This is a genomic window from Brumimicrobium sp. (assembly GCF_048268645.1).
GTDB lineage: Bacteria > Bacteroidota > Bacteroidia > Flavobacteriales_D > Crocinitomicaceae > Brumimicrobium > Brumimicrobium ulvae.
The window spans coordinates 1-57,671 of sequence record NZ_JBLWVE010000001.1; the positions used below are offsets into that span (position 1 = coordinate 1).

Annotated in this window: 46 protein-coding genes and 1 riboswitch (1 of these 47 running past the window's edge); of the genes, 20 read left to right on the forward strand and 26 right to left on the reverse strand. The window is 36.5% G+C overall.

Features of this window, described 5'->3' with window-relative positions:
• Positions 1–363: 363 nt before the first annotated feature.
• A complete protein-coding gene (locus ACN0U3_RS00005) occupies positions 364–558 on the reverse strand; it encodes a hypothetical protein (protein WP_101332959.1) in 195 nt (64 codons plus the stop codon).
• A gap of 359 nt (positions 559–917) precedes the next feature.
• Between ACN0U3_RS00005 and ACN0U3_RS00010 the strand changes: the two genes are divergently transcribed.
• The 4 genes from ACN0U3_RS00010 (at position 918) to ACN0U3_RS00025 (ending at position 4,909) form a co-directional block, all read left to right on the forward strand.
• Positions 918–1,409, forward strand: a complete 492-nt coding sequence (locus ACN0U3_RS00010; protein WP_417264648.1) for a c-type cytochrome — start codon at positions 918–920, stop codon at positions 1,407–1,409.
• Positions 1,394–2,620, forward strand: coding sequence for a M28 family peptidase (locus tag ACN0U3_RS00015; protein WP_417264649.1), 1,227 nt, complete (start codon positions 1,394–1,396; stop codon positions 2,618–2,620). Before ACN0U3_RS00010 ends, ACN0U3_RS00015 begins: the two co-directional genes overlap by 16 nt.
• Before the next feature lie 4 nt (positions 2,621–2,624).
• Positions 2,625–4,247, forward strand: a complete 1,623-nt coding sequence (locus ACN0U3_RS00020; protein WP_417264650.1) for a T9SS type A sorting domain-containing protein — start codon at positions 2,625–2,627, stop codon at positions 4,245–4,247.
• Between the two features lie 221 nt (positions 4,248–4,468).
• On the forward strand, positions 4,469–4,909 hold the full coding sequence (locus ACN0U3_RS00025; protein WP_101332965.1) for a hypothetical protein: 441 nt from the start codon (positions 4,469–4,471) through the stop codon (positions 4,907–4,909).
• Between the two features lie 176 nt (positions 4,910–5,085).
• Here the strand turns inward: ACN0U3_RS00025 and ACN0U3_RS00030 are convergent, their stop codons facing one another.
• Positions 5,086–5,841 (reverse strand): DnaJ domain-containing protein, encoded by a 756-nt coding sequence (locus ACN0U3_RS00030; protein ID WP_417264651.1) that lies wholly within the window; start codon positions 5,839–5,841, stop codon positions 5,086–5,088.
• Positions 5,842–6,066: 225 nt separating this feature from the next.
• On the opposite strand from ACN0U3_RS00030, the gene ACN0U3_RS00035 reads away from it, so the two are divergent.
• From ACN0U3_RS00035 to ACN0U3_RS00050, 4 genes are all read left to right on the forward strand, one after another.
• Entirely contained in the window at positions 6,067–6,864 is a 798-nt protein-coding gene (locus tag ACN0U3_RS00035; protein ID WP_299207126.1) for a zinc-dependent peptidase, read from the forward strand.
• Positions 6,865–7,014: 150 nt separating this feature from the next.
• Positions 7,015–8,547 (forward strand): GNAT family N-acetyltransferase, encoded by a 1,533-nt coding sequence (locus ACN0U3_RS00040; RefSeq protein WP_417264652.1) that lies wholly within the window; start codon positions 7,015–7,017, stop codon positions 8,545–8,547.
• Positions 8,548–8,565: 18 nt separating this feature from the next.
• The gene (locus tag ACN0U3_RS00045; protein WP_417264653.1) at positions 8,566–9,660 is read left to right on the forward strand and encodes a mechanosensitive ion channel family protein; all 1,095 of its coding nucleotides are present in this window, start codon (positions 8,566–8,568) and stop codon (positions 9,658–9,660) included.
• Positions 9,657–10,754 (forward strand): serine hydrolase domain-containing protein, encoded by a 1,098-nt coding sequence (locus tag ACN0U3_RS00050; RefSeq protein WP_417264654.1) that lies wholly within the window; start codon positions 9,657–9,659, stop codon positions 10,752–10,754. Before ACN0U3_RS00045 ends, ACN0U3_RS00050 begins: the two co-directional genes overlap by 4 nt.
• Before the next feature lie 241 nt (positions 10,755–10,995).
• Here the strand turns inward: ACN0U3_RS00050 and ACN0U3_RS00055 are convergent, their stop codons facing one another.
• From ACN0U3_RS00055 to ACN0U3_RS00105, 11 genes are all read right to left on the reverse strand, one after another.
• Positions 10,996–11,568, reverse strand: a complete 573-nt coding sequence (locus ACN0U3_RS00055) for a PhnA domain-containing protein (protein WP_299207117.1) — start codon at positions 11,566–11,568, stop codon at positions 10,996–10,998.
• A gap of 102 nt (positions 11,569–11,670) precedes the next feature.
• The gene (locus ACN0U3_RS00060) at positions 11,671–11,979 is read right to left on the reverse strand and encodes a hypothetical protein (protein ID WP_417264655.1); all 309 of its coding nucleotides are present in this window, start codon (positions 11,977–11,979) and stop codon (positions 11,671–11,673) included.
• Positions 11,980–12,050: 71 nt separating this feature from the next.
• Positions 12,051–12,596 carry a hypothetical protein gene (locus tag ACN0U3_RS00065; protein ID WP_417264656.1) on the reverse strand — a complete coding sequence of 182 codons (546 nt, stop codon included), beginning with the start codon at positions 12,594–12,596 and terminating at the stop codon, positions 12,051–12,053.
• A gap of 93 nt (positions 12,597–12,689) precedes the next feature.
• On the reverse strand, positions 12,690–14,738 hold the full coding sequence (locus tag ACN0U3_RS00070) for a dipeptidyl-peptidase 3 family protein (RefSeq protein ID WP_417264657.1): 2,049 nt from the start codon (positions 14,736–14,738) through the stop codon (positions 12,690–12,692).
• Between the two features lie 205 nt (positions 14,739–14,943).
• Positions 14,944–18,069, reverse strand: a complete 3,126-nt coding sequence (locus ACN0U3_RS00075; protein ID WP_417264658.1) for a PKD domain-containing protein — start codon at positions 18,067–18,069, stop codon at positions 14,944–14,946.
• Between the two features lie 36 nt (positions 18,070–18,105).
• Positions 18,106–18,495: a hypothetical protein gene (locus ACN0U3_RS00080; protein WP_299207103.1), complete on the reverse strand. Its 390-nt coding sequence runs from the start codon at positions 18,493–18,495 to the stop codon at positions 18,106–18,108.
• A 444-nt stretch (positions 18,496–18,939) separates the two neighbouring features.
• Positions 18,940–19,818 carry a bifunctional 5,10-methylenetetrahydrofolate dehydrogenase/5,10-methenyltetrahydrofolate cyclohydrolase gene (locus tag ACN0U3_RS00085; protein ID WP_417264659.1) on the reverse strand — a complete coding sequence of 293 codons (879 nt, stop codon included), beginning with the start codon at positions 19,816–19,818 and terminating at the stop codon, positions 18,940–18,942.
• Positions 19,819–19,898: 80 nt separating this feature from the next.
• Positions 19,899–20,219 (reverse strand): hypothetical protein, encoded by a 321-nt coding sequence (locus ACN0U3_RS00090; RefSeq protein ID WP_417264660.1) that lies wholly within the window; start codon positions 20,217–20,219, stop codon positions 19,899–19,901.
• Positions 20,220–20,440: 221 nt separating this feature from the next.
• Entirely contained in the window at positions 20,441–22,240 is a 1,800-nt protein-coding gene (gene typA / locus ACN0U3_RS00095; protein WP_299207097.1) for a translational GTPase TypA, read from the reverse strand.
• Positions 22,241–22,272: 32 nt separating this feature from the next.
• Entirely contained in the window at positions 22,273–24,021 is a 1,749-nt protein-coding gene (locus ACN0U3_RS00100) for a DEAD/DEAH box helicase (RefSeq protein ID WP_417264661.1), read from the reverse strand.
• A gap of 422 nt (positions 24,022–24,443) precedes the next feature.
• On the reverse strand, positions 24,444–25,289 hold the full coding sequence (locus ACN0U3_RS00105; protein ID WP_417264662.1) for a hypothetical protein: 846 nt from the start codon (positions 25,287–25,289) through the stop codon (positions 24,444–24,446).
• Between the two features lie 142 nt (positions 25,290–25,431).
• Here ACN0U3_RS00105 and ACN0U3_RS00110 point away from each other — a divergent pair, with 142 nt between their 5' ends.
• Together ACN0U3_RS00110 and ACN0U3_RS00115 are read left to right on the forward strand one after the other, a co-directional pair.
• Positions 25,432–26,622 (forward strand): CynX/NimT family MFS transporter, encoded by a 1,191-nt coding sequence (locus tag ACN0U3_RS00110; RefSeq protein WP_417264663.1) that lies wholly within the window; start codon positions 25,432–25,434, stop codon positions 26,620–26,622.
• 36 nt (positions 26,623–26,658) lie between these two features.
• Positions 26,659–27,297 carry a porin family protein gene (locus tag ACN0U3_RS00115; protein WP_417264664.1) on the forward strand — a complete coding sequence of 213 codons (639 nt, stop codon included), beginning with the start codon at positions 26,659–26,661 and terminating at the stop codon, positions 27,295–27,297.
• A 130-nt stretch (positions 27,298–27,427) separates the two neighbouring features.
• On the opposite strand, the gene ACN0U3_RS00120 is transcribed toward ACN0U3_RS00115, so the two are convergent.
• The 3 genes from ACN0U3_RS00120 to ACN0U3_RS00130 form a co-directional block, all read right to left on the reverse strand.
• Positions 27,428–28,426 (reverse strand): metal-dependent hydrolase, encoded by a 999-nt coding sequence (locus tag ACN0U3_RS00120; protein WP_417264665.1) that lies wholly within the window; start codon positions 28,424–28,426, stop codon positions 27,428–27,430.
• Between the two features lie 75 nt (positions 28,427–28,501).
• Positions 28,502–30,907, reverse strand: coding sequence for a TonB-dependent receptor (locus ACN0U3_RS00125; protein WP_417264666.1), 2,406 nt, complete (start codon positions 30,905–30,907; stop codon positions 28,502–28,504).
• Positions 30,908–30,934: 27 nt separating this feature from the next.
• Positions 30,935–31,897 carry a T9SS type A sorting domain-containing protein gene (locus tag ACN0U3_RS00130; protein WP_417264667.1) on the reverse strand — a complete coding sequence of 321 codons (963 nt, stop codon included), beginning with the start codon at positions 31,895–31,897 and terminating at the stop codon, positions 30,935–30,937.
• Between the two features lie 340 nt (positions 31,898–32,237).
• On the opposite strand from ACN0U3_RS00130, the gene ACN0U3_RS00135 reads away from it, so the two are divergent.
• The 3 genes from ACN0U3_RS00135 (at position 32,238) to ACN0U3_RS00145 (ending at position 34,757) form a co-directional block, all read left to right on the forward strand.
• On the forward strand, positions 32,238–32,708 hold the full coding sequence (locus ACN0U3_RS00135) for a DUF4168 domain-containing protein (protein ID WP_417264668.1): 471 nt from the start codon (positions 32,238–32,240) through the stop codon (positions 32,706–32,708).
• A 117-nt stretch (positions 32,709–32,825) separates the two neighbouring features.
• Positions 32,826–33,356: a 3-hydroxyanthranilate 3,4-dioxygenase gene (locus tag ACN0U3_RS00140; protein ID WP_417265100.1), complete on the forward strand. Its 531-nt coding sequence runs from the start codon at positions 32,826–32,828 to the stop codon at positions 33,354–33,356.
• A 15-nt stretch (positions 33,357–33,371) separates the two neighbouring features.
• Positions 33,372–34,757, forward strand: coding sequence for a hypothetical protein (locus ACN0U3_RS00145; RefSeq protein ID WP_417264669.1), 1,386 nt, complete (start codon positions 33,372–33,374; stop codon positions 34,755–34,757).
• On the opposite strand, the gene ACN0U3_RS00150 is transcribed toward ACN0U3_RS00145, so the two are convergent.
• Genes ACN0U3_RS00150 through ACN0U3_RS00160 form a run of 3 tightly spaced genes read right to left on the reverse strand, consistent with a single transcriptional unit; the run spans position 34,714 to position 37,134 of the window.
• Positions 34,714–35,550, reverse strand: coding sequence for a DUF6089 family protein (locus tag ACN0U3_RS00150; RefSeq protein WP_417264670.1), 837 nt, complete (start codon positions 35,548–35,550; stop codon positions 34,714–34,716). The two genes, ACN0U3_RS00145 and ACN0U3_RS00150, sit on opposite strands and share 44 nt — an antisense overlap.
• A 37-nt stretch (positions 35,551–35,587) precedes the next feature.
• On the reverse strand, positions 35,588–36,469 hold the full coding sequence (locus tag ACN0U3_RS00155; RefSeq protein WP_299207076.1) for an NAD kinase: 882 nt from the start codon (positions 36,467–36,469) through the stop codon (positions 35,588–35,590).
• Positions 36,470–36,471: 2 nt separating this feature from the next.
• Positions 36,472–37,134: a CBS domain-containing protein gene (locus ACN0U3_RS00160; RefSeq protein ID WP_299207074.1), complete on the reverse strand. Its 663-nt coding sequence runs from the start codon at positions 37,132–37,134 to the stop codon at positions 36,472–36,474.
• Positions 37,135–37,201: 67 nt separating this feature from the next.
• Here ACN0U3_RS00160 and ACN0U3_RS00165 point away from each other — a divergent pair, with 67 nt between their 5' ends.
• Both ACN0U3_RS00165 and ACN0U3_RS00170 read left to right on the forward strand, forming a co-directional pair.
• On the forward strand, positions 37,202–37,915 hold the full coding sequence (locus ACN0U3_RS00165; RefSeq protein ID WP_417264671.1) for a pyridoxine 5'-phosphate synthase: 714 nt from the start codon (positions 37,202–37,204) through the stop codon (positions 37,913–37,915).
• 1 nt (position 37,916) lies between these two features.
• On the forward strand, positions 37,917–38,678 hold the full coding sequence (locus ACN0U3_RS00170) for an alpha/beta fold hydrolase (RefSeq protein WP_417264672.1): 762 nt from the start codon (positions 37,917–37,919) through the stop codon (positions 38,676–38,678).
• 173 nt (positions 38,679–38,851) lie between these two features.
• Here ACN0U3_RS00170 and ACN0U3_RS00175 read toward each other — a convergent pair whose 3' ends face one another.
• The 6 genes from ACN0U3_RS00175 to ACN0U3_RS00200 form a co-directional block, all read right to left on the reverse strand.
• Positions 38,852–40,942 carry an OmpA family protein gene (locus ACN0U3_RS00175; protein WP_417264673.1) on the reverse strand — a complete coding sequence of 697 codons (2,091 nt, stop codon included), beginning with the start codon at positions 40,940–40,942 and terminating at the stop codon, positions 38,852–38,854.
• Positions 40,943–41,192: 250 nt separating this feature from the next.
• Positions 41,193–42,245: an RluA family pseudouridine synthase gene (locus ACN0U3_RS00180; RefSeq protein ID WP_417264674.1), complete on the reverse strand. Its 1,053-nt coding sequence runs from the start codon at positions 42,243–42,245 to the stop codon at positions 41,193–41,195.
• A 2-nt stretch (positions 42,246–42,247) separates the two neighbouring features.
• Positions 42,248–44,488 (reverse strand): T9SS type A sorting domain-containing protein, encoded by a 2,241-nt coding sequence (locus ACN0U3_RS00185; RefSeq protein WP_417264675.1) that lies wholly within the window; start codon positions 44,486–44,488, stop codon positions 42,248–42,250.
• A 12-nt stretch (positions 44,489–44,500) separates the two neighbouring features.
• The gene (locus ACN0U3_RS00190; RefSeq protein WP_299207062.1) at positions 44,501–45,307 is read right to left on the reverse strand and encodes a PASTA domain-containing protein; all 807 of its coding nucleotides are present in this window, start codon (positions 45,305–45,307) and stop codon (positions 44,501–44,503) included.
• Positions 45,308–45,501: 194 nt separating this feature from the next.
• The gene (locus tag ACN0U3_RS00195; RefSeq protein ID WP_417264676.1) at positions 45,502–46,719 is read right to left on the reverse strand and encodes a DUF4886 domain-containing protein; all 1,218 of its coding nucleotides are present in this window, start codon (positions 46,717–46,719) and stop codon (positions 45,502–45,504) included.
• A gap of 138 nt (positions 46,720–46,857) precedes the next feature.
• Positions 46,858–50,424 (reverse strand): T9SS-dependent M36 family metallopeptidase, encoded by a 3,567-nt coding sequence (locus tag ACN0U3_RS00200; protein WP_417264677.1) that lies wholly within the window; start codon positions 50,422–50,424, stop codon positions 46,858–46,860.
• A 218-nt stretch (positions 50,425–50,642) separates the two neighbouring features.
• Here ACN0U3_RS00200 and ACN0U3_RS00205 point away from each other — a divergent pair, with 218 nt between their 5' ends.
• The 4 genes from ACN0U3_RS00205 (at position 50,643) to ACN0U3_RS00220 (ending at position 54,200) form a co-directional block, all read left to right on the forward strand.
• On the forward strand, positions 50,643–50,786 hold the full coding sequence (locus tag ACN0U3_RS00205) for a hypothetical protein (protein WP_417264678.1): 144 nt from the start codon (positions 50,643–50,645) through the stop codon (positions 50,784–50,786).
• A 102-nt stretch (positions 50,787–50,888) separates the two neighbouring features.
• Positions 50,889–51,455, forward strand: coding sequence for a helix-turn-helix domain-containing protein (locus ACN0U3_RS00210; protein WP_417264679.1), 567 nt, complete (start codon positions 50,889–50,891; stop codon positions 51,453–51,455).
• 192 nt (positions 51,456–51,647) lie between these two features.
• Positions 51,648–53,873: a heavy metal translocating P-type ATPase gene (locus ACN0U3_RS00215; protein WP_417264680.1), complete on the forward strand. Its 2,226-nt coding sequence runs from the start codon at positions 51,648–51,650 to the stop codon at positions 53,871–53,873.
• Positions 53,874–53,990: 117 nt separating this feature from the next.
• A complete protein-coding gene (locus ACN0U3_RS00220; RefSeq protein WP_417264681.1) occupies positions 53,991–54,200 on the forward strand; it encodes a heavy-metal-associated domain-containing protein in 210 nt (69 codons plus the stop codon).
• A 42-nt stretch (positions 54,201–54,242) separates the two neighbouring features.
• Here ACN0U3_RS00220 and ACN0U3_RS00225 read toward each other — a convergent pair whose 3' ends face one another.
• The gene (locus ACN0U3_RS00225) at positions 54,243–56,711 is read right to left on the reverse strand and encodes a TonB-dependent receptor (protein ID WP_417264682.1); all 2,469 of its coding nucleotides are present in this window, start codon (positions 56,709–56,711) and stop codon (positions 54,243–54,245) included.
• A 69-nt stretch (positions 56,712–56,780) separates the two neighbouring features.
• Positions 56,781–56,895: riboswitch (TPP riboswitch) on the reverse strand.
• 244 nt (positions 56,896–57,139) lie between these two features.
• Here ACN0U3_RS00225 and ACN0U3_RS00230 point away from each other — a divergent pair.
• Positions 57,140–57,671 carry the 5' portion of a hypothetical protein gene (locus ACN0U3_RS00230; protein WP_417264683.1) on the forward strand. Its footprint extends 56 nt past the window's final position, so only the first 532 of its 588 coding nucleotides appear in the window; it begins with the start codon at positions 57,140–57,142; the stop codon falls past the right edge of the window.

A 57,671-nucleotide genomic window follows, 5' to 3' on the forward strand; every position in this document is an offset into this window, starting at 1 on the left:
TCACACATCTTTGTTGCCTCAGACACGTCATAGAAGTGGTTTGATGAATTTTCCTAAAAACCCTCATCGGAGGACCTACCTCCATCTTTATTATAGCTTACACAGCACACATCGAGTAGACGGCTCCGCCAGCTAAGCTGACGGAGTGCGCCTGCAGACGCATCGGTGCAGACTTGCACCCTTTAGATTAATTCCTTACTTTCGTAAGGTAAAGATGCCCATGCTGGGCACACACAATGGCTATACGTAATGCGGGCAAAAGTGCTGATATGAAAGTAATTACATTAAATAAACTAACAGCTAAACGGAAAGTGAAGTGCCTTGAAATCCCGCACTACGCATAGCCGAGACCGTTGTGGTGCATTAAAGCAATCCTAATTCATTAGCTGATTTTTCAGGTGGCATTCCATCTAAAGTATCTGTAAAGTAAGTATCTAATTTATCAGCATATTTTTCAGAACGTTTTAATTGCTTTCTAAATAACTTTGCAAGCTCTTTGCCCTCATCTGTAGTTATATGCTTTTTTAGTTTATCAAAATCTTTAAGTATAGTTGTCATAATAAAATAACGCACCACAACAATTAAGCATCAATGAGGTCTAGTAAGGCTGGAGTTCATTGTATTTGGTGTTGAACGCTACCTTTGGCGGTGGGTTCGAAGTCATAAAAAACCATAGAGATTCAATATCAAAAGGTGTGATTGTATTTCTAAAAACTTGCCTTTCTGTATTTATTAAAACCAAGAAATAGTACTTCTTCAAATGAAGCCTATTTGTCTGATATCAGTTATATTTGAGTGAAAGTAGGGTTTGTATGCAGACTCCTGTTACCTGCAATCATAGAAAACCGCGTATGTAACTAATATTACACGGTATATGAAAAAAAGCCCATACTTTTGAGGTAAAACATTTTCAATAAATGAAAAAAATAATTCTTCTCTTAACTTCTAGTATTTTATTGTTCTCTAGTTGTAATAGAAAGTCGGAGAACACAAGTAACGTATTAGGTGCTGAAGAAATACCAGAAATTCAGAGTATTAATACACTGCAAAAAAGCGAAGGTTTAAATCTGCTTAAAAACAATTGTTTTTCTTGTCATAATCCGAACTCTGAATCGCACGACAACATGCTTGCTCCGCCACTTGCAGGAATAAAACACAAGTACAAGCAACTGTACACGACTGAAGAGTTATTTATAGCCCAAATGTCTGATTTTGTAAACAATCCTACAAAAGAAAATTCAATAATGAAAGGACCTGTTAAAAGGTTTGGTTTAATGCCAAAAACACCTCTCAAAAAATCTGAAATTCAGGAAATTGTTAAATTTATTTACAAAACAGAACTTCCAAAACCAAAATGGTTTAAGGAACACTTTGAAGAAAAACATAATATAGAATGGGAAAAAAGATAATCTTTTTAGTGCTGTTTTTAGGTCATACTGTTGTGTACGCCCAAAAATTAGAAAACAACCTCAAAAAACATATAAAAATATTAGCTTCAGACTCTTTACAAGGAAGATTAACAGGTACTATTGGAGAAGAGATGGCGAGTGAATATATTCAAAACCAATTTAAAGAGCTGAACCTTTCTCCACTGCCTAATTTTAACTTTATTCATAACTTTTCTTTTACTTATAACTTAAATCCACATTCCAATCCTACAAATACAGATACTATTACCGGAAAAAACGTGGTTGCTTTTTTGGATAATGGTGCGACAAATACCTTTGTAATTGGCGGTCATTATGACCACTTAGGTCATAATGAATATAAGCTTTCTAGAGATACAAATTCCACAGGATTAATTCACAATGGAGCTGATGACAATGCTTCTGGGGTTTCAATGGTACTGGAACTCGCAAGAAATTATAGTCAAAATAATACAATAGAACCTGTTAATTTCATTTTTGCGTGTTTCTCAGGCGAAGAACTTGGATTGATGGGATCAAAAGAAATTTCTAAAATTATTAAACAAAAATATCCAAATACTAGTTTAATGGTCAATTTTGATATGGTTGGTAGAATGGATTCGAGTAATAATTTAAGCATTGGAGGTGTAGGAACTTCACCAAGTTTTGCTTCCGTTTTAAATAAAAACAAGCCTAAGGATATGAATACAAAATTAGATTCTAGTGGTGTTGGTCCGTCTGACCATAGTTCGTTTTATTACCAAGACATTCCTGTTTTATTTTTCTTTACTGGGTTACATAGCGATTATCATAAACCAACAGATGATACTGAAAAAATCAATTTAAGTAAAATGGGGATGATTTTTTCCTATACAAAATCAGTAATTGATTCATTGGCTATAAATCCAAATTTAACTTTCACACCTACTAAATTAAAGAAAGAAACAAAAACACCTAGTTTCAAAGTTACTCTAGGAATTTTTCCAGATTATATAGACTATGGGGATGGTTTGCACATTCAGGATGTGATAGAAGGTAAGATTGCTCAAAAAAACGGTTTACAAAAAGGAGATATCATTACTAAAATAGGGAATGTTGAAATAACTGATATTTATACCTACATGGAAGCTTTATCAAAACTAAAAAAGAATAAAAAGTATAAAACAATTTACATAAGAAACGGTATTAGGAAAACCATAACAATAAAATTATAAGAACATGAAATTTATTAAGAACTACATTATTATCAGCTGTATTACATTGGTGTCATTGCCTTTATTTTCTCAAACAGCACCTTTCGAAATTAGTATCGAACCGATTAACATATCCGGCTTAGGTGGTATTCAATCCTATGCATATGGACAAGCAAATGGAAAGTGGCTTATCATTGGAGGAAGACTTGACGGACTTCATAGAAGACAACCATGGGCCTCATTTGACGTTGCCGGACACAACAATCAATTACTTGTTGTTGACCCGGTTTCACTTCAAAAATGGAGTGCACCATTAACATCATTACCTACTTCAATTCAAGAACAATTAAGTTCTACAAATATGGAGTTTTATCAGGAAGGAGACTATTTATATTGTATCGGTGGTTATGGATTTAGCCCAACAGAAAACGATCATACTACATTTGATAAACTAACAGCAATTAAGGTTTCTGATGTTGTGAATGGAATTATCAATAACACTACGATTTCTACTTTTTTTAGACAAATTACAGATACTCAATTTCAAGTTACCGGGGGTAGGTTAAAAAAAATAAATAATACATATTTCCTGCTAGGTGGTCAAAAATTCATTGGAAAATACAATCCAATGGGCCCAAATAACGGACCAGGCTTTGTACAAGAATATACCAATGCTATTAGAAAATTTAATCTTCTTGATGATGGGACAAATATTACCATAACTCATTTACCTTCTCACTTGGATCCTACCAATTTACACCGCAGAGATTATAATGCTGAACAACAAATTTTACCAAATGGAAATGAAGGAATTACAATGTTTTCAGGTGTTTTTCAGCAAAATGTAGATTTACCGTTCTTAAATTCTGTAACTGTAGATGCTAATAACTACAATGTGAATAATACTTTTCAACAATACTACAACCATTATCATTGTCCGGTATTGCCAATATATTCAGAACAAGAAAATGAAATGCATTCTGTTTTCTTTGGAGGTATTGCTCAGTTCTATGATAATTCCGGAACTTTAGTTCAAGATGATAATGTACCTTTTGTAAACACTATTGCTAGAGTTACTAGAGATAATTCTGGTAATATGGCTGAGTATAAATTACCTGTAGAAATGCCCTCACTTCTTGGTGCAGGAGCAGAATTTATTCCTAATTTAAACTTTCCTCATTTTAATAATGAAGTTTTTAAATTAGATAGTGTTTCCACAGATAATGTTCTAATTGGTTATATTTATGGAGGAATAAGCAGTTCCCAACCTAATATATTCTTTATTAATGATGGAACACAAAGCAGTGCTACTAATCAGATTTTTAAGGTTTTAATAAAGAAACCTACAAATTTATCTGTTGATGATTTAAATGAATCAAGTATAAATGATTTAAATTTAAAAATATATCCTAATCCAAATGATGGTATATTAAAGGTTGCATTTAATTTAAAGGAAGTTGAAGATGTTAAATTAATTATTCACGATTTAAATGGTAAAATTATTGACAAAACGACATTAACTAATTTATCAATTGGTAGTAATTTATATGAAAAGGAGATTACCAAACTAATTAACGGTAGTGTGTATTTTATTTCTATAGAAACATCGAATACTAAAACAACGCACAAATTAGTAGTGAAAAGATAGAGCCTGCAGTTAATGTTGTGTACAGCAAATAGGACAATTCACGGTTTCCGAAAGTTTATTCCCTTTAACTAGCACCGCTATCCGTAAGCAACAGGATGCATTTTAAAAAAATAAGATAAAAAGGAAATACAACGCTTTGGAATAGTTAGAACTTGGAAGTTAATCTGTATCTTTCTGTCCTACTTGCCGTATGCCCAACCGTTGTATACATCGGATGACAAATGACAGAAAGAATTATTTTATCGATAGTAGCCATAAGTATGCTCGTCTTAACACTTAAAAAAGTCGATAGACAAAATGCCTTACTTACAGCAGGTCTGACATTTGGTATTTTGATTACATGGATAGGTATCCCAATAGTTGTAACAATCGGACTGATAACTTATATGCTAACTGCTCTTTTAATTTCGTTAACTAATTTAAGAAAGAGGGGGCTTTCAAAACTTAATCAGATAACAATAGTTTTAGCCGGAATATGGGCTTTCGGATTAAATCTTATGGTGATAGTGCATTTTCCATATGCTTCAGAAGTCCGAATTAGCGTATTTATACCCATCATTTTATATTTAATCAGTCTTACACGTGGTATGGTTAAAAGAAAAGAGTTTGGGTATTTAACAATAATGAGTGTGGAATTCATACTAAGGTTAATTAGATTTTAAAAAAGACTTACTCATAACACAGCCTTTGCCGGTCAGCCAGTGCAACCCTTCGATTTTTACATTATTGAAAATAAAATGCTGGTTTCTTCGATAAAATATTTAAAAACAGGCTGATGTAAAAGCACAACACTACATACCCTCCTTCAAAGAAACTCACATTTACAAATACTCAAAAGCTACTTTTCTCTTGCCTCTAAAATTTCGTAGGCTTTTTGAATTTCTATAAATCTTTTCGCAGCAATTTCTTGATGTTCCTTTCCTTTGGTGGCAAAAACATCAGGATGATGCAATTTCACGAGGCGGCGGTAGGCTTTTTTTATTTCGTCCTTTGAGGCGTTTTCAGAAACCCCCATAATTCTATATGCAAGTTTTACAGCAGTAATTCTTGAACTTGGACTTTCTGAAGATTTAGTCCTTTCTTGTTGCTGGGTATAGATCGCGATAATCCTGTCTAAATCCTCTGCCGAAAGTTTTAACAGTTCGTTTATCTCTTTTAATAATGCTATTTCCCGTTGGTTCATAGCACCGTCAACATTTGATAAGCCTGCTAGAAAATACATGATTTGCAAGCGCTGCTCACGTTGGGGTAATTTTCTTCGCAACCACTTGGAAACCGTACGTGGATGAATAGGCCGTTTTAAACTTGCGGTAAACGAACGTCCAAAATCATAATGTGAATGTGGGAAATGCCTAGCGAAATAACTATTCAAATAAAGTATTTTCTCTCTGTAAGATGAACTGTCTTTGCGAACCATGAGTGCTCCAAGGCTTATATACGCCTCCAATAATGGGTCATGAGGAGGTTCTTCCTTTATTTGCTGTTCATTCATCATTAAATTATGATCCCATGCTCTATCATTTTTAATGTTATTCAACACCTGAATGAAAACAACAACTAGTACTAAAAATAAATAGAAAAAGATGGTCATCATAGGTTTGCCTGAATTAGTCTTGGTTTTTTTGCAGTATTTTTAATTAATCAATGGATTAAATGTGAAAATCACATCGTAAATCCGGCCTAAAATAGTTAAAATTGCTGTAATTACTATTCGTGATTGTCTAATGGTTTTTCATACTCTGTTCTAAATAGGCTGTAAATTAGGCGATATGAAATTTTATAAACTTGCATTTACTATTGAAATGTTATCTTTAGAAGCATGAACAACATTACTTTATACCTAATAATAGGAATTACATTTGGAGTCCTTCTTGGATACAGAAAGTTAAAAGCTTCTAAACAGGAGTTTCATAACTCAATAAAGCCATTAAACAACCCATCAAAAAAACCATTTCCAAGTCTTTGGAGAAGTATACTTCGAGATCGCGTCAAGTTCTATAATCGGCTTACAAGAGATGAAAAAACGGAATTCGAAAGAAAAGTCCACGTTTTCCTATTAAATGTCAAAATTCAAGGAATGAATACTGAAGTATCGCATGAAGACAAAATACTAATTGCAGCAGGAGCAGTAATCCCTGTTTTTCGTTTTTCGAGATGGAATTATGCTAACCTCAAAGAAGTTCAGCTTTATCCAGATCAATTTCAGATTCCAGATTCTACCAGAATGGCGCATGGATTGGTAGGTTGGGGTTCTAATGAAGGAACAGTAATGTTATCCCGAAAGTCTATAAATGAAGGTTTTCATGATAATACAGATAATAAAAATGTTGTAATTCACGAATTCATTCATGTTCTTGATAAACAAGATGGTAAAATTGATGGAATTCTGGGTAACTCCATGAATGATATCGATTTAATGCCTTGGCTACACATTATCAACATTAAAATGAACGAAATTGATTTTGGAACCTCAACAATTCGAGACTACGGGGCAGCTAACAGGGCTGAGTTCTTAGCGGTTGTCAGTGAGTTCTTTTTTGAGAATCCGGAACGACTAAGAACAGAACATCCTGGATTGTACAATGCATTGGATTCATTTTACAGTGAGAAAAAATAAAGTTGAAAAGCGATTCACTGCTTCAATATTTACTATTGGAGGGATAAAAAGCTATGTCGATTATCTCGTTTATTCACCATTAAAAAAACCCAAACTTTCCCTTTTCTCAAAGAATAATCCTACTTTTATTCTTTGAATCTAAAACAGAAAATGAAAGTAGAAGATATCGATAACATTACGCTCAAGTACTTAGACATTGATGATTATCAAGAGCTAAAGGACGTGATGATTGAGGCTTATCCTACAATGGGAACCTATTGGAAGGAAGGGCATATTGAAAAATTATTATCGATTTTTCCGGAAGGACAAGTGGTTGTCAAAATTAACGGAGAATTGGCTGGTTGTGCTTTATCTATTATTGTAGATTACGATAAATACGATGATGCGCACACCTACAGAGACATTACAGACAATGATACTTTCAATTCACACCAGCAAGATGGTGATGTTTTGTATGGGATTGATGTATTTATCAAGCCAGAATTTCGTGGATTAAGATTAGGTAGAAGACTATATGATTATCGAAAAGAATTATGCGAAAAGTTAAACCTAAAGGGAATTGCTTTCGGGGGAAGAATACCCAACTATCACAAGTATCAAGATAAGTTAACTCCAAAAGAGTATATCGATAAAGTTAGAACGAAAGAAATTACCGATCCTGTATTGAATTTTCAAATTTCCAATGACTTTTATCCTACGCGAGTTTTAAAGAACTATTTAAAAGGCGATGTACATTCGAATGATTATGCCGTTTTATTAGAATGGAGAAACATTTATTATGAGAAAGCGTCAAAAAAAGCTGCGTCAAAAAAACGTGTGGTTAGACTTGGATTAGTCCAATGGCAAATGCGTCCATACAAGGACACAGAGACTTTCTTTGAACAATGTGAGTTCTTCATTAGCTCATTGTCGGGCTACCGTTCAGATTTTGCGTTATTCCCTGAGCTATTTAATGCTCCATTGATGGGAAATGACAATCACTTATCTGAAGCAGATGCTATTCGTTCGCTTGCAGAATACACAGAAGAAATCGTTGAAAAATTTTCTGGGTATGCTATTTCGTATAACATCAATATAATTTCAGGAAGTATGCCTGAGATGATCGATGGGGTACTCTATAATGTTGGGTATTTATGTCGCCGAGATGGAACTGTAGAACGCTATGAAAAAATCCATATTACTCCAAACGAGGTGAAATATTGGGGGATGCAAGGAGGAAATAAAATTCAGGTTTTTGATACCGATTCTGGGAAAGTAGGAATACTTATTTGCTACGATTCAGAATTCCCAGAGCTCAGTCGATTATTGGCCGATCAAGGAATGGAGATTTTATTCGTACCTTTCTTAACAGATACACAGAACGGATATTCACGGGTAAGACATTGTTCGCAAGCTAGAGCAATTGAAAATGAATGCTATGTGGCCATTGCTGGAAGTGTAGGGAATCTACCCAACGTTCACAACATGGACATTCAATACGCACAATCGATGGTGTTTACGCCTTGTGATTTTGCCTTTCCCACGAATGGTGTAAAAGCAGAAGCCACTCCAAACTCAGAAATGATTTTGATTGCAGATGTTGACTTAGATTTGTTGCGTGAACTAAATGAATTTGGAAGTGTTCGTAATTTGAAAGACCGAAGAACAGACTTATTTGAGTTAAAAAAGAAAGTAGCTAAATAGAATTTTAATAAATAAATCATGATTGAGTTTTTTGAAGACTATCAGTATGAAATAATTTACATTATCGTTACAATTATTTCTGTTGTTGCATTGCGATTTCTCACCACTTTTATTCAAAAAAGGGCCTTAAAAAGAAGTGTCGAAAAACTTCATTATCAAAGTGACGGAACCCTAAAAACCGTAAGGCGAATATTAAACACCTTGTGGTTAGTTTTGGGAATCATTGCTATTGCATTGCTCTTTGTTTCTCCTGAAGTCAACAAAACTTTAATCGACAACTCAAAATTCATAATTTACAGTGCAATTGTAACGATTTCCACCGTTGTTTTTGCTTCCACCACAAACAAATGGTTTAAGTGGAAAGTGAATAAAAAGAACGATGAACATGACGACCCCACAAGTTTAAAGTTTCTTCGATACATTGCTATTGGGGCTATTTATACGACAGGAGTATTGCTGATTTTATTGGTATTGCCTGGATTTAAAGGAGTGGCGCAAACTGTTCTAGGAGGTGCAGGGGTAATTGCTGTCATTGCAGGGATCGCATCGCAAGAAGCATTGGGAAATATTGTAAGCGGGTTATTCATCGTATCTTTTAAGCCTTTCAGAATTGGTGACATTATTCAAATAGAAGGTGGAATGACTGGAACAGTTACCGATATTACTTTAAGACATACTGTAATTCGAAATTTTGAAAATCAAATGATAGTCGTTCCGAATTCAGTAATCAATAAAGAAAAACTGATCAACTACAAATCTGTAGATAAACGCATTTGTGAACGTGTAGAAATCGGTATTTCCTATGATAGTGATATCGATTTGGCCAGAAAAATCATGACTGAAGAAGCCGAAAAGCATCCTTTGCTTATCGAGAAGAGAACTTTAAAAGAGATTAAGGACAAGGTTCCTAAAGTTCCTGTTAAAGTCATACGTCTTGATTCATCAGCTGTAATTTTAAGATTGTATGCTTGGACCGCGAATCCAGACGATGGTTGGACCTTGCGTTATGATCTACTTGAAAGCATCAAAAAAAGATTTGATAAGGAAGGAGTTGAAATTCCTTTTCCACAGCAAACAGTTCATTTTAAAAAACCGTTATTTAAAGAAGAATGAAGATTTTTAAGCTCACAGCCTTAATGTTAGTCGTTTTTTGTCTAAGCTCCTGTAAAGTAGGCCGTTTTTTCGTTTACAATGTAGCTGACATAAAAGACCATAAGATTTTTGCCAATCGAACCGTTGAGACAGGGGATTCAACCTTCTATTTCACGCAAGGTATTGAGGAAAAGCCAGATTCTGTTGTTTTTGATGGAGAGACCTTTGATTTTGATCAGTTCCTGAAAAAGCAAAAGTCTGTGGCTTTTATGATTATCCGAAATGACTCTCTATTGTATGAACGCTATTTCAGAATGTATGACCAAGAAGATATCATCCCCTCCTTTTCAGTGGCGAAATCTGTTACTTCTATTTTAATTGGAATTGCAATTGACGAAGGTTTGATTTTATCAGTAGACGAACCTGTTACCAAGTATATTCCAGAACTAAAGCCCAATGGATTCGACAAGGTAACAATCAAGCACTTACTTCAAATGACTTCAGGTTTAGATTATAATGAAGGTTATTTCAATCCATTTGGAAACGTTGCCACCTTTTACTACGGCACTAAATTGCGTCAAGAAATTCCTAAACTGAAATTAAAATACGAACCAGGAGAAAAATTTGAATACCTCAGTGGAAATACACAAATTTTAGGTTTGGTATTAGAAAGGGCTTTAAAAGACAAAACCATCTCTGAGTACCTGCAAGAAAAGATTTGGATTCCACTAGAAATGGAGTACGATGCTAGTTGGAGCATTGACCGAAAAGAAAATGGTATCGAAAAAACATTTTGTTGTTTGAATGCCAGAGCCAGAGACTTTGCTAAAATTGGTCGACTCTATTTGAACAAAGGAAATTGGAACGGAAAGCAAATTGTTTCTGAAAAATGGGTTGAGGAATCAACGAAAGTTGATCGCTCTGAAGGTAGTCCGCGTTACTATCAATACCAATGGTGGTTGCCTTCTGATCAAGGTGATTATATGGCCCAAGGAATTTTAGGGCAATACATTTATGTTCACCCGGAAAAGAACCTCATCATTGTTCGAATGGGTAAAAAAGAAGGGAAAGCAAGTTGGTGGAAAGTACTTACTGATTTAGGGAAGGCTTATTGAGGCAATATGAATACAATCAACTACGAGATGAAATCTCGCAGTAGCGTATTAAGGGAGTTTTATTACAACAGTATTTCTTTACACAATCGGTGCTTTATAAACGTAAATCTTTTTTTGAATTAGAAATTTCATTTGCAAGGCGCTTTATTTTTTAAATCCAAGGAGTCCCGACTGTAACGTCGGGATGACTGATTTCATAAAATATAAGCAACGCAGGAAATGGATTTTATAATCAAAAACATCAGGATTTCTTTACGAATTGAGTAAGAATAACAATCTGTTGTCCATCCACACGTCCTTCAATATGGTTAGCATTGTTGTGGTCTAAAGAAATACGTCTTACCGCGGTTCCTCTTTTAGCTACCATACTCGAACCTTTCACAGGAAGGTCTTTAATGAGGACCACAGTATCACCAGCTTCTAGTACTACTCCATTACTGTCTTTATGCACAATTTTATCTTCTTCATCATCTTCTGCGCCTTGTTTAGCCCAAGCTAAATCCTCTTCTTCAAGGTACATCATATCGATTAAATCTGCAGGCCAACCTTCACCACGCAACTGATTCAACATTCTCCAGGCAACAACCTTAACAGCTGAAACTTCACTCCACATGCTATCATTAAGGCACCTCCAATGATTAGGGTCAACTTTGCTTTCATCATTAAGCTGTGTGTTACAGTTTTCGCAGATTAAAATTGAGTTTTCTTCACTTTCTGTATCACGTGGTGGAACAGTGTAAACCGTTAAATCGTTTTTCGAAGTACACAACTCACATTGATTGTTACTTCTTTCTTGAAGTTTTTCTTGAATCATATTATTGGTGTTTTAAAATACAAAGATAAGTTTAATATTGGAAGGTTTAACCGCAAAGTTGCAGGAGGTTTACGCAATGATCGCAAAGTGAAAAGAAATGAATTATTTTTTTTTCAATAAGGAAGTTGCCCAAACTGGTAAAAAGCACAAAGCTGCAGTTGTTCCAAGGGCTCCACCAAATCCATCGAAATAAGGAGATGTGTGTAGGTAAATGAAAGTGAATAACAATCCAGCTATTCCAATCAGAAAGTAAGAAGAAAGAATTTTATGGGAAGCCATGCCAATAAAAGCAGCTCCGTAAAAAATTACAGGTGCCTCTTCAACAAAGCGAATTGATAAATACTTTTCAAGTAAGACCACGGCAAGTGCAAAAATTAAAGAAGGTAATGCCGAACCGACTACAATTCCCATTTTGAAATTATTATTCAATATAAAAGCAATAACAGCGCCCAATAATCCAACGGTATATAACAAGAATATTATCATCTTAGCATAAACAATAAAACAGTAGCTAAAACTCCAGAAAATGCAACAGAACCTAACTTCCCACCAAATCCGATAAAAAGTCCTCGTGTATAAATATAAAACAGTCCTGAAATTGCGCTTGCAATAAAAATGTAATGTATTTCATCAAACAAACTATTACTGGCCATTCCTACGAAAGATCCACAGTAAATAGCAATGGCCGCAGATTTTAAAGCTTCAGAAGAACGATTTAGATAAGGCAACAATCCTCCGACTAGTCCAACAGCGGCAGAAGCAATGACTCCACCCCAGCCTAACTCATTGTTAAGATAAAATGTTAGCAAGCTTCCAATCACTAAAGCTAAAAACTCAAACAGTTTTCCTTTCATATTAAATTGGTCGCGAAACAAAAAACTGTAACTGTATATGAGTAGCGCCAAAATCACAAGAAAAAGGACTACAGCACCATTAGTTCTTTCAAAAGAATAAATGCATTTTCCGATAAAGAAAAGATGTAAAAACAAAAAAGCGGCGTAACCGATTACAGATGAATATTTGCTCATAAGTCGGCAAAGATAAATACAAAAAAGGAGGCTTCAAGTGTCTCAGCCTCCTTTTTGTATTTGTTAATTCAGATAACTTATTGATTAAAATTATTACTTCAAGAAGCTATATTCTTTTGCATACTCTAGCATTTGCTCTTTAAAGTTAGCATCGTAAGTGACTTTAACATCGATAATATTCCCATCATTGTCCATTTCTGGAACTAAAACAGGATTAACAAACCCACTGTATGGAGGAATGTTTAAAGGCTTAACGCGCTCTAGCACCTCAGCATGAATCGCTTGGTCAATTTTTACTGCGTAAGTTTCAATTAAGTTCTTACCTGCCTCAAAATCTCCTTCTGATTTGATGCGTTGAATCTCTCTTAACAATTCTCCAAACAATCCTTGTAAAGCGACATAATCACGAATTTTAAAGTAGGTTTTTCCATCACGTTCTAACTTTTCGATGACATTGTCTGCCTTTCCTTTTTCGTAAACCCATGCAGCAACAAGCTGACGATTTCTCATGTGAGATTGCTCAATGTTTTTACCCAGTTCTACCCTTTGTAATTGAGTCATTAAGCCATTTCTGATGTAAGCATCGTACTCTGCCTTACCCACTTCTAAAGATTCCATTAAGCCGAGTTCTACCATTTTTTCATTCATCAAGAAGTAAAGAGAAACCAAATCAGCACGCGCTTCTTCTAATGCACTTGCATAATTTTTTAGGGTTTCCTTAGGTGTTCCAACTCCAGGATTCAATTGACCACTCGCATGTCCCACTACCTCATGAAGAGAGGTGTGTAATTTTGAAGCTTTTGCTCCGTGTTTTTTCGCTCTTTCATACTCTTCTTCATCGAAGGTAAACTCTTTAAGCATTGAACTTCCTGAAGCATTTTCGTAGGCTTCAACAATATTTCCAAGACTTACTGATTTAGACCCGTGTTCTGCACGAATCCAATCTGCATTAGGCAAGTTAACACCAATTGGCGTAGAAGGAGAAGCGTCTCCAGCCTCACCAATAACATTCACAACTTTATAAGTTACTCCTTTTACATTGGCTTTTTTATGCGCATCCATAATAGAAGAATTGTCTTCAAACCATTGAACATTATCCTCTAAAACTTTCATTTGCGCTGAAGCTTCGAAGTCTTTCATTTGAACGATGGTTTCGTAAGTTGCTCTATAACCTTTGGCGTCACCATAAACTTCAATAAATCCATTGATATAATCAATATCTCCTTCAGTTGCTTCAACCCATGCAATACTGTATGCGTCCCAGTCTTTTAGGTCGCCTGTTTCATAGTATTTCACCAACAATTTAAGCGCGTCTCTTTGAGCCTCGTTTTCGGCTACCTCTGCTGCTTTTTCTAACCAATAGGCTACTTTTGTCAATGCTTCACCATACATTCCTCCAATCTTCCATGTCACTTCTTCCAACTCACCATTCTCATTCAAAATCATTTTGGAATTCAGCCCGTAAGAAATTGGTGTAGTATCGTTAGGATCCTTAATTTTCGCATAATATTCATCCACCATTTGCTCAGTTACGCCTTCACCATAAAAGTTGTTTGCACTTCCTTTAATGATTCCTTTTGAAGCGTCTAGGTTGACTCCTTTCGCATCTACTGATGGGTCGAAAATAGCGGTCATTGCAGCTTCACTTATTTCAGTTTCTGTGGCTGCTAACAAACTTTCAAAATAGGCTTGATCAAAAGCGGGTTTGAACTTATCTTTTGAATAATGGTGGTGGATTCCATTGGCAAACCAAACTTGCTTCGTGTAGTGTAAAAAGTTTTTCCAGTCTTCACTGTCATCACCTTCATGATTCGCCACAATATGATCTAATGCTTTACGAATTTCAAGGTTGTGCTTATAGTTTTGGTCGTAAATGATGTCTCGACCACTTAATCCTGCTTGCGTTAAATAATAGGCGAGCTTCTTTTGATCGAGTGTCAGTTTATCAAAACCATTAATGCGATAACGAAGTACACGTATATCGGCAAAGCGATCTACTTCCCATTGAAATTCATCATTTTCATTTTGTTCTGTTTGAACTACAGTTTCTTCAGTTGGGGTCTCCTCCTTTTGACCACATGAAAAAAGAACACCTGCGGCAAACGCTCCCATCAAAAATCGGGGCAATACATTTTTTTTCATCTCTTTCATTTATTTGAGTTCCGAATGTAAGAATTTTGAATCAAACAGCCAATTTTCGTTTGCTGCCATTGATATGGAAAGCATAAAGTTAGGTTACAAATCACCTGTTTTAATCGGTATTGAATCGCAAAAAGCAAAAAAGACTTTTCTTCATTTCAGCAATGAAGAAAAGTCTAATCGAAAAGGATGTTACTTTTTTATAATGTTATCTCAGTAAATTCACATGACCTACGATTGTTTTTCTTTCGTCTGACATTGTGGTTTTAAAGTCTATTTTCCACACATAAGTTCCTTCGACAAGTTTCTCTGAGGATTCACCATAAGTTCCATCCCAACCGTGTTCTGAATTGTGTGATTCAAAAATTAATTCACCCCAACGGTTATAGATGTACAATGTATAGTCATATATATCAAACCCCGCAGTAAAAATAGGCTTGAATGTCTCATTGAAATCATCATTATCAGGAGTAAAAGTATTGGGGATATAGTAAATCAACTGATCTTCTACCTCAACGACAACTCTTGCTGTATCGTTACAATTGACTCCTGAGCTAGCGATTAAGGTAACCACATAAGAGCCTGCGCCCTCATTCGGGTAAGTATGGGTAGGAGTATATTCATTCGAAAAGGCAGATCCATCCCCAAAATCCCACTGATAATCTGTAGCATTTGAAGAGTTATTCAAGAATGTTGTTTCAGTATCTAAAATTGAAAGCAATGGAGGCTCAGGTAAGAAATCTGCCTCGGGCAATGCTGTAACGCAAACTAAATCAGGATATGATGTTGTAGCAACGCATCCATTTAAAGTTGCAGTTACAGTAACATCAAAACATCCACTTTGATCATAGTGGTGAGCAACATTGTCTGTGAAATTAGCGTTTGTTCCATCTCCAAAGTCTATTGAATAAGTTGCTCCAGGCTGATTAAATTGACTTTCAAAATCAACCGTAAGCGTATCACATCCAATGACATCACTAGGAACAATACCAACATCAGGGTTGGGATTAACAAATACAGTTACTTCATCAGAAGAAGTACAGCCGTTCGTTGTTACAGTATAGGTGTAATTTTGGGTTGTTGTTGGTCCAAAAGAAACGCCATTACTTACTCCATTGTCCCATGTTCCACTTCCACCAGTTCCATTTAAGCTTACAAATTCTCCTTCACAAATGGTTTGATCTGCACCCGCATCAACAACAGGCAATGGATTAACAGTTACCGTAACCACATCAGTCACGGTACATCCGTTCTCGGTCACTGTATAGGTATAATCTTGGGTTGCATTAGGTGTAAACGCAACTCCATTGGTGACTCCATTGTCCCATGTTCCTGTTCCGTTCCCAATTAATGTTACACTCTCACCTTCACAAATAACTTGGTCAGGACCTGCATTAGCAGTTGGCATTGGGTTAACTTGAACAGTCAAGTCAGAAGAAGATGTACAACCGTTTTCAGTTGCTGTATAAGTATAAGTTTGCGTCGTAGTTGGAGTAAAAGCCACGCCATTTGTTACGCCATTATTCCATGTTCCTGTTCCCCCTGGGACATTCAAAATAACACTTTCACCTTCACAAATCACTTGGTCAGGACCTGCATCAACATCAGGCAAAGGATTAACTGTAACAACCATTGTATCTGTTCCAACACATGCGTATCTATCCTCGGTTCTTAAAACATACTCTGTAGTTACATTTGGAGACACGCTGTTGGGATAATTCGTTGGTCCATTATGGTTCCATGCATAGGTATAAGGCGCAGAGCCTAAAACTGTTGGCGATGAATTCATGGTCGCTGTTTCTCCCTCACAAATAATGAGGTCAGGACCTGCATCAACCACTGGGCACATATTGACTTCAATAATTGATTTAGAATTGTTTGAACCACAATCCAGATCATTCCACATTCCTGGATAAGTTCCTCCTGGATAAATCTGAACACAATCTTCATTTCCACTTTGATTTGGTTCGCCAGGAGCCCAATTGGTGTAGGTAACAGGAGATTGGTCATACCATTCAAAAGTTCCTTCAACAGCTTCGTCATTGAGCCCAATCCAAATCGTACCCGTCTCTCCTATGGCGCTAAGCGCCCCGAGTAAACAATCGTTTTCAGTTTGTGATTGAACAGAAACCAAGTTGGCCCCTAAACCTTCAGCAAAAGCTTGTGCAGCACTTCCTGACATCGATTGTGGGTTTAAGAAATACATACTACAATCTGAAACACATGCATCTAACTCTATACAACCTGCATTCGTAAAGGCAGTTCTAATAGCATCAACATCACAACCACCAGAGCAATCATTTACTGTAAGTGTAGTTGTTGAAGTACATAGCACACCGTCAATTGTAGCCGTAAAAGTATAATCGTGAGTTCCTGCTGGCGGTGCAGGTATGCCTGTAGGATTTTGGTCAGTAGAAGAAAAACCAAAAGGTCCTGACCAGGAGTATGAGGTCATATTACCTGAGGCTAAATTTGCAGTTAAACTGAAAGGATCTCCTTCACACACACTTCCACTGTTACTCGTTGTAATCGGACAACCACAATCGTCTACCGTTATAGTTGCTGTTGCAGAGGTCGCCCCTAAGCAATTTGAATTGGCATCAGAATGAACCGTATAAGTATAAACACCCGCTGTTGCAGGCGCAGTAACCGTAACTGTAGCTCCTGTCGTTGCACTCAAATCTGGAGATGGATCCCAATTATATACTCCATCACCGCCATCAGCTGTAAGGTCTACTGTTTCACCAACACATAGAGCAAAAGTATCTGGAGTAACAGAAACTGGCATCACAACACCTGAGCTGGCCACGAAAGTATAATCACAAACATCACCGGCAAACCCATCAATCATGATATAATATTCTTCTCCTGGAGTTAATCCGGTCGCAGAAATTGAATAAGGAGTGTTTTGGGCATACATACTGTTTGTACAACCTAAATCGGTGACTGCACCACTGGCACAGTTATCGGCTTGAAAAACAAAAATCTGTATGGCTTCATCTGAATTACAATTGTACACATAAGCATCAAAAGAGATTGAAGTCGATTGTGCCGTAAAGGATAAAAAAGCATTGTTTTCAATACTTCCACAAAAAGCACTGTTCAATTGCGTCCAATAATCAGCCGAATATGAGCTCGAGGTTGTTCCACAATACCCATTCACTTCACAAATAGGCGTTGCTGTACACCCTGTATTTCCTGGTGCTGGCTGATTAGAACAGTCCGGTAATCCAGGTGGAGGGTTGATATAACTAGAGCCACCACCTCCAGCAAAAGAAGTGTTTATAGAACTCAGAAGTAAGAGCGAAAAAATCAGTAGTAGTAAATTTTTCATAGTTGTAGTTTTGTAGTGTCGTTGTTCATCTTGCTTTTATTCGTTCCTGGTCATGGTAAGCTCTTGAGTTGTACCATTAGGACGATGAATATCAACCTGCATAACACCAGGAGATAATTCAGTCAGATTAACACGTATTAATTTTCTATCTTTATTGATTGTTGGATCAATTGACTCCACATTAAGTTTGACTTGTTCTAAAATATAAGTTTGCTCTTCTTGAGCATAAAAGAAGTATTTTTCCGCCAATTCAGTATTTGCAAAAGCTTCTACTTTTTCTGATGAAATAACAAATCTATCGACAGGTCCTCCATTGGAAACAGTGTATTCACCAACAAGTGATGTCTCTATTTGTCCTGCCGAAAAAAACGGGATGAGCAAGAAAATGAATGCGTATAGCTTCGTAGAATAAGATAGTAGTCTCATAATTGAATAGTAATAGTTATCCTTTAAACGCTGTTGATGGATAAAGGTTGCCCTAAATCTAGTGATAAACTTACTAAAAACAAAGAGCTTAGAATAAAATCAAACACACCTCATTGTATATCAACAAGATAAGTCCTGAGGAGTTTTAACAATTAGTGAATAATTTAACAGCGAATGATTTAAAAATTATCTTAAAGACGCTGATAAACGTTTATAAATCGCCTAAAAACTAAAAGAGAAAGCTTAATTGCTTTATACCTGCAATTATATTGAGCTCAGATCTTACAATTTAACGCTTCATGTCCTGGCGAATTTCCTACAATCATATTGTTCTAAGATAAATATTTTTCATGGGAGAACATCTGCTTTAGTGATAGCTAAAACTATTCAACACATAAAAACATCAGTCGAAGTTACCCCAAGGTCCTTACTCTATCCTGTAAATCATTTATGATTTAACTCCATTGCCTTCAATGTATTCATCATCAAAGAAACAATCGTCATAGGCCCTACTCCACCCGGAACTGGTGTAATGAAAGAAGCTTTTTCTGAAACACTTTCGAAATCTACATCACCCACGATTCTATAACCGCTTTTCTTTGAAGGATCTTCAAGACGTGTAATTCCAACATCCATCACCACAACACCTTCTTTTACCATATCGGCAGTAAGGAAATTAGGTTTTCCAATTGCAGAAATAATAATATCTGCTTGCAGGGTAATTTCTTTCAAGTTTTTAGTTCTTGAATGCGTAATGGTCACTGTTGAGTTCCCAGGATATGCACTTCTTGCCATTAAGATGCTCATTGGAGAACCTACAATATGCGAACGACCAATAACAACACAATGTTTTCCGGAAGTTTCGATTTCATATCTTTTAAAAAGCTCTAACATTCCCGCCGGAGTTGCAGGTAAGAATCCAGGCAGATTCAACACCATATTTCCTAAATTCGTAGGGTGAAAACCGTCGACATCTTTTTTAGGATCAATTGCTAAAGTAATTTTCTTTTCGTCTATGTGTTTTGGCAATGGTAACTGCACGATAAATCCATCAATTTCATCATCGTTATTGAGTTCATGCACCTTAGCCAACAAAGCTTCTTCAGTGATGGTATCTTCTAGGTGAAACAAAGAGCTTTCGAATCCTATCTCTTTACAGGCTCTAACTTTCGCACCAACATAAGTGAGTGAACCACCATCATTTCCAACTAAAACTGCTGCTAAATGTGGAATTTTCTGACCTTTTGCTTTTCTCGATTGAACTGCTTCTGCTAATTCTTGACGAATTGCTTTTGAAGTTTCTTTACCATCTAAAATCTGCATGACGAATAAGTTTTTGCAAAAATAAGATTAAAAAGACAATTACGGATAATTCAATAACGAATTACGAATTGACAGCTGAATTATTTAGCTTTCAAAAATACCTTCCCTTCAGGATTCACCAATGTTTCTTCATGATATCCTTCTTTAGAAAATGATATTTTTATATCAGGACAACCACCAACTGCATCCGTCATTCCAGTAGTCATAAAATATTTCCCTGAGGAATCGGTGTAGTATTCATAATAAACACTTTCGACCCCCTTGACCAATACACTGTCGATTGGAAGTTGAGTAGCCATATCTAAAACAGTACCAGAAACCTTTCTGTCGCATTCGCAAGAATAAAAAAAACCTAAACTTATTAGCCCTCCTAACATTTTTATGTATGCCTTTCTTCTCATGATAATAAAATTAAAATGTTTAAATCATTTACGTAAACGTATGAACAACATCAACCGTAGGGGAACAATAAAAATATAGGGTATTCCCTGAGATAAAAAAAAGACGACTACCTTTCGATAATCGCCTTTTCCTAAATTAAATATTTCGGCTAAATTTTAGTTTTTGTCAAAAAAACTTAAAGACAAGCATAACGACGTATTTAAGTAGTTTTTGTCATAGACTATTTTCCTGCTCTTTTACGTGCATTCTCATCCAAAAGAATCTTACGGATTCTCAAAGATTCTGGTGTTACTTCAACGTATTCATCAGATTGAATGTACTCTAAACTTTCCTCCAAAGACATTTTAATCGCTGGTGCAATACTTACCTTGTCATCAGCTCCTGAAGAACGCATGTTAGACATTTTCTTGGTTTTCGTAACGTTAATTACCAAATCTCCTTGTCTAGAGTTTTCTCCGATTACTTGACCGCCATAAATTGATTCGTTAGGATCAACGAAGAATTTCCCTCTATCTTGTAAGTTATTTAAAGAATAAGGAATTGCTAAACCTTTCTCCATAGAAATTAACGAACCATTTTGACGACCAGGAATTTCTCCTTTGTAGGGTTGGAACTCAATAAATCTATGATTCATAATAGCCTCACCCGCAGTTTGCGTTAACAAATAATTACGCAAACCAATAATACCTCTTGAAGGCACGATAAAGTCTATCACCATTCGGTCGCCTTTGGCAACCATATTGGTCATTTCTCCTTTACGTCTAGAAACTGCTTCAACAGCTGTTCCAGAGTGCTGTTCTGGCAAATCAATAGTTAATTCTTCAATTGGCTCATGTTTCTTTCCGTCAATTTCCTTGATGATTACTTGTGGTTGCCCTACTTGTAATTCATAACCTTCACGGCGCATCGTTTCAACCAAAACAGCCAAGTGCATTACCCCTCTTCCATAGACTAACCATTTATCGGCTTTTTCAGTTGGTTGAACACGTAATGCTAAGTTTTTCTCAAGTTCTTTAGTTAAACGTTCTTGAATATGACGCGAAGTCACAAACTTTCCTTCTTGTCCGAAGAAAGGAGAATCGTTAATAGAGAACATCATGCTCATTGTTGGCTCATCAATAGTGATGGTTTCTAATGGTTCAGGATTTTCAGCATCACAAATAGAATCTCCAATATCAAACCCTTCAATTCCAGTTACGGCACAAATATCACCAGGCTGAACGTTATCAACCTTAATACGTTCCGTTCCTTCATAAACAAACACATCTTTAATGCGGTGTTTTTCTTGGGTACCATCACGTTTAGCAAGAATAATTGGCATTCCCGGTCTTACCTCTCCTCTTTGTAAACGTCCAATTGCGATACGTCCAACAAAAGAAGAAAAGTCTAATGAAGTAATCAACATTTGCGTATTTCCTTCTTCAATCTTCACTGGAGGAAAATATTCTAAGATGGTATCCAAAAGTGGTTCAATCGTATCGGTTTGTTTTTTCCAATCCTTAGACATCCATTTATTCTTAGCAGAACCATAAACAGTTTCAAAATCTAGTTGGTCTTCATTGGCCTCAAGCTCAAACATCAAGTCAAACACTTTTTCATGCACCTCATCAGGAGTACAATTATCTTTATCGACTTTGTTTACCACTACCAATGGTTTCAATCCCATTTGAAGTGCTTTTTGCAATACGAAACGTGTTTGTGGCATAGGGCCTTCAAAAGCATCAACCAACAAGCATACACCATCAGCCATGTTCAATACACGTTCTACCTCTCCACCAAAATCGGCGTGACCAGGAGTATCAATGATGTTAATTTTTGTTCCTTTATAATTTACAGAAACGTTTTTTGATACGATGGTAATTCCTCTCTCTCTTTCTTGGTCGTTATTATCCATCATCAATTCACCTGCATTTTCACGATCTCTCTCGCTAAATGACTCTCCTGCTTCGATTATGCGGTCAACCAAGGTCGTTTTCCCATGGTCAACGTGTGCAATAATCGCTATATTTCTAATTTCCATTTTTTATTTATCTGGGTTTTAGTGTAATTTTATTATCTTCTTCTTGAACTTCCAGAGCGACTTCCGCTTCGGCCTCTTCCTCCGCTTCTTCTGTCTCCACCCGAGCGACTTCCACCACGGCTTCCACCACGACTTCTACCTCCTTTGGACTTATCTGCAGTTTTTTCAATATTCATGCTTTTACCTTCGAAATCTGCGCCATGAACTTGAGCTAGTATTTTATCCGTATCTGCTTTATCAGCATCAAAGAATGAAAACGCTGGCATAATATCAATTCTACCAATGGTATCTGACTTTAATCCAGTAGAATCGCAAATTACACGTAACAATCCACCCGGGTTCAATCCATCCTTCTCACCTAAAGAAACAAAGAAACGTTGTTTGTTCTCATCCGTTCTACCTCTATCTCTTCTTCTACCTCTATCTCGTCCTCTGTCATCTCCACCTCGATCAGAAGCTTTTGCGTTAAGGTCACCCGCTTTCTTATAATAATCTAAGAAACGGTTAAACTCTGCAGAAACGAATTTCTTAATCACTTCTTCTTTTGATAAACCTTCCAAATCTGCAAGGATATGTGGAATAAAAGGAGCAATTTCTTCTTCGTTTACTTTTGTTGCTTTCACTTTGTCAATCATTGACTCCAATTGAACGGCACAAATTGCTTCAGGTCCAGGAATTTCAGCTGCGGTAAACTTTTGACCAATAATCTTTTCGATTTGATTGATCTTATATTTTTCACGTGTGTTAATCAACACAAGAGATTCTCCTGTATTTCCAGCACGTGCTGTACGTCCACTACGGTGCGTATAGTTTTCTACCTCATCTGGCAAATTGTAGTTGATTACATGAGTAATATCATCAACATCAATTCCACGCGCGGCAACATCCGTAGCTACAAGCAACTGAATGCTTCTGTTACGGAATAAGTTCATTACTCGATCACGTTGTGCTTGTGATAAATCTCCGTGTAATGCTTCTGCGCTGTACCCTTCTTTTCCGAGTTTTTCAGCAACTTGCTGAGTTTCTCTACGTGTACGGCAAAAAACAAGTCCAAAGATTTTCGGATTGAAATCAATTAAACGCTTCAATGCAGCGTAACGATCTCTTTCTTTCACTGAAAAATAAATGTGGTCAATGTTGGCATTACCTTCATTTTTATTTCCTATGCTCACCTCTAATGGGTCAGTCATATACGTTTTCCCAATTCTTGCCACTTCTTTTGGCATTGTTGCAGAAAACAACCACGTACTTTTTTCTTCTGGCGTTGCGCTTAAGATGAAATCCAAATCTTCTTTGAATCCCATGTTTAGCATTTCGTCTGCCTCGTCAAGCACTACTACTTCAACTTCATTCAGTTGAATGGCTTTACGCTTAATCAAATCCACTAAACGTCCTGGAGTTGCTACAATAATAGAAACTCCTCTTTTAATGTTTTTGATTTGACGTTGAATGTCAGCTCCACCGTAAACGGCTTCTACTGTCGAGGCTTTTTCGTACTTAGAATAGTTCTGTACGTCTTTTGCAATCTGCAAACATAACTCCCGTGTCGGACAAATAATTAAGCCTGTTGGGTATTTTCGGCTTTCTGTAATTCTGTTCACTAATGGTAATCCAAAAGCGGCAGTTTTCCCTGTTCCAGTCTGTGCTAATCCTACAAAATCACTCTTAGACTTGAGTAAATGTGGTATAGCTTCCTGCTGGATTGGCGTTGGCTGTTCAAACCCCATGTCTGTAACAGCTTTGACCACTTGGCTTCTCAGCCCTAAATCGTTAAAGGTCATACTTTTATTTAAAATTTGAGTGCAAAGGTACGACATTCTCAAGAGAATCAAGATTTTGAGGTTTTTTTATTCATTTTTTTTTACCTATATCCCAAAAAGAAAAAACAATTAAAAAGAAAAAAACTTCTGCAGTCCTAAGGTTTACAGTATGTGAACTTCGGTCAATTAAGCAACGAAATGAAAAAGCCAATTTTTCAGAAAATAATATATCTCTCTGCCTTCAAAACAAAAACTTACTTTTATTGTCTATAACAGACAACGGAAAAACTAGACGAAAACGGATTAAACAAATCTTCACGCATTCTACTGCTGATAGGTATTTTATTTGTCGCAGTAAATCTGAGGCCTGCACTATCTAGCATTAGTCAATTTCAAGGTATAATTTGAAGTGTGATTGGAGTCACATTTCCCTGCTTTAAAAGTTAGATTTCAGAAACATGCAATCTTGCAATAATCTTATTCTTTTTCATATTTACTTTGAGTAATTTACAATAAATTAAATCTCCATCCTTTAACTCTTTCAAATAAGACCTGATTACTCTTCTTGTAGACGGATAAATTGCTTTCTGAATAGGAATACTTACCGCATATTTATCAAAAAGACTAAATGAATACCTCCCTTGGTCGTCAACTTTAACGTTAATCAGGTGAATCTCGTCTAGTATTGGAGCAATTTCTTCTTGAAGAATAGTAGGCCTGGAATAAATGTCTCCTAAAATAAGTCGTTCTTTTTCGTCATAACCGTGAAATAAGACATTGCTTAAGTCTCCAGCTTTCCACTTTTCAATATCTAGAGGGTCATACATACTAGATTTGTGAATCAATCCAAAAATAGAACCGTATCTCCATTTAAAATGCACCCCTAAATCTACAAAAGCACCATAGTCTGTGATGTTGCAAATTACACATTTATAAAATCTTCCTTTCCCTAGTTTAGGTAGTTGAATAGCCTTCTCTTTTGCTTCAACAAATATTGACCGTTTCTCTTTGTCGAATACTTTAATTTTACCTTTGAAATAAACTCCAATAAATGTTTCAGAAATATCTCTCCAAACATCTAAATTGCTATACTTCCAACCAATGTCCTTATACAATAAAAAGGCAAATAACCCACCAACTTTGATTACAAAACCACTTGTCTTTGGCTCTACAATACGAAAAGTCAAGACTAACTGATCAACATAAGCTTTCTCAATATTTTCAAATAATGGAGTTAGATAGTCGGTATTCTTTTTTATTTCTGAATTACTAAAGGGGTTTTCTTTCATTAATTTAAAGAGGGTTATTCATTCGAATGTTTCAATTAATCATAAAGATATAAAATCCGCAATCAATTAGCGAAAGCTATTTCAGATAATCTACTGTTTACTCCAACTTAAAGCCCTACTTTTACCTTTTCAATAATTTCAAATGGAAAAATTAGACGAAAACGGATTAAACAAATCTTCACGCATTCTGCTGCTGATAGGTATTTTATTTGTCGCAATAAACCTGAGGCCTGCACTATCAAGCATTGGTCCATTGGTCGACATGATTCGTCAAGACATTGGCGTTTCTGAAGCAATGTTGGGACTACTCACTACCTTACCGCTCATTGCTTTTGGTGTTATTTCCACCATAACTCCTTTGTTTACAAAGCGATTTGGAATAGGGAATACACTTTTAGGGGCACTGGTATTATTGACCTTCGGTATCCTTATCCGTTCTTCGGGTGGCATTTTCGCACTGTATTTTGGAACCATCCTTCTGGGAATTGCTATTGCTTTTGGAAATGTACTTATCCCTGCACTTATTAAACGAAACTTTCCACACAAAGCTGGTTTGGTGACCAGCTTATACTCTGGAATTATGTCATTAGGTGCTGCAGTTGCTGCTGGACTAAGTTTTCCTTTAGCCAACCAACTCAACCTTGGATGGAAAGGCTCCCTGGCCATTTGGTCTGTTCTTGCAATTTTGGCGCTCATGATATGGATCCCCAACGTGAAACGCATCAATCGTACTCCACCACGCAGGAGTTTTGCAGATGCCATGAAGAAACTAAGCGGCTCGTTGTTGGTATGGAGACTCGCATTATATATGGGATTACAGTCTTTCGCTTTTTATCTTATTCTTGCTTGGCTTCCAGAAATCCTTATCGATAGAGGCTACGACCCAACTTATGCTGGATGGATGCTGTCTTTGTCTCAAGCTACAGGAATTGCAGGAGCAATTTTAATTCCTATTTGGGCAGGTTCAAGAAAAGATCAACGATTGGTGATTTCTGTTCTCGTTGCTCTAGAAGTACTTTCATTAATCGGATTACTCATTCCACAGATGGGTTGGATTGAACTTTGGGTGGGATTGAATGGAATGGTGCTCGGAGGAACATTTGGTTTGGCTTTGTTGCTCATTGTTTTGCGCTCTGGAGATGCAGAAACAGCCGCTGAACTTTCTGGAATTGTGCAGTCTATAGGATATTTAATCGCCGCAACAGGACCATTTATTGCAGGAGTGATTTTTGACTTGACAGAAGTTTGGGATTATGCATTGACTTTATTAATTGGCGTTGCAATAATCAAGCTTATTATGGGTATTGGTGTAGGAAAAGACAGAAAAGTGTAGGTCTGAAATTCAAAGGAATTTATTTATCTTGTCCACATGAAACGGTCTCTTTTGCTCATCCTTTTATTCAGTTGTTTAATTTATAGCGAAAATAGCTCAGCTCAAAAATTCACTTTGGGAATCATTGGCGGTACTAGCTCTAGTCAAATCAGTGGTGATGGATTTTATGGTTTTGCCCAATTTGGACTGATGGCAGGGGCTGATGTGACTTATAAAATCAATGACAAATGGTCTGCAAACTTCGGTTTACAGTTCAATCAAAAAGGAGCACGAACCTATCCTTCAAAAAAAACTTCCGCTGTTTATCGATTGCACGTGAACTATATAGAAGCTCCGCTAACACTAAACTACCACATCAATAGTTTTAGGATTAATACGGGATTCTATTTAGGTGTAAAAATCAACCAGAAAGAAAGGACAAGTTTTGGTCCAGTCGACCCTGAACGTCCATTTAAAACCTTTGATTTTGGAGGACAATTCAGTATTGGCTACCAGTTTATAGAACAATGGGAGTTAGCTCTTCGCTTTCAAAACTCATTAGCACCTGTTAGAAATCATAAATTGACGCAAGCCTATTCACCTGCTTTATTTCTATTTGGAGATTGGCATCAGAACATGTTGAACAAAGGACAATATTTCACTCACCTGAGTCTTATATTGCGGTACACAATATAAGACTCAGGAGAGGGTGAGGGTGAGAAAACACGAGAAAGTTTTCACGATAAGTTCGTTATAATAAGCTTGAAGGATATTAAAACTAGGTGATTTTTGGCGCTCCGTCCCTGACACTCTCCCACTCCCTTATTTACCTTCCTTTCACCCTTTCCCAAAGTTCTCCTATCAGTTTTTTACCATCCGAAGCATCTTTCTTTGTCTCCACAAAATTGATCGTACCGTCTTGATTCTCAACAATTCGGTATTGAAATACAAAGTTTGATGCGTCCTCATCCATGCTCAGCAATCCAAAACGTAAATCATTAAAAAAGAGTTCTCCTTCTTTTTCAATGATTGTAAACCAGCCTTTAGAAATATGAATCATGCGTTGCATCTTTTCATTCTCCAGGAGGTGTTGGATCAAATGGTGGTTCTTTGGGTAATGTGAAAACTGAATTTCGCTTTGATCAAAGAAAGAATAGCTTCCAATCATAAAGTCGTCCTCACGTTTCACATTGGCTACCCACAAAACGGTATTTAAAGGTGCAGGTTTAGTTTCTAACTCTTGATAAACGATGTTTTGATTTTCTAAGGCCGCTGAAAATTGGTAAAAAGACAGGCCTTTAAGCAGAAAGGTTAAAGCCAAATAACCCGAGCTAACAATCAATCCAGTTCGGTTGTATAATTGCCTTTTCGGATCATCTTTTTTCCTTAACATTGCCAGTATTAAGAAAGTTAAGAAAGGCAAAGTATATAGTGGGTCAATTACAAAAATCGTTTTAAAGGCAAGTCGGATATCGAGGGGCCAAAACAATTGCGTTCCCCAAGTGGTGTGAGCATCAAGTATAGGATGTGTAAATAAAGCCCAAAAGAACAGCCAAGACCATCCTTTAAAGGATTTGTAGGCATCTATTTTAGAAACAATCCAACCGAATATTGGGGCAAAAACAATTGAAAAAAGAACAGAATGCGTTATTCCACGATGAATTTCTAAAGCCCGAACCGTATCGACAAAAAAGGAAGAAATGACATCCAAATCTGGGATTGTTCCTGCAATGGCTCCATAGAACATGGCTCTATTTCCAACTTTTTTTCCAAGTACCGCTTCACCAACTGCGGCACCCAATACAATCTGCGTCAAAGAATCCATATGCGCTACTTATAAATAAAATATATACCTACTTTGAAATTAAGCAACATCCTTAATTCAAAATTGTTTTGTTTTTTACAGTTTTAATGTATACTGCAACATAAAAGAACGGGGAGCTTCAATCTTTAATGGACGCAAAGAATAAGAGTTATTGAGCATGTTATTGCAAATAAGGGCCAATTTATGTTTTTCATTTAATTTATATGAGGCTCTTGCATCTAAAATCCAAACCCCTTTCTGGTTTTCCTTAAAGTAATCCATATATCGTATAGACTGAATAAAAGGTCCAGATGTAGCGCTTTCAAAATCTTCAATAACACGGTCCATATTCTCCATCTTACTGAAATATTTTACACTCATCCCTAATGCAATAGAGTTAAACATACTTACTTCAAAATCTGCTTTTATGTTGTGTAAAAAACGATATTTTAATATTCTTCTTGAACTGTCTAGAGATGTAGAGTTATAACTGTATTCTTTATTGGTCAACATCGTATCCTCCGCATAAACATAATCAGGATTTAAAGTTTCTGGTAAAATATAATTGTATCCTACCATAAACAATATTTCTGCTTTTTTTGAAATCTTTGCTTTTCCGGAGAACGACATGTCTACTCCTATTACACGCGACTTTCCAGTATTCAAGAATTTGAACCCCCAACCATCACTTAACACGGTATAAGAGTTCCCCCAGAATCCAAATAAATATTCTATTGTATTTTCATATTCCTGCCAGTAAGCTGCAATGTCCAAATAACCGTAAATGTTTTTAAACTTCAAACCTTGTTTAATTCCAACCTCACCATTCCAACTACTTTCGGCTTGTAAATCAGGATTTGAAAACACACCAAAATTTCCTACACCAGTACGGATATAACGTTCTGTAATTGTAGGAAAACGATAGCCTTGACCGTATGAAGCTCTAAAATAGGTTTCTTGAAAAACATTAATGCTCGCTCCGAATCTAAAGATTGGCTTTAAAGCTGTAACGGTATCATTTAGTTGAAAGTATTCTAAACGACCACCGGCAGACAAATTCACAATGTTCAACACCTTTTTATCCAATTGTGAGTACAGTGAAACGTTCAGTAAATCATTATATGGACTTCCAGCCCCGGCATACATTTCAGCATAAGAAGTAGTATACTTGCTTGTTAAACCAGCAATAAAGTCAACCCCTTTTAAGGTGGCTATTTCCTTTTGGAACATATAGTCTGCATAGTAAGTACTTGACCTACTGTCCTGATTTGCGGTCATCTCATTATCTGTATGCATCAGCCTTGTTCTGAGGTAATGCTTACCTTCTGTTGCAGTTATAAAATGAACGAAAGGATCTACATTAAAAATCAATTGATTTTGTAGGAATGTTGCTCCTGGATAGCCTTGATACAGTCCAGTACTGTCATTCAACCAGGCAAAAACAAGAGGAGATTCTGCAATCATAAAATTTCCATTTACTCCATAACTCAATCCTTTCAGTTTTTTACTCCTGTGGCGAATATTAAAGTTTATCCTTGCTCTTTTCGACACCATTTGTTTTTCAGAAAATCTTGATAGGGTATCAGGATATAATGCTTCAATTAACGAATCTTGGACTGGAGCTCCCATATATCCGTGGTCGTAATTTAAGTTTCCACCAAACGTCAAATCCCAATTGCCCAGCTTTCTAGAATGCAAAAAGTTTGCTCCAGCAATAACTGGCGTATTATTCCACCATGTAGCACCTTCAGTATTGGGCTCTGAATACATACCACTGTACAAGTTCACCTTGGTAAGCGGATCCTTTTTAGGGTAAGCTGTTCGAATATGAATAGAACCAGATAAGGCAGAGCTTCCCGACAATACAGAAGACGCTCCTTTTATGATTTCAATTTGATGAATGTTTTCTACGGGAATGAAACCCCACTCCGGTCTTCCAGCATCACCAGAAAGCAAGGGCATATCATCAACCAGTACCGCGACTTTACTTCCTACACCAAAGGTAAATCCACTTCCTCCTCGAATTTGAGGTTCTCCATCCATGATGTTTAAACCTGGAGTTTGATCCAATGCCGTTTCAATGCTTCTTGTGTTTTTATTTTCAATATAATCCGCTCGAATAATTTCTAATGATACAGTTTGCTCTTCGAGTGGTCGATCAAACTTCCCAACTTTAACCTCAACCCCTTCAAGCTCAGTGACTATCGAAAACATTTGAAAATCAACTTGCTTGATCTCACCTTCAATCACACTGATTTGAACGGTATCTGTTTTCATTCCCGAGTATCGGAAAATTAAAACTGCATCTCCTTCAGGAATTTCCAATAAGTAATTACCATTCTCATCGGAATGAGCACCCACGGTAATGTCCTTCTTATATATAATGGTTGCTCCAAAAAGTGGCTTGTTGTCGTCGTCTGTAACCTTACCTACAACTTTGGCATTTTGAGAGAATGCAAAAAAGCAATAAATAACAAATACGAAGGTGATTGAAAATCGCATATTCTTCAAGGTAAAATTAAATCAAACTTAATTTTTCACAAATCTTACTGTACGCGTGTTTCCTTCATTTACCATGCGAAGAATATATACTCCATTTTGAATTTTAGAAGTCTCTATTTTATTTGTAGTTTCGTTTAATTTACCGCTCAATACAACCTCTCCTAATACAGAATGAATAGAATATTGTGTGTTTTTTTCTACATTATCAATGGTTAAAACGTCCTTAACAGGATTAGGATAAATAGAGATTGAACTTAAAGTTTCCTGATTATCTGTACTCAATGGATTATAGATCAATTCTACATCATCAATAAACACAACATCATCCTTCTTTCCTCCTCCTGCAGTTTCACTTGTTGTAAATGTGATCAAAATATAGGCTCCATCTGTAGCTGGACCTGAATAATCAAATGGAATTGATTTTCTTACCCAATTCCCTCCTGTTGAAGGATAATTAAGTACTGCTGTAGCGACAACATGATCTAAAGAAGCTGCGTCTTCTGGATCTCTATAATCATAATTATCATGAATTGTTGCTTTTACTCTGGCATTACCTGAATGGCCATTTGGAATAAATTTCACCCAAAAAACAAGTGAATCTGGACTATCGGTTAATTCCTGACTGAAATCAGAATCAGCGGTGATTGACCTATTGTAATTGTCAGGGTTGTTAGCAAAGGTAGAACCCATATTTATCTTTCCCAATGTGATGTTACCATTGGCAACAAGTCCAGGAAAAGGTGCTCTAGACCATATTTTTATACTTTTTGACCCTGTAGAGCCTGGTCTTACATCAGTTGATTCTTCAATTTGGTTATCAGCCATATTAGAGTATTGTCCCCCAGCAGTTAAAAAACTGTTCCAATTAACAGGTTCTGAACCACCTGGAACATTTTCCCAATTTTCAAATCCACCATTTTGTATCTGTTGTTGGGCAATTGAAATACTGGCCATCAAACCAGCTGCTATAATAAGTATTGATTTTTTCATCTTCTTCTTTTTAATAATAGTAGTAGCAAATGTAGCTTTTTTTTATTCTGGGTGTAAAAATAACATAAAAAAAAGACTCAAAAAAAACTGTTGAATCGGTCTATGACCGCATTTTTAAGTCTTTCTTGAGTCCACTCTGCAAGAGAATGCTTGTTTGTATAAATTGAACCCCTTCAATAAAAACCCAAACAAACTATTTAATAGACGCACTCAAAATCTATAGGGTTGTTTTTTTAATTAAAAATATTTTGAGCGAGTAGTTTTAACAGAACTTTGCAGTAATTATTTTCAATCCCATCGAAGAACCCCTAGGTTTGAAACTTAATCAAATAAATACATTATGAAAATCACATCAATTATTTTAACACTAGGACTTGCATTAGTTCACACCACAAGCACTGCACAAGAGCAAGGTCAAGCAATTCCACAAGAAGTTCAAACAACAGCGGTTTCAAATGAAGAGTTAAAGCAATTTGCAAATGTCTACGTAGAAGTTCAAAATGAAAGTCAGCTTATGCAAAACAAGGCAGTAAAACTGATAGAAAAAGAAGGGATGGAAGTTGAGCGATTCAATGAATTAGCCAATGCACAAAACAATCCCAATCAATCCGTTGAACCAAAAGAAGGAGAAGTTGAAAAACTAAAGAGCATCAGTGCTGAAATTCAAAAAGTTCAGTTAGATTTCCAAGAAAAAGTAGGTGAAATAATTCAGCGTGAAGGGTTAACCATGCAACGTTACCAAGAAGTTTATCAAGCCATTCAGCAGGATCAAAGTTTACAGCAAAAGTTGAGCACATTAATCCAAAGCTAAGTTACTTTTGCAACGGCAATGCACTTACAAACAGAGCGTGAAATATATTCACCTCTGTTTTTTTTATTCAATCGGTTGAAGTTATGGCTAAGATTGTCTATTTTTAGATAAAATTTGTTGACTATGAAAGCTCCTTTTAACTTGTTCAAGTGGATTGAAGAAAACCGTGATTTATTAAAGCCACCTGTTGGAAATAAGAATCTATATGTTGAAGCAGGAGATTTTATTGTTATGGTTGTAGGTGGACCTAATGCTCGAAAAGACTATCACTACAATGAATCTGAAGAATTGTTTTTACAAATTGAAGGAGATATTGTAGTACGCATACAGGAAAATGGAAAGGCCAAAGATGTTCAAGTCCGCGAAGGTGAAATTTTCTTGCTGCCTGCACGAACGCCACACTCACCAATTCGAGGAGAAAACACTGTTGGATTGGTCATCGAACGAGTACGCAAAGGAACTAACCTAATTGATGGATTAATGTGGTTTTGCGAAACCTGTAATCACCCTTTAAAGACCTATAAATTCAAACTTGACAATATTGAAAAGGACTTCCTTCCAAGGTTTAAAGAGTTCTATAGTTCGGTAGAAAGCAGAACGTGTGACAACTGCGGAAAGGTCATGCAAGCTGATGAGCGTTTTATTTAAATATAAACTTCCGACTTGAAACCTGAATTTTTCAGTTTATTTGATATATCCATCGGTTTAGGATGGCTTATTCTCATCCTTGTAGGATTGTGGGTTATTCGTTTGCGGAATTTAGACCAAGAACATTACAAATACTTTTATCCTGCACTGTTATTTAAATTAGGTTTTGGACTGCTCTTCGCGTTCACCTACACAACAATTCTTGCTGAAGGAGGTGATACACTTGCATACTGGGAAGGAGCTGTAGATTTAAACCATCTTTTTTGGGATAATCCAGCATCCTATTTTGCTGAAATGATGCAAAGGCCATCGGCTGATACAATTACTGTTAACTTCAATCAACGTACTGGATATCCCCCCTCTTGGATTTACAAAGAACCTGAAAGTTTTTTCATTTCTAAAATTATTTCGCTTTTCACCTTTTTCACATTTAACAGCTACATCGCACTTACCTTAATCTGTTCAACCATTGCAGGTCTTTGCTCGTGGAAGTTATATGAATTGGTCAAGGACTTTAGCTTTTGCAAACATTGGGTATTACTTGCTGCTACGCTATTCATCCCAACCGTAGCGTTCTGGTGTTCAGGAATTTCAAAAGACACTTTTATTTTAGCGGCTTTCAATTTACTGATTTTCTATACATTTTCCATGCTAAAGAAAGGTAAGACACTATCCTTAAGTGGAATCATAATGATTTTTCTCTCGGCTTTTGTGCTTTTTAAAATCCGTGACTTCATGCTTATTGCCATTGCAGCTCCATTGGCTTTTGTTTTATTCATTCGAATCGCCAAAAAACTAAGTAATAGCCCTGTTCTACTTTGGTCTACACGCATTCTCAGCACTTTAGTGCTTATGGTGGTGGTATTGGCCTATTTGCAAACAACAAATGAAAGTTCAAATTTAGCCAACGTATATCTTGAAGAGGTTGCGGTGATTCAGCAAGATTTTAAACAGAACAAGTTATATACTGGTTACCGTTACGATTTAGGCATCACTGAATACACACCTTGGGGAATGATAAAAGCAGCACCTATGTCAATTATCACTGCGTTTTATAGACCTTTTATTTGGGAAGCCAACAGTGCTTTTCTGTTTGTTAGTGGTTTAGAAGGTCTATTACTTATTGCACTCACCATTGGACTCTTCTTTCGTTCAGGGAATATTTGGAAACATTTTGCATTTATAAGAACCCAAGAGTTTTTGGTCTTTGCTATCCTGTTTTCCTTACTCCTTGGTTTCTTTGTAGGATTTACTTCTGGATTATTTAATGTTTTAGTCAGGTTTAAGGCGCCTTTCATGGCATTGATCATCATTTTCTTTGCTGCACGTCAACCTAAAAAAGTAGAAAATGAAGCCATTAACGGAAATGACACTTGTCTGGATTACCCAATGAGAAGGTAAACATTACCCCAAACATTGAATACCAATCTTTAGTTGCTGAGTTTCCTCGTTCTCCGGTAAAATTGATACTGCCATCTGATCGGTCTGCTAGGTTTGCTGCTATATTTCCATTTTGTGCTGCTAATTCTGCTGAATTAATAAAACTTCCCGTTCCAACATCATCCAAGTAGTCGGTAAATGTTTTTCGAATTCCATATTCAAGTGAAAGGGCTGCTCTATTTCCAAGATTAATTTTAAAACCGAGTCCGAATGGAATTGCTAACTGCACCAAAGAATAAGCATTTCTATCACTTAAGTCACTTCCCTGCCCTTCCGTTCCGATGGTCTGCAAACTTACCATCTCTCCATTGTAGTTGGTTCTCGGGTCCATTTTGAAGACTCCAATATCAATAAACATATAAGGTGTAAAGAAGTACTTGTTGTTTCCAAGTTTGTAATCAAGGTAATTAAACTCTAGTCCTGCTGCAACTTCAAAAATTTGAGATTCGAAAGAAAGATTTCTCGCTTGTCTGTATGGATCTTTAGAATCAGCATCATACCCTTCAACACGACCATAGCGTAACCCACCACGTAACTCTAATCTTGAGTTTACATGATAACGATAAATAATTCCTCCTGAAAAATTGGTGTTTTTAAAGTGTCCAAACTGGTTTAAGTCTCCAATATAGTAACTCCCTCCAAGCATGACACCTAGGGAAGACCGCGACTTAAAGTTTTGTTTTTGAGCATGGACAAGCCCTGAGGTCATTAATACCAAGCATCCAACAATAAGTATTTTAAAAACGAATCTCATTTGCAACAGATTAACGGCAAAAATAGAAAATTATTGTTTACTCGTTGCGTTGATCTATTCCCCACAACATTTTCTCACGAATGGTCTTAAAGAAATCATTTTCACTGAATTTCACTACATTGATCATAAAATCACTTTTATACAATGTAATTTCTGTTCCGTTTTTTACTGGTTTCGACAAAGAATCAAGGGTCAGTAAAAAGTTTCTATCTCTACCTACGGCCTTTAAAGTAATTGGAATATGGTCTGGCACAACTACAGGTCGAACATTTAAGTTATGTGCTGCAATTGGTGTAAGAAAATGCACTGCACACCCTGGGCTGATAATTGGTCCACCACAACTCAAACTATAAGCTGTTGAACCAGTTGGTGTCCCCACTAAAAGTCCATCGGCCCAATAAGAGTTAAGGTATTTTCCACCCAAATAAGCTTCAACCGTAATCATTGAGGCGGTATCTTTTTTGTGAACTGCTAATTCATTCAATGCTAAATTGTGATCACCAAAAATATTTTCTTCTGTTTCAACCCTTATTAAAGAACGTTCTTGAAAAGCATAGTCTTGTTTTGATATTCTCTCAAGCGTACGTGTAATTTCAGAGGTATTGGTATCGGCCAAGAAACCAAGTCGACCGGTATTGATTCCGAGTATTGGCACTCCACTGGAACGAACATAACTCACACATTTTAGAAACGTACCATCACCACCGATACTGATGGCCAAATCAATACCCGTCAAGAAATCCGTAAAGCTATCAAAGGTTTCATAGCCGTCTTTTAGACCGATTTGTGACTTCAATTGCTGGTAGAAATTTGCTTCAATGATTGGTTTCCAATGCAAATCTTCAATTTGTTTGAAAAACGTTTTAAAGAAAGGCACCTCGTGTTTAAGAATCTTTCGAGAGTAAACAGCTACATTCATGCTTAAATATTAAGATAGTTCATTAATTCGTCATAACGATCTTTCAAGTCTTCATGGTAACTATTGCGTTGAAAGCTCGCTTTAACTTTGTAGTCGTATCGTTCAAGAGCGCGAAGAATTCTTCCTAAATCTATACGGTTAATTTTTAACGTCAATTCCAACACCTTAGAGTTTGCATTTGAAGTAATAAAAGAGCTTAACACTTTGGCATTTTCGCTTTCTACAACTTGTGAAATGTGTGCCAACGAGTAATCTGTATCACTCATCTCAAGGACGATTATTCCACCTTGTTCTTTAATGCTTCCAGTCTCAGCGATTTTTTGCATCAAACTAGAAATTCCGATACTTCCGAGGTAGTTTTCTTCGGCATCTAATACGGGAACCACTGTTAAATGATCAATTGAAGCCAAGTTCAATACTTCATAAATATGTGATGTTCCTTTTACATAAGGTCTTGGTAAATGATCAAACAATACCGTAAGGGCTTGCGAAAGGTCAGACTTATCTAATAAATCATCCTCCGAAACCAAGCCTACAAAGCTTTCCCCCTTTAAAACAGACAAATGATTCACCTTGAATTCATCCATCCATTGTAAAGCTCTTTCTCCTGTATCCGTATGTCTCAACGGTGGGATATCATCTGTTATTAATTCAATTCCTATCATTATAATGACCAAAGTAGTAATTCTGCGTTAATGTATATAACTTTGTTGCTAAAAAATTAATTCTAGTATGACAAAATTAAGCGTAAATGTCAACAAAATAGCCACGATTCGAAATGCAAGAGGGGGCGATGTTCCAAATGTTGTTCAGGTAGCAATTGACTGTGAACGATTTGGAGCTGAAGGAATTACAATTCATCCTCGACCTGATGAAAGACATATCACAACAAAGGATGTTTATGACCTTAAAAAGGTGGTAACAACAGAGTTCAATATTGAAGGTTATCCTGATGAGCGCTTTATGCAACTCATCAAAGAGAACAAACCCACGCAGGCCACTTTGGTTCCGGATGGACCAAATGTACTAACCTCTAATGCAGGTTGGGATACCGTGAAATACAAAGATAAACTGACCAAAATTTGTCAAGAACTTTCGGAGATGGGGGTGCGTTCTGCTATTTTTGTAGATACCCATCTTGACAATATTAGAGGGGCAAAAGCTGTTGGCGTTGACCGCATTGAATTGTACACAGGTCCTTATGCTGATAACTATGAAGCAGACAGAGATGTAGCGATTAAAGATTATATTGCAGCAGCTGAATTGGCCAATGAACTTGGGTTAGAAATCAATGCTGGACATGATTTGAGTTTAGAAAATCTAGCCTTTTTTAAACAGTCAATTCCTCACTTAGAAGAAGTGAGTATAGGTCATGCCTTAATTGCAGATGCGCTTTATTTAGGACTAGAAGAAACAGTAAAAAGATATAAAAATTTACTCAAGTAATATGGAATTAAACTATAAAAAATACGGAGAGGGAAAACCTTTTATTATTCTTCACGGACTTTTTGGTTCTTCTGACAATTGGCATTCCCATGGTAAGAAGTTAGCAGAATATTTTGAAGTTTATTTGGTTGACCAACGCAATCATGGTGATTCTGACTGGAGTGATGAATTTAATTATGATATAATGGCCGAAGACCTACATGAATTTGTACAGAAGCACGGCTTAGACGACTTTATTTTAATGGGGCACTCAATGGGGGGTAAAACAGCAATGCGCTATGCACAGCTCTACCCTGAGGGAATTGATAAATTAATCAGTGTAGACATGGGAGTTAAAGAATATCCCATTACTCACGACAGAATCATTGAAGGTTTGAAATCTTTAGATTTAAAAACCATCACCTCGCGTAGTGAAGCAGGCAAACAATTGTCAAATTACATTGGGAGCACAGCTGTTCGACAATTTCTATTAAAAAACTTAAACCGAGAAGAACAAAATACTTTCTCTTGGAAAATCAATCTTAAGGTCTTAGAAGAAAAACTTCCTGAGGTGGTGAAAGCTTTACCTGAAAAAGAAACAATGATCGAAACTTTGTTTATATCTGGTGGTAAATCAGACTATGTTGTTCCAGAGGATCACAACAACATAAAGAAGTACTTTCCATTGGCTAGATTCCATAGCATTGAACGTGCTGGACACTGGATACATGCCGAAGCTCCTGAAGAATTCATGGAGGAGGTACTTGGGTTTTCATTGCTCTAAGTGCTTACTTCCAATTATATATAATCATTACTATCAAAGCAGGAGCAATTTGTTCCTGCTTTTTTCATTTCTGCAATTATTCAAAATAGAATTTTCTACGTTTTGAATTTTAGAGCAAAATAAAAAACCCCATACTCAAATGAGCATGGGGCGAATTAAATAATATTTAATAATTACTCTTCTTCTTTTGAAGTAGCATTAAAGTCCATTCTTACCACCTCCGCTTCTGTACGACGGTTAAACTGGTGAAGCTTTTCAAACAACTCCTTATCTGAAGTTTTAAATTGGTTGATGTATTTTTCTGTCAACTCAATTGCTTCAAACTCCCCATTTGGTTTCAGCGGTAAATGTTCACCGTCCTTTTTATAAACAATACGTGGGCTATTTTCACCTTTACCTGTAGCTTGAAGACGAGCTGGATCAACACCTTTTTCTTTCACAAGATAATCAACACAAGATTGAGCTCTTCGCTTTGCTAAGTTTTCGTTTGCTCGTGCAGAACCACGCGCATCCGTATGAGAAACTAAACGAAGTACCATTCCTGGATATTCTTGAAGCAATTCATACACATAGTTCAATGAATCTTTAGAGTTAATTTCTCCTTCGATTACCTGTAATACAGCAGAACCTAAATCGTAACGTACCTCAGGAAGTACAATTGGGGTTTTAGGCAATAAGTTCATTTCAAGGATAAAGTTTTGGTCATATTCTAGCCCTTCAGTCGAGAATACTTCAATATTATCACTTGGGTGGAAACCTTCAGTAGGAAGAATTTTCACTACGTAATTTGATTCCTCATTAATGAAACGACTTCCATCAGGTTGTTTGTCCCAGAAAACTTCACCATTAGCATTTGTTTTTCCAGTGAAAGGAGTTCCTCCTTCTGGAGTAACTTGAACTGTTGCACCTTCGATTCTAGATACACCCCCAACTTCTGAAACAATAACTTTTAAGTCAAAGATATTTGGAGGCAGTACGTATGACCAGATATCAGGCAAGTTTTGACTTCCAACAGAACCAGTTCTGTTCGAAGTAAAGAATCCGTTCTTTCTATCCAATTCAGTCATGTGATAATCGTTCGCATCAGAGTTCAAAGGAGTACCTAAGTTTTTAGGTGCTTCGAATTTCTTCGGGTCATCTGTTTTTGTAGCACGGAAAATATCCAATCCTCCTAATCCTTTATGTCCAGTTGAAGAAAATAGTAAGTCTCCATTTAAAGCATACGTTGGGAACAATTCATCACCAGGTGTATTAATTTCTGGACCAAGGTTAACTGGCGTTGACCAAGTTTTAGCTCTTCTATCGTATTCAGTATACCATAAGTCTCTTCCACCGAATCCACCATTCATGTCTGAAGAGAAAATCAATGCTGATCCGTCTTCATTTGGTAATGGGTGACCAACACTAATTGAATCGTGCGGTGCTAATGGTAATTTTTCTGGCATTCCAAAAGATCTACCTTTTTTCTCAGCTGTCCAAATTTGACAACCTAGGTCTTTTTTGTGAACGGTAGGACATCTTGTAAAGTAAATATTTCTAAATCTACCGTCAAAAACCAATGTTCCTTCGTTGTGTTCAGTGTTTAAACTATCAGCTTCAAAGAGCTTTGGTGCTGTCCAGTTTCCACTTCTTTCTTTTTCCACTTCCCAAATATTAAAGTAACCTTGACCTGTAATTGGGTCTTTTCCTTTACCTGTTTCAGCTGAGCGTGTAGAACCAAAAATGATTGCATTTCCACGACGGTTTGCAAGAGCCGGTGCCATATCCATCCCTGGATCGTTAATTTTGGTTTCAGACATTACCGTATAACGTGTACGGTTATCTTTCATCACAACAGCATCTTCCAAAGAAGCTAAAGCGTTTTCAGCTTGCTTGTCCATTGGAACCAACTTCAAAAACTCTTCGTAGTTAATTCTTGCTTTATCGTAATCTCCTTTTAATTTATGTGCACTGGCCAAACGGAAATACACGTAAGGATTATCTTGATAATGTCTCAAATCAACAGCACGCTGATACCATTCAATAGCTTTCTCATTATCAAAAGCTTTCTCAAAAGAATATCCAGCTTTATAAGCCAAAGATGACTTTAAAGCGAGTGCTCTATCGTTTTTTGGAGATATACGTTCATAGGCTTTTACAGCTAAATCAGCAGCCTCGTAATACTTTCCACTTTTAAAAGCGGCGTCAGCTTTAACTACCGCAGCAGGCTGGGCAAATGCTAAAGACGAAATGAATATTGAAATGAATAATATAGTGTTTCTCATAAAAGCAATATTTAACTAGTAAATTTCTCGAAATAACGTAATTAATAAAATTATTAACAAGTATTGACAGGTTTAATTTAACCTGCAACTTACAATAACTTTATAAAAATAATACAATTTTGTTAGATTTTACAAAATAAACAAGAGTATTGTCGAATAATTCTTTATTCAGAACGAATAAAAAAAAAACAAATCCACTAAAAAATGAAATCACTTTTCCAAGGACTTCATTTGATCTAGCTTTCAACACTTAAGGCTTATCCCTAGCTGACAAATAAGTATCCCAACGTTCTAAAACCGCTTTAAAATCATCTGGCAATTCTGAATCGAAACGCATATATTCTTTGGTTTTAGGATGAACAAAACCAAGGGTTTTTGCGTGTAGAGCTTGACCAGTCAGTAAAGCAAAATTGTTTTCTACAAATTGTTTATACTTGGTAAAGGTAGTACCTTTCAAGACTTTGTTCCCTCCGTACTCTAGGTCATTGAACAAGGTATGCCCAATATATTTCATGTGCGCACGAATTTGATGGGTTCTTCCTGTCTCTAACCTACATTCGACCAAAGTTACATATCCAAACCGTTTCAAAACTTTATAATGCGTTACAGCATGTTTTCCATAATCTCCATCTGGAAAAACAGCCATCAACTTTCTATTTTTTAATGAACGTCCAAGGTTTCCTTCAATTGTCCCTTCGTCTTCAGCAATATCTCCCCAAACCAATGCTTGATATCTCCTTTCTGTGGTACGATCATAAAATTGCTTGGCCAATTGTGTTAAAGCATCTTCAGTTTTAGCGATCACCATTAACCCTGTTGTATGCTTGTCTAATCGATGTACTAATCCTGGACGACCATAATAATCATCAGGTTTTGATGGGAGTTGATCGATGTGATAAATCAATGCATTAACAAGTGTTCCAGAATAATTTCCATATCCTGGGTGTACCACCATATTCGCAGGTTTATTCACCACCATTACCGTATCATCCTCATAATGAATATCAATTGGGATGTTTTCTGGAATTAATTCAATTTCTCGCACAGGATAAGGCATCACAATAGAAATCTCATCCTCTGGTTTAACTTTGTAGTTTTGCTTTACAGCTTGACCATTTACTAAAATATTCCCGTTTTTGGCGGCATTTTGTATTTTGTTTCGAGAAGTGTTTGCTAAACGATCAATCAAGAATTTATCAATACGCAGCACTTCTTGTCCTGCATCTGCAATAAATTTATGGTGTTCATACAACTCCTCTTTTTCGGTTTCCTCTAAATTATCACTTTGGTCTTCTGTCTTCATCTTTAATGAACTACTAATTTCTTAGTCTTTATTATTTGTTTATTCTCTAGTCGGTTAACCAGATAAATTCCACTCTGTAGGTCAGATACATCAGTTTGCACTTGGTCTGTAATGTGCTTCACTACTCTTCCGTTTAAATCTCTAATTTCGAAGGAGGTACTTGTGCTTGGATTCATCACCTCGAAGTTCACAATTGAATTGGTTGGGTTTGGATAAACAGTAAAGTCTAAGTCTACTACCTCAACCGTAAAATCAGGTAGGCCTAATTGATAATCCATTTTACTGGTAATTAGGGGACGCATCATAACGGAACCAGAATAACTTGCGTTGTACCAATTACCACCACCATCAATACTCCAGAACACTTTATCAGAGTTATCGTGGTTGGCGTCAAACCCAATGTTTAACCTTTCTTCGTCAATTTGACGCATTCCTATGTAGAATGTTTCTCCCACACCAACGCGCATAGTATCTTTAAAATAATAGGTTTTAAAAACATTTCTTCCATGGGTATATTCTGGTAAACGAGGATAGAAAAATTCGTCTTCATAAAGAACCGCTCCTGGTTCTCCATTGTCATCACCCCAAACAGTTAATAAGAATAAATTAGTAGAAACATCCACAACAGAAGGAACAAAATGTACTTGAATCCCGACCAAAGAATCTGGTTGATAAGCATTAAATTGAACTGCTAACAATCCTTGAACACCAGTAACGCCATAAGCCTTTTCAGCGGTTCCATCATCATAGGCATAGTAATTCTCAAACACTTGTCGTCCGAAGGTTGAATCGTTTGGGGCATAGTTTGGAAATTGGGCTGTGGCGACTCCTTCATATTCAAAATGAGCTAAAGTGTCATTGGTCAAGGTATGGTCGTAGGCATATCCTGTAGAGAAATCATGGACACTAGAATAAGTTGTACGTGGTGAATAGTTGATATTTCCACCCGATAAAGTTGAAGCGTTCAGAACGAAGGAAGACTCTAAAGTTCCATCATAATAAATATTCACTTTCCCATTTTGGTTATTCTCTGTTAATTCACTTCCATTTCTCACCGTAACCTCTACCTCATCGCTCATTTTTCCTGTCGGATGATTTCGATAGTGTTTCCAAGGTACGCTGATATAATCTTTCAACAAAGTGGAAATAGGATAAACAATGGCAAAATCTTTAAAAAGGGTATCTTGATATCCAGATAATGTTCTAAAATCAACATAATCGATATGGAAGTGATCTAATGCTCCTGCCAAAGAACCATAATTAATAAACCTGAATTGGAATCCTTTTCCAAAATAATCAGGATCTTTTACTGCAACATGTCCAACCTTAAAATCTGTTGTCGGTCCACCTTCAGTTCTCCAAACGCGTTTCCAAGTTTCGGTAACAGGAGAATAGAATTCAAGAAACAAAGAATCTTTGTCTGCTTCTGGGACATCTCCAAATCCTTCCGTTTGGTATAAAAAGCTAAAATAAATAGAGTCTGCTGGTGAATTTACCGATAAATCGATGGGTTTTGCAAGTAAAGTATCTGCATTTGCATTTATTGCACTGCCAAAATTATAGGGATATCCATATTCATCAAGTCCATCAAAGGTAACTACACCAAGTGACCAAGGGTTAACAGAAAATCGATAATTATGATAAGCCTGTTCGTTTAACCATAGTTTTTCAGGAGCTGTTATCGTAGAAATAAAAATTCTTGCAGAATCCTGAACAAACTCAGGTTCAGAAATCCAGACTGTGTCTTGGGGGTTCCCAGTACCATCAATGGTATCGTAAATAATGTAAGGTGGAAAACCATAGGTTTGAATATAATCTGGGGCGTAAACTGTTAAGTCATCATAAAGAAAACGCGTAGAATCGAAATAATGTATAATGGTTGTATCTGCTAATGGGTCATAAGCAGAACGATAAGTTTTCGTACTGGTCAATACCAAGTCAGCAGCCATTGGAAGAGAGGTATTCTCATCGAGTAGTCTGTGAAACAATTCTTCCGTAACATTAGCATCTCCAATTTCGGCCTTGTATTGCTGGAAGTTATTTCTTGAAAAATCGTCAAAGAAAGGCAATGTTAGGGTGTCTGTTTTATAATAAAACGTACTGTCAAAACTATTGGTCAAAGCTTTCGTTTGTACTTTTTGTTTACCAAATAAATCTGGATTTGCAGTTAAAGGACTAATGCCGTCTTGGGCAAAGACAGGTGCAATAAAAAGCAGTGTGATAAGGAGATAAAAAATCTTCATTGTAATGTTTTACTATTCGTTAAGGTCACCCGTATTTGGAGACACAAAAATTGTAATTGTAGATCCTTCAGGAACCTTACTGCTATCAGAAGCAACAGGAGTCTGACGAATCACTCTTGCGTTCAAGCTATCACTCTGAGTTTCACATGCCATATAAACAGGAAAGAGTCTCAAACTAGAACCTCCTCCAAAACGCTGTTCCGCTTCATTTATTGTAAGGCCTTGTAAATTTGGAACACTTACCAAATTACCCACGGTTCTTTTTCCAACTGTCAATTCAATTACAGAATTAATTGGAACTTGCTGACCTGTCATGATGTTCTTGCCCTTGTATTTCTGTTCAATTACACTTCCTTGATCTTCGTTACTTGGCACATATTTAACCCGTGTTCTCAGTCCTTTTGACATCAAAACGGCTTCTGCAAATCGATGACTTTTACTGATCACAACAGGAACGTATACTAACCTTGAACGTTTCGAAACACGCACTTTTATCACCCGATCAGATTTAACAAATAGCCCTGAGGAATCGGTAGGCATTGGGTTTTGGTAAATAATTGTTCCTTCCACCAAATCCGGATTATAGATAGAATCTAAAATTTCGTAACGAATATCTCTATCTCCAATTAACACTTCAATGTCCTTTACATTGTTATTCAACAAACTTGGCACATCAATCGTTTCTCCATGTCTAGAATAACTATCAAAATATTTAGCACTTCCCCAGATAACGACAACCCAGACAAGACAAAACAACACAAAGTTGATGATGAACTTTCTACTAATAATAAAATTACCTAGTTTCTTAAGGAACCCCATAATTCAAATTGGAATAAATAATTAAACAAAACTAATTAAATTGTTTTAACTCTTTTTCGATTTCTGAATGGGAATGCTAAAAAAAGATAATTCCTTGTTCACTTTTAATCTGTTTTTCAATTAAAAAGTAATTGTGTCAAAAGTTGTTTTTTTGCATTGGTGAAATTTAAACAAATTGAAAATGAATGATTTAATTATCTCACAATGACTTTTTGACTTGTATTTTTAGCTCTAATCACATACACTCCTTTATCTAAAATCAATTGTTGTTCTTTCCCTGTATACACCTCTTCTCCCAGAACAGTATAAACTGTATAGCTTTGGTTGATTGGAAGTTCAATATGAATCACTCCATTAGGTGAAGGATTTGGATATATTCTCAATTTGAATAAATGTTCATCTGACACAGACAATGAGGAGATGATGACTTCTTTTTGAGTTGAATCCGTATAACAGCTATTAGAAGAAAATAATTTCACTGTATAGACTCCTGTATTTATATAATTATGGGTTGGGTTTTCTTGTGTTGATACTTGTCCATCTCCAAAATCCCATGACACAAAATTACCTTCTACAATGGATGGTGTAAATGTCACTTCAGCTTCATTTTCGATATAGGTAAAAGAATTGTTCGTCAATGGTCTGAAATCAACTTGAACAGAATCTACATCATATACTACGTGATCTGCAACCCCCTGAAGGTATGCTGCCTGACTTTGTGTTACTCCAGTCGGTAAAAAAGAATTTCCTGTTGAGGTTTGATCAAAAATTATGTTGTTGAAAATACATGCTGCTAAATAGGAACCGTGTATTGTTGGATGGCTTCCATCTCCCGTATACAAACTTGCAAAATCAACGACCGCTGATACATCTTGTTTGATATGAGCAAAACCAACACCTACTGGAGACATCATTCCATCAGCCGCATTGGCCATATGGGTATAGGCGTTGAATAAACGACTGTTCATTTTTTCAAAAGTATTGATTCCTTCCCATTGCGGATCGCCATTTTGTCTGCCCCAAGTATTATAAAATAAAGGAACGCTACATTCATTATTAGAATGAATACTGTCGGATAATATCTCTGCATAAGGATAAACTCCACTCTGAACTTGTGCATCTGGAAAGGATGGTTTTTGGCTTTGCTCTTGAAGAACAACAAAATCCCATTCTTCAGCAGCAATTTTATTGAGTACTGTTGCGTTGCTTGCGTGTCCATTTAATTGAGCGCCCCCTGGAATGTGGGCATCAGTTGTTAAATTATTCCCATCAGCCGCAGCTAAAGATGAAACTAAACCTGGAAGATTATTTGCACTGGTATAACTGTTTCCAATAAATAAAACTTTTTTTGATGTTTGACCATTTCCAAACAATGCTAGCGCTATAAACGCTACTCCAAATATAAACTTCATTGCATTAATTTTGGTTTCAAACGCAATGGCTCTTGGATAGGTTGCTTAAAGATATGGAAACTTTATTCGCATAAAAAAAGGGACACTTTTCTCCTTCATAGAAATCAGTGCCCCTCTTTAAAAACTAAACTTTCTTTCTTAGTTTAACTTTGTAATTCTTTGCCTATTGACAATTCCTAGAGCTGTCTGATGCTCAATAATATAAACACCAGTCTCTCCTTCAAGAATAAATTGAAATTGTTTTTGATTTTCTAAATTGAATTCTTGAACTAACTTTCCAGTCATTTCATAAACGCTAATTTTCCCCTGACTAAATGGTTCTACAAACTCAATTTTAACCAATCCACCTGTAGGATTTGGATAGATTTTCATGCTGTTCTTTTCATGATTGTATAGATCTAAAATATTTATTCTCATACACGCTGAAGTATCCACACAATTTCCATTGGTGATGATTACCGCATAGTTTCCATTACTTGAAGGGGTGAAAGTTGAATTCACCTCACCCGAAATAGGAGCGTAATTCTCATCACAGTCTACCCATTGATAACTTGAATAGTTTGGTGATGATACCAAAGCATTGTTTTCAAAGTCTATTGTGAGATCAGTAACTATATCCATAATTGTTAAGTCTAAAGTTACGATAGAATCACAACCTCCTACTGTTGTTAAAGTTTCGCTATGTATTCCCGAACTGGTATAAGTCTGGTTGTTGGCTGACCAAGTATAGCTTCCGCAAACTTCCTCCGTTACTGTTGTTGAAACAGCTTGACCGCTGATCGTTAAGTCTAAAGTCACGACAGAATCACAGCCTCCTACTGTTGCTAAAGTTTCGGTATAAACTCCCGAACTGGTATAGGTCTGATTATTTGCTGACCAAGTATAACTTCCGCAAACTTCCTCGGTCACCGTTGTTGAAACAGACTGATTATTGATCGTCAAGTCTAAAGTTACAATAGAATCACAACCTTCTACTGTTGCTAAAGTTTCGGTATAAACTCCAGAAGTAGTATAGGTCTGACTATTAGCTGACCAAGTATAACTTCCGCAAACTTCCTCGGTTACCGTTGAAGATTGCGAATTTGAAATTATTAGGTCAAGAGTAACTATTGAATCACAACCACTTACTGTAGTTAAAGTTTCGGTATAAACTCCAGAATTAGAATACGTTTGATTATTAGCAGACCAAGTATAACTCCCACAAGCTACTTCTGTAATCGTTGATGTTTCTGAAGCTGTAATCGTTAGATCAAGAGTAACTATTGAGTCACAACCGTTTTCATTCAATAAATACGCGTTATAACTTCCTGAAGTAGTATACTCTTGATTATTAGTTGGCCAAGTATAGCTTCCACAAGCTGTAATTGTTTCCGTACTGTAAGTTGAACCAACAAACGGAGGTAAGTCAAAAGCTTCTGTTTGATCCGTTCTACTGTTGCTTGAACCTTGATCTGCAGAAAAACCGAGTCCTCTATTGGCAAACACCTCCCATATTAGGCAAGTGTTTTCACCATTATAAAGCAGTTGATCTGCTTGAAGAATAGCATCCCTTCCATCAACAAACCCAGGATTACATCCTTGAAGTTTCAAGCCTTGAATAACAAGGTGCATCGCAATATTATTTCCACCTGTTCCATTATACACATCTGGATCCATTCCATGCTTATCTATCAGCGCCCAAGTTAAATCCCACAACATTGTAGCCCATACAAATCCGATTCCATGGGGTTGTGATATAGCACCTGTATTGTTGGTTGCTGCATAAGTCATTTCGTTGATATTAAAATCTGTGCTGTACGGACGCGGACGAATTCCTCCCCCCATCGGCGTCTCTCCAGTAGCGTATGTTCCAATTCCTCTAACATCTCCGGGTTGGTCGCCAGGTTCAATGGTTAACATCAGTGCAAACCAATCTGACCAACCTTCACCCATTTGTTCACTATTACTTAAACAAGAAGAATTAGCGGCACCACCTGTGAGGCGAATTGAAATACCGTGACCATATTCATGAGCCACAATTCCATTATCGAAATCACCATCTAGTTGCACTGAAGAAGCATCAACGATAGTTGCGTTAACTGTTGCTCCATTTTCAATTTCCGTAATTAAAGCTTCTCCGTCGGCCATTGTAACAGAAAGCGAAGGAATTCCAAGACCTGGGTCTGTTCCCCCCATTGTGATTGTACCCCCAACATTATTCACAATAATTACAGCAAGTGCACCTGCAGCTTCTGCGTTTGCAACTTTATCTACGAAAGGACATGTTCCACGTCGAATAACGGCGATTTTACCATTTAAAGCTCCAGCATTAACAGCTGGTGAGCATGCTTCGGTTGGGTTCGCTGTATTGTCGTCATAAATAACTAAATCTGCCGTTATTGGAGTTGTTGGGATTGCAGGTCCGAAATTAGCAGGAATTGATTGATATTGACCACTCACTGTTGACGGAGAATTTACAGTTAAATAAGGAGGAGTTGGTGCTGACCAAAGATACATTTGCATGGTTGGATTACTTCCATCAGGAGGAGTTGCAAAATTAGCATTATTGGTTCCTCCACCATCTTGTGCTTGGGCAAAAACATGGTCATTTCCTAACCCCCCATTTCCATAGTTGTTTTGTTGAAAATTACCACTTGCTTCATCAAAACCATAGTTGTACCATACATCGTGCATGATATTATTCATATAAAAGAGGTTGGTAATTGCTGCATCTTCATTTGCTTGTGGTTGTAAATTAAGATTGAGCGGAAAATCAAAATCCAAAGCCGAACCTCCATCGGGCGAGTATCCTAACTGGTCGTTTGCATTGCGGTCTTCACTTGCATAGACATTATTCCCCCTAGTTGTTGTAAACTCCACTCCAGGCTGCCCATCCGTATCGTGCCAACCATAAGGTGAAGCAGAAAGGTTTTCAGGATCTACTACTATAGAACGAGCACCATGACTCGGACTTTCCACTGGGATCGCAAATACATTATAACTTGCACCCAAAACAGATGAGTTAGGAATATCGAAAGAAGTGAATTCTTCAATGGTATGATTATGTCCAGCATGTGATCCAGAACCTGGTCCAACATTACATTGAGAAACCCAATCCGTTTGATCTAAAAGCTCACCTGTTTGAGCATCAACACGAACGTGCCACCAATGTTCTTGATTCATTTGATAAATATCTAAATCCCAAACTGCACGTATGCTTTCATCGTTGGACAAAAACAGTTTTAATCTAACGTTGATATCTTCTTTTGACAATCCCTCAGCAGAAAAAACAAAGTGATTCTCTTTGCTTTGCTTTTCAGTCATTCGACCTGGGAACTTTAATCCTAATGCGCTTGCAGCACTTAAAACAGCCTCTTTGGCAGAAATCGTTGCGGTGGTTGTTTCGACTTTTTCTTCTAACTTGCTTACAAAATTGTTGGCCGTCAAATAAGCCTTTTGATCTTTTATTGCTATCACACTGATGGCGTTGTGTACGAAAAGGCCTTGGTGTTTTTGTGTTATATAATAATAGCTTATTCCTGTAGATTTATCTTCATGGGTATCTGTAATTCCCCATGACTTTACATCATTTGAACTTAAGTTATACGCACTTGCTTTTTCATTGATAACTGACTGTAGAATAGAGTTGTTATCTTGGGCAGAAAGAGAATTAACTATACTAAACGATAAGAATAGAAATAGGTAATTCCTAAGTAATGGTTTCATAATTTTTTGGGTTTTTATCTTGCATGAGTGTCTTTCAAATGTACATTAAAATTTTCGTTTTTCAAAATATCCAACTTTCTACAGTTCATAATTGGATAGTGTTCAAAAGAAAATAAACAAGACTATAAAGCACTGTTTAGCAGTATGTTTATTACTTTTAATTGATATTAACGATCCGCTTATCGTTTTAAAACATCAGGTCCAATGAAGATAAAAAAATGGCTATGCCTCTGCATTCTATGTATTCTCTTCATCTCGTGTGGGAAAACGAATTTGAACTGGCTTGTAATTATGCAAAATCTACTGTTCCAGAAGTTCCTATATTCAGTGTAGAAGCATATTTAGACATGGAGAATATATAGGTTTGGGATGGAGAGAGGTGATACAAGTTGGGATTGGTTTAAGACTTTATTGATTTTCGTCTATTCAATATCGCCTATAATTTTGTATTTTCGTCAAAGCAAATGTCAAAAACGCTTCACATAAAAAACATGGTTTGTCCGCGGTGTATTACAGCTGTGGATGAAGTTTTAAAGGAAATGAACATCCCTTCAGAAAAGATAGAACTTGGTCAGGTTTTCCTAAAGGACGAGGTGTCTGAATCCATTCGAAAAGAATTTGGTGAAAAGTTAAATGAATTGGGGTTTGAACTTTTGTCTGATGCTACAACTCAGTTAATATCAGAGATAAAAACGGCAATCATTCAACAAATCCATCATGACTCAGAGCCTTTAAACGTCAATTTCTCAGATTTCCTAAGTCAAAGATTAAATTATGACTATTCCTATTTGAGTCGCTTGTTTTCTGGAGTAGAAGGCATTACTATCAATCGATTTATTGTACTTCAGAAGATTGAAAAAGTAAAGGAATTGCTTTTTTATAATGAAATGACTGCAGCAGAAATTGCACATCAACTCAATTACAACAGTGTAGCTTATCTTTCTAACGTTTTTAAAAAGGAAACAGGGATGACGCTTTCACAGTTTAAGGAGCTGAGGGACCCGAAGAGGAGGGGGATTGCGGATGTTTAGGTGGTTAAAATTTTACCGCGGAGCATCGCTGAGGTTTCGCTGAGGTTCGCAAAGAGAAAAATGGTTGGGTGATTGAGACTGTCAGCGTCAAAAGAAGCAAGATATCAAATTTTCATACCTTTCTTACAAAATAACGTAACACTTTCTGTATCCAATTTGCCGATATTTGTTATTCAATAAAAATGACCTTATATGAGTAATTCTAACATAAAAAAACTTACTTTTCCTGTTACTGGAATGACCTGTGTGGGATGCGCGTCTAGTGTTGAAAACATCCTCAACAAAATGGATGGGGTTACAGAAGCGGGAGTGAACTTTACTTCTAACACTGTTTTGGTTTCCTATGACAGTAAAAAAGTAAGTAAAGAACAATTAAAATCTAATTTGCAAAGTGCTGGATATGATATTATCATTTCAGAAAAAAATGCAAAAGAAGAACAAGAAGAGCAACAAGATAAAGCATACAAAGAAGTCAAAAAACGAACCTTTTGGGCAGCAATTTTGACTTTGCCAGTATTTGTTTTAGGAATGTTCTTTATGAGCTGGACACCGGGGAATTATATTTCACTAATATTTGCCACTCCTGTACTTTTCATCTTTGGTAGAAGTTTTTTTATCAATGCATGGAAACAAGCAAAGCACAAAAAGGTAAACATGGACACCTTGGTGGCTTTAAGTACGGGAATTGCCTATTTGTTTAGTCTGTTCAGCACCTTTTTTCCTTCAGTTTTAGAATCACAGGGAATCACCGCACATGTTTATTACGAAGCGGCAACGGTTATCATTACCTTTATCTTGTTAGGGAAAGTAATGGAAGAAAAAGCCAAATCCAATACTTCTTCTGCGCTTAAAAAGTTGATGGGGCTTCAGCCTAAAACCTTGCGTGCCATCATTAATGGAACAGAACAAGAGATTCCGATTGAAGCAGTTGAGAAAGGAAATACCATTATTATTCGACCAGGAGAAAGAGTTCCTGTAGATGGAGTGGTAATTCAAGGAAATTCATTTGTAAATGAAAGCATGATTACTGGAGAACCTGTTCCTGTTGAAAAATATGAAGGAGAAAAGGTTTTTGCTGGAACTGTCAACCAGAAAGGAAGCTTTCATTTTACTGCTGAAAAAGTGGGGAAAGATACTTTACTTTCACAGATCATTAAACGTGTACAAGAAGCCCAAGGAAGTAAAGCGCCTGTCCAACAATTGGTGGATAAAATTGCAAGTATTTTTGTTCCCATTGTTATTGGAGTAGCCATTCTAACTTTTATTGTTTGGATGAGTCTTGGAGGAGATCTAGCCTTCTCTCATGGATTAACAACAGCTATTGCCGTTTTAATTGTAGCTTGTCCTTGTGCACTTGGATTGGCAACACCAACAGCGATCATGGTTGGAATTGGTTTGGGGGCTGAAAACAACATCTTAATTAAAGATGCAGAAAGTTTAGAATTAGGCCACAAAGTAGACGCCATTATTCTTGATAAAACAGGGACAATTACCAGAGGTAAACCTAATGTTACGGACGAAAAATGGTTGATTAATGAAAACAAAGCAATATTACGTTCAAAACTTTTAGCTTTAGAAGCAGATTCAGAACATCCTTTAGCCGATGCTGTCATAAGAAAGCTCAAAGAAGAGGGTGTAGAACCTTCTAAAATGACAGATTTCAACAGTATTACAGGGCGAGGTGTTCAAGCGAAAGACGAAGATGGAAAAACCTTTTTTATTGGAAATAGAGCTTTAGTTGAAGGTCAAGGAATAGCTATTGACGAAGCGTTAAATGATACCGTTCAAAAATGGCAAAACGAAGCCAAAACAGTAGTGTTTTTTACTGACGATAAACAATTACTTGCTATTTTAGGAATTGCAGATGAAATCAAAGAAAACTCTATTCAAGCCATAAAAGATTTGAAAGGCCTAGGTGTTGATGTATATATGTTGACTGGTGACAATCAGAACACGGCAACAGCAGTGGCTCAACAAGTAGGGATTTCTGAATTCAAAGGTGGTGTAATGCCTTCTGACAAATCAGATTTTGTACAGCAACTCCAAAAAGATGGTCGTGTAGTAGCCATGGTGGGAGATGGAATTAATGATTCTGAAGCTTTGGCACAGGCTGATGTAGGAATAGCGATGGGACATGGTTCTGACATTGCGATGGATGTAGCTAAAATCACTTTAACGACTTCGGATTTAGCGGCAATTCCTAAAGCTTTAAAGCTCTCATCAAGAACCGTAAAAGGCATTCGACAAAACTTGTTTTGGGCGTTTTTCTATAACGTAATTAGTATTCCAGTTGCCGCAGGAGTACTTTATTCGGTGAATGGTTTTTTATTGGACCCAATGATTGCAGGAGCTGCGATGGCATTTAGCTCAGTTTCTGTAGTACTCAATAGTTTACGCTTAAAAAACATAAAACTATAGCATGAGATATCGAAAATATTACTTAGCATTGGGGCTTCGACTTCGCTCGGACACCAATTTAAATTAATAAATGAGCTAAAAGGATAATCAAGATTTACTTTATTAAAAACAAAAACGATGAAAGAATTAAAATTTAAAACGACGTTGAAATGTGGTGGATGTGAAGAAAAAGTCACTCCAGGATTGAATGCAATCAATGAAATTGAAGAATGGGATGTAGATTTAGATCATCCAGATAAAATATTGACTGTTTATGCAACAAAAGATATAGAGGACAAAATTATCGAAGCAGTAGAAAAAGTAGGCTTTGAATTAGAGCGCTTATAAAATCAAATAGGGGCGATTAATCAATCGCCCCTAATTTTTTTATTACAATTTTAACAACAACCTCACCATGAAGTTTCGTCCGGCTTGTGGATAATAGAAGTTCTCTTGAGTCCTATCTCCTGCAACCAGGTATGAGAATGTATATCCGTTGTTCTCATACAATTCGTTAAAGAGGTTATTTACTCTACCCCCTACTGTAATCTCCTCAAATCCAAGTGCTGAAAAACTATACGATAAATCAAAGTGACTTACAAAATATGCGTTCAATGCACGGTCCTCATTTGAAGTATTGTCCAGGTATTGTTTACCCACATATTTGTTAATCAAGCTTACTTTTAAACCTTTAACAGGCGCATAATTTAATGTCAATCCAGCAATTACTGATGGAGAAAACGCCAAATCTGTCGTACCATGTTCAATTTCTGTTTGAGGAATAACATTCCATGATGCATCATAACTATCAACATATTCTACGAAGTTCTTGATTTTGTTTTCGCTTAAAGAAAGATTGGCTGTAATCCCTAGTTTATCGAATACTTGGTATCCTCCTTCAAGTTCTAATCCTAAACGGTAACTTTCTTTAACGTTTGTCCTTGTGTATCCTCCAACATCGTTAATTTCACCTGTCAATACCAATTGATTATCGTACATCATATGATAAACGTTGGCATTGATAAACGCTTTTTGGTGGGTGTATCGGTAACCTGCTTCAAGGTTAAACAATGTTTCATGTGAAGGTCTGTTTCCTGCAGTTTTTTCACGGAAATCTTTACGCACAGGCTCGCGGTTCGCAATTGCATAAGAGGCATAAACTGAATTTTGTGAATTGATTCTATACGACAATCCAGCCTTTGGATTAAAGAAGTTATAGAAAACACGTTGATCCACCTCTTCGATGCTTCCACTAACATCGTCAATTCCTAAGAATGCATAATCAATATGACGGTACTGTGCATCGGCAAAGAAAGTAAACTTCTTCCATTGGTAGTTGGCTTTTAGGTATACGTTACCATCATATTTCGTAGAATTATTTTCGTAATATTTATCACTTTTTTCATGATCTGGCATATATTCAGCCCAAATTACGTGTCCAAAATGGTCACCAATGTACTTGTTCAAACCTCCTCCTAAAGTCAGTTCTAGTCCTTTCAAGCTGTTGTAGTTAAAGTTAAATATTCCTCCTCCAAAATGATTGTCTAACCATTTTTGACGAATTAAGTCCATACGATCGATTAGGTCACCATTTACTGTAATTGGTGAATATCCATAGGTTGAAAACTTATCGTTTGGACGGTAGTTTTCATAATAGCCACGACCTCTTGTATAGTGTGCTGCTGCTTTCATATTCCATTTTCTATTGAACTGATATGCATAGTGTAATTGATAATGGTCTTGTTGATAATTATCCGTTTCATTATCATAAGTGTAGGCATTATATGTTCTTCCAGAAGTCAACAAGTTCTCTAATTCATCCGCTGACAATCCATTTCGACCGGCATAATCAATCATCCCTTGCTCATCATTTTCGATGCGACTTTCTGGAGTTCCATACCAAGCTTGGTAGGTTTTTTCCATTCCACTAAAAATATTTAACCTTAAAGTTGACTTTTTCCCGTGATAAGCTCCAGAAAGGTAAAATGATTTCAAATCAGAACTTGCTCTATCTAAGTATCCATCCGATTTAATGCGAGATAAGCGCGCATCAACTGTAAACATATTTTTTAACATTCCTGTTCCAACGTTTACAGAGTTTCTAATGGTATTGAAAGAACCACCAGAGTTATCAATTATCGCATAAGGCTTTTGTGCAAGTTTATTGGTTCCAATATTGATGCTTGCCCCAAATGCTCCACCGCCGTTTGATGAGGTACCTACACCACGCTGAACTTGCATACTCTCTACAGAAGAGGAGAAGTCTGGCATATTCACCCAAAAAACACCTTGTGATTCCGCATCGTTCAACGGAATTCCATCAACTGTTACATTGGTTCTTGTTGGATCCACTCCACGAATTCTAAATGAAGTGTACCCTACTCCAGAACCTCCATCTGAAGTCACAACCGTTGAGGGCATAGATTCTAACAAATAAGGTAAATCTTGACCATAGTTTTGACCTTCGATTTCTTCTGCGGTAATGTTAGAATACGTTGTTGGCGTTTTTTTATCTGCACGTACAGCCCTAACATCAATTCCTTCTTGCAGGAAGAAAGTAGCGTTCAATGAAAAATTAATTTCCACATCTTTGTCTACCACTATGGTTTTAGACATTGTTTCATACCCGAAGAAGCTTGCTCTTACTTCATAAGTCCCATTTTTTAGATCTTTAATGATGTATTCACCATCGGTTTGAGCGACAGCTCCGGTGTTTTGTCCTTTAATACTCACAGTAGCACCTACCAGGGCTTCACCATGATCATTTTTGACTTTACCAAAGATTTGATTTTGTGCGAACGCACTGGTTGACAACAACAAAGCCGCTGTCAAGGCTTTCATAACATTTCTTGTTTTCATGCTTTTAAACATTTAACAAGAATCAGGGGCTAATTCTTGGATTTATAATAAATTCGAATTAACACTATTGTTCTTTTGGTCATCTTCCCGCCGCAGGTACTAACCTGATCCGGTTCAATGGGTATAATCTCAGTCTCGACATTTATTGTCGTGACACCCCTTAGAGACGCCGCAAAGATAATGAGGATATTTTGAATATTCGAAGGCTAAGGTGGAGTTTTTGTTTAGTCATTGAGTATGAGATTAATTACCAAGCAAATGAAACTAAAAACAGCAAAGGTACGGGATGTTTGATTGATGGAATTGGACTCCAAAACAACGAATAACTACTTATAGTACTCGTTTCAAATACTCTACTTTTAAGAAGCTATTTTAACAGCATCCTTCTATCTTTTTGTATAATTTGCCAAACCAAACGAAGAATCTACATGAAATACATCAACAACTTCTTTAACGAACTCGGAATAATATTTTCTTATGTTGTTATGTTATTCATGGCCTACTATTTCGAATGGGAACCTTTTGGAATCTTCGTTTATTATTTGATTGAAATTACGGTCCTTCTGTTGGTTTATGTGTTGTTAAGGCTAAGGGAAGTAAGTAAAAACACTAAAATCAATAAGAAAGCTCAACCAATAGCCAATATTTTAATTGGAATTATTCCTTTGCTACTTATACAATATTTAATCGTTGGATTTATTTCTGTAGCCATCGATCCAAATGAAAGTTTCATAGAAAAGAATCTTTTAATGACAAAAGAAGTCCTGTTTGCATTCTGCTCTTTGACATTTGTATACCTTTTAAAAGCAATACAAATGATTAAGATCAAGGACCGTTTATTGATTTTTCAAAACAACTTCCTTTTTAAAGTGATTGCCTTGTCTATGACAAACTTCCTGGGATTAATTCTTGTCATTGGATTTGAAATGACTTCATTACTCACGGTTTTAACAATTATGA

Bases quoted from the DNA above. Each gene is read 5' to 3' on its own strand.
- ACN0U3_RS00055 (WP_299207117.1), bottom strand. From the start codon at position 11,568: ATGATTCAAGAAAAACTTCAAGAAAGAAGTAACAATCAATGTGAGTTG.
- ACN0U3_RS00050 (WP_417264654.1), top strand. From the start codon at position 9,657: ATGAAGATTTTTAAGCTCACAGCCTTAATGTTAGTCGTTTTTTGTCTA.
- ACN0U3_RS00215 (WP_417264680.1), top strand. From the start codon at position 51,648: ATGAGTAATTCTAACATAAAAAAACTTACTTTTCCTGTTACTGGAATG.
- ACN0U3_RS00180 (WP_417264674.1), bottom strand. From the start codon at position 42,245: ATGAAGACAGAAGACCAAAGTGATAATTTAGAGGAAACCGAAAAAGAG.
- ACN0U3_RS00075 (WP_417264658.1), bottom strand. From the start codon at position 18,069: ATGAAAAATTTACTACTACTGATTTTTTCGCTCTTACTTCTGAGTTCT.
- ACN0U3_RS00035 (WP_299207126.1), top strand. From the start codon at position 6,067: ATGAACAACATTACTTTATACCTAATAATAGGAATTACATTTGGAGTC.
- ACN0U3_RS00065 (WP_417264656.1), bottom strand. From the start codon at position 12,596: ATGAGCAAATATTCATCTGTAATCGGTTACGCCGCTTTTTTGTTTTTA.
- ACN0U3_RS00010 (WP_417264648.1), top strand. From the start codon at position 918: ATGAAAAAAATAATTCTTCTCTTAACTTCTAGTATTTTATTGTTCTCT.
- ACN0U3_RS00165 (WP_417264671.1), top strand. From the start codon at position 37,202: ATGACAAAATTAAGCGTAAATGTCAACAAAATAGCCACGATTCGAAAT.
- ACN0U3_RS00185 (WP_417264675.1), bottom strand. From the start codon at position 44,488: ATGAAGATTTTTTATCTCCTTATCACACTGCTTTTTATTGCACCTGTC.
- ACN0U3_RS00045 (WP_417264653.1), top strand. From the start codon at position 8,566: ATGATTGAGTTTTTTGAAGACTATCAGTATGAAATAATTTACATTATC.
- ACN0U3_RS00015 (WP_417264649.1), top strand. From the start codon at position 1,394: ATGGGAAAAAAGATAATCTTTTTAGTGCTGTTTTTAGGTCATACTGTT.
- ACN0U3_RS00200 (WP_417264677.1), bottom strand. From the start codon at position 50,424: ATGAAACCATTACTTAGGAATTACCTATTTCTATTCTTATCGTTTAGT.
- ACN0U3_RS00025 (WP_101332965.1), top strand. From the start codon at position 4,469: ATGACAGAAAGAATTATTTTATCGATAGTAGCCATAAGTATGCTCGTC.
- ACN0U3_RS00085 (WP_417264659.1), bottom strand. From the start codon at position 19,818: ATGCAGATTTTAGATGGTAAAGAAACTTCAAAAGCAATTCGTCAAGAA.
- ACN0U3_RS00220 (WP_417264681.1), top strand. From the start codon at position 53,991: ATGAAAGAATTAAAATTTAAAACGACGTTGAAATGTGGTGGATGTGAA.
- ACN0U3_RS00170 (WP_417264672.1), top strand. From the start codon at position 37,917: ATGGAATTAAACTATAAAAAATACGGAGAGGGAAAACCTTTTATTATT.
- ACN0U3_RS00105 (WP_417264662.1), bottom strand. From the start codon at position 25,289: ATGAAAGAAAACCCCTTTAGTAATTCAGAAATAAAAAAGAATACCGAC.
- ACN0U3_RS00175 (WP_417264673.1), bottom strand. From the start codon at position 40,942: ATGAGAAACACTATATTATTCATTTCAATATTCATTTCGTCTTTAGCA.
- ACN0U3_RS00150 (WP_417264670.1), bottom strand. From the start codon at position 35,550: ATGAGATTCGTTTTTAAAATACTTATTGTTGGATGCTTGGTATTAATG.
- ACN0U3_RS00195 (WP_417264676.1), bottom strand. From the start codon at position 46,719: ATGAAGTTTATATTTGGAGTAGCGTTTATAGCGCTAGCATTGTTTGGA.
- ACN0U3_RS00100 (WP_417264661.1), bottom strand. From the start codon at position 24,021: ATGACCTTTAACGATTTAGGGCTGAGAAGCCAAGTGGTCAAAGCTGTT.
- ACN0U3_RS00125 (WP_417264666.1), bottom strand. From the start codon at position 30,907: ATGCGATTTTCAATCACCTTCGTATTTGTTATTTATTGCTTTTTTGCA.
- ACN0U3_RS00115 (WP_417264664.1), top strand. From the start codon at position 26,659: ATGAAACGGTCTCTTTTGCTCATCCTTTTATTCAGTTGTTTAATTTAT.
- ACN0U3_RS00080 (WP_299207103.1), bottom strand. From the start codon at position 18,495: ATGAGACTACTATCTTATTCTACGAAGCTATACGCATTCATTTTCTTG.
- ACN0U3_RS00135 (WP_417264668.1), top strand. From the start codon at position 32,238: ATGAAAATCACATCAATTATTTTAACACTAGGACTTGCATTAGTTCAC.
- ACN0U3_RS00130 (WP_417264667.1), bottom strand. From the start codon at position 31,897: ATGAAAAAATCAATACTTATTATAGCAGCTGGTTTGATGGCCAGTATT.
- ACN0U3_RS00040 (WP_417264652.1), top strand. From the start codon at position 7,015: ATGAAAGTAGAAGATATCGATAACATTACGCTCAAGTACTTAGACATT.
- ACN0U3_RS00190 (WP_299207062.1), bottom strand. From the start codon at position 45,307: ATGGGGTTCCTTAAGAAACTAGGTAATTTTATTATTAGTAGAAAGTTC.
- ACN0U3_RS00210 (WP_417264679.1), top strand. From the start codon at position 50,889: ATGTCAAAAACGCTTCACATAAAAAACATGGTTTGTCCGCGGTGTATT.
- ACN0U3_RS00005 (WP_101332959.1), bottom strand. From the start codon at position 558: ATGACAACTATACTTAAAGATTTTGATAAACTAAAAAAGCATATAACT.
- ACN0U3_RS00020 (WP_417264650.1), top strand. From the start codon at position 2,625: ATGAAATTTATTAAGAACTACATTATTATCAGCTGTATTACATTGGTG.
- ACN0U3_RS00030 (WP_417264651.1), bottom strand. From the start codon at position 5,841: ATGATGACCATCTTTTTCTATTTATTTTTAGTACTAGTTGTTGTTTTC.
- ACN0U3_RS00060 (WP_417264655.1), bottom strand. From the start codon at position 11,979: ATGGGAATTGTAGTCGGTTCGGCATTACCTTCTTTAATTTTTGCACTT.
- ACN0U3_RS00155 (WP_299207076.1), bottom strand. From the start codon at position 36,469: ATGAATGTAGCTGTTTACTCTCGAAAGATTCTTAAACACGAGGTGCCT.
- ACN0U3_RS00205 (WP_417264678.1), top strand. From the start codon at position 50,643: ATGGCTATGCCTCTGCATTCTATGTATTCTCTTCATCTCGTGTGGGAA.
- typA (WP_299207097.1), bottom strand. From the start codon at position 22,240: ATGGAAATTAGAAATATAGCGATTATTGCACACGTTGACCATGGGAAA.
- ACN0U3_RS00225 (WP_417264682.1), bottom strand. From the start codon at position 56,711: ATGAAAACAAGAAATGTTATGAAAGCCTTGACAGCGGCTTTGTTGTTG.
- ACN0U3_RS00090 (WP_417264660.1), bottom strand. From the start codon at position 20,219: ATGAGAAGAAAGGCATACATAAAAATGTTAGGAGGGCTAATAAGTTTA.
- ACN0U3_RS00160 (WP_299207074.1), bottom strand. From the start codon at position 37,134: ATGATAGGAATTGAATTAATAACAGATGATATCCCACCGTTGAGACAT.
- ACN0U3_RS00110 (WP_417264663.1), top strand. From the start codon at position 25,432: ATGGAAAAATTAGACGAAAACGGATTAAACAAATCTTCACGCATTCTG.
- ACN0U3_RS00120 (WP_417264665.1), bottom strand. From the start codon at position 28,426: ATGGATTCTTTGACGCAGATTGTATTGGGTGCCGCAGTTGGTGAAGCG.
- ACN0U3_RS00070 (WP_417264657.1), bottom strand. From the start codon at position 14,738: ATGAAAAAAAATGTATTGCCCCGATTTTTGATGGGAGCGTTTGCCGCA.